The organism is Synechococcus sp. A15-127, assembly GCF_014280215.1.
Classification (GTDB): domain Bacteria; phylum Cyanobacteriota; class Cyanobacteriia; order PCC-6307; family Cyanobiaceae; genus Parasynechococcus.
On sequence record NZ_CP047948.1, the window covers coordinates 220,661 to 275,521 of the forward strand.

At 62.0% G+C, this 54,861-nt stretch carries 57 protein-coding genes and 2 tRNA genes (2 of these 59 only partly in view); 29 read left to right on the forward strand and 30 right to left on the reverse strand.

The window, feature by feature from the left end; genetic code table 11:
- A protein-coding gene (locus SynA15127_RS01100) for an NAD(P)H-quinone oxidoreductase subunit J (RefSeq protein WP_186484678.1) crosses the window boundary here: on the forward strand, window positions 1-333 show its 3' portion. Its footprint begins 228 nt before the window's first position; 333 of the gene's 561 nt are visible here — the last part of the coding sequence; its start codon lies off the left edge, out of view; it ends in the stop codon at window positions 331-333.
- Here the strand turns inward: SynA15127_RS01100 and yvcK are convergent.
- Window positions 327-1,727, reverse strand: coding sequence for a gluconeogenesis factor YvcK family protein (gene yvcK / locus SynA15127_RS01105; RefSeq protein ID WP_186484679.1), 1,401 nt, complete (start codon window positions 1,725-1,727; stop codon window positions 327-329). The two genes, SynA15127_RS01100 and yvcK, sit on opposite strands and share 7 nt — an antisense overlap.
- A gap of 119 nt (window positions 1,728-1,846) precedes the next feature.
- Between yvcK and SynA15127_RS01110 the strand changes: the two genes are divergently transcribed.
- A complete protein-coding gene (locus SynA15127_RS01110) occupies window positions 1,847-2,605 on the forward strand; it encodes an ABC transporter ATP-binding protein (RefSeq protein ID WP_255475531.1) in 759 nt (252 codons plus the stop codon).
- Window positions 2,606-2,610: 5 nt separating this feature from the next.
- Entirely contained in the window at window positions 2,611-3,534 is a 924-nt protein-coding gene (locus tag SynA15127_RS01115) for an MlaD family protein (protein ID WP_186484680.1), read from the forward strand.
- A gap of 1 nt (window position 3,535) precedes the next feature.
- Here SynA15127_RS01115 and bchD read toward each other — a convergent pair whose 3' ends face one another.
- Window positions 3,536-5,620, reverse strand: a complete 2,085-nt coding sequence (bchD, locus tag SynA15127_RS01120) for a magnesium chelatase ATPase subunit D (protein ID WP_186484681.1) — start codon at window positions 5,618-5,620, stop codon at window positions 3,536-3,538.
- 38 nt (window positions 5,621-5,658) lie between these two features.
- Here bchD and folK point away from each other — a divergent pair, with 38 nt between their 5' ends.
- From folK to SynA15127_RS01135, 3 genes are read left to right on the forward strand one after another with little or no spacing between them, the layout of a single operon-like run.
- Window positions 5,659-6,147: a 2-amino-4-hydroxy-6-hydroxymethyldihydropteridine diphosphokinase gene (folK, locus tag SynA15127_RS01125; RefSeq protein ID WP_186484682.1), complete on the forward strand. Its 489-nt coding sequence runs from the start codon at window positions 5,659-5,661 to the stop codon at window positions 6,145-6,147.
- Window positions 6,148-6,165: 18 nt separating this feature from the next.
- Window positions 6,166-6,729 (forward strand): NUDIX hydrolase, encoded by a 564-nt coding sequence (locus SynA15127_RS01130; protein ID WP_186484683.1) that lies wholly within the window; start codon window positions 6,166-6,168, stop codon window positions 6,727-6,729.
- A complete protein-coding gene (locus SynA15127_RS01135; RefSeq protein WP_186484684.1) occupies window positions 6,726-8,159 on the forward strand; it encodes an FAD-binding domain-containing protein in 1,434 nt (477 codons plus the stop codon). The genes SynA15127_RS01130 and SynA15127_RS01135 overlap by 4 nt, the downstream gene beginning before the upstream one ends.
- Here the strand turns inward: SynA15127_RS01135 and SynA15127_RS01140 are convergent.
- Window positions 8,138-9,355: a DegT/DnrJ/EryC1/StrS aminotransferase family protein gene (locus SynA15127_RS01140; RefSeq protein WP_186485514.1), complete on the reverse strand. Its 1,218-nt coding sequence runs from the start codon at window positions 9,353-9,355 to the stop codon at window positions 8,138-8,140. The genes SynA15127_RS01135 and SynA15127_RS01140 overlap by 22 nt on opposite strands.
- Before the next feature lie 34 nt (window positions 9,356-9,389).
- The gene (locus SynA15127_RS01145; RefSeq protein WP_255475532.1) at window positions 9,390-10,028 is read right to left on the reverse strand and encodes a thioredoxin family protein; all 639 of its coding nucleotides are present in this window, start codon (window positions 10,026-10,028) and stop codon (window positions 9,390-9,392) included.
- Between the two features lie 12 nt (window positions 10,029-10,040).
- On the opposite strand from SynA15127_RS01145, the gene SynA15127_RS01150 reads away from it, so the two are divergent.
- Window positions 10,041-10,568, forward strand: coding sequence for a hypothetical protein (locus SynA15127_RS01150; RefSeq protein ID WP_186484685.1), 528 nt, complete (start codon window positions 10,041-10,043; stop codon window positions 10,566-10,568).
- Between the two features lie 22 nt (window positions 10,569-10,590).
- Here the strand turns inward: SynA15127_RS01150 and SynA15127_RS01155 are convergent, their stop codons facing one another.
- The gene (locus SynA15127_RS01155) at window positions 10,591-11,019 is read right to left on the reverse strand and encodes a hypothetical protein (RefSeq protein ID WP_186484686.1); all 429 of its coding nucleotides are present in this window, start codon (window positions 11,017-11,019) and stop codon (window positions 10,591-10,593) included.
- A 15-nt stretch (window positions 11,020-11,034) separates the two neighbouring features.
- The gene (locus tag SynA15127_RS01160) at window positions 11,035-11,937 is read right to left on the reverse strand and encodes an FAD-binding domain-containing protein (protein ID WP_186484687.1); all 903 of its coding nucleotides are present in this window, start codon (window positions 11,935-11,937) and stop codon (window positions 11,035-11,037) included.
- A gap of 83 nt (window positions 11,938-12,020) precedes the next feature.
- Between SynA15127_RS01160 and fabI the strand changes: the two genes are divergently transcribed.
- From fabI to SynA15127_RS01180, 4 genes are all read left to right on the forward strand, one after another.
- Window positions 12,021-12,803 (forward strand): enoyl-ACP reductase FabI, encoded by a 783-nt coding sequence (fabI, locus tag SynA15127_RS01165; RefSeq protein ID WP_186484688.1) that lies wholly within the window; start codon window positions 12,021-12,023, stop codon window positions 12,801-12,803.
- 29 nt (window positions 12,804-12,832) lie between these two features.
- Entirely contained in the window at window positions 12,833-13,441 is a 609-nt protein-coding gene (gene hisB / locus SynA15127_RS01170; protein ID WP_186484689.1) for an imidazoleglycerol-phosphate dehydratase HisB, read from the forward strand.
- Window positions 13,442-13,502: 61 nt separating this feature from the next.
- Window positions 13,503-14,972, forward strand: a complete 1,470-nt coding sequence (locus SynA15127_RS01175; RefSeq protein ID WP_186484690.1) for a carotenoid oxygenase family protein — start codon at window positions 13,503-13,505, stop codon at window positions 14,970-14,972.
- 162 nt (window positions 14,973-15,134) lie between these two features.
- Window positions 15,135-15,797, forward strand: a complete 663-nt coding sequence (locus SynA15127_RS01180; protein WP_186484691.1) for an SIMPL domain-containing protein — start codon at window positions 15,135-15,137, stop codon at window positions 15,795-15,797.
- Between the two features lie 62 nt (window positions 15,798-15,859).
- Here SynA15127_RS01180 and SynA15127_RS01185 read toward each other — a convergent pair whose 3' ends face one another.
- From SynA15127_RS01185 to SynA15127_RS01210, 6 genes are all read right to left on the reverse strand, one after another.
- Entirely contained in the window at window positions 15,860-17,407 is a 1,548-nt protein-coding gene (locus tag SynA15127_RS01185; RefSeq protein WP_186484692.1) for a BCCT family transporter, read from the reverse strand.
- A gap of 11 nt (window positions 17,408-17,418) precedes the next feature.
- On the reverse strand, window positions 17,419-18,609 hold the full coding sequence (locus tag SynA15127_RS01190) for an FAD-dependent oxidoreductase (RefSeq protein ID WP_186484693.1): 1,191 nt from the start codon (window positions 18,607-18,609) through the stop codon (window positions 17,419-17,421).
- Window positions 18,606-19,658 carry a Glu/Leu/Phe/Val dehydrogenase dimerization domain-containing protein gene (locus SynA15127_RS01195; RefSeq protein WP_186484694.1) on the reverse strand — a complete coding sequence of 351 codons (1,053 nt, stop codon included), beginning with the start codon at window positions 19,656-19,658 and terminating at the stop codon, window positions 18,606-18,608. The genes SynA15127_RS01190 and SynA15127_RS01195 overlap by 4 nt, the downstream gene beginning before the upstream one ends.
- On the reverse strand, window positions 19,658-20,695 hold the full coding sequence (locus tag SynA15127_RS01200; RefSeq protein WP_186484695.1) for an SAM-dependent methyltransferase: 1,038 nt from the start codon (window positions 20,693-20,695) through the stop codon (window positions 19,658-19,660). The genes SynA15127_RS01195 and SynA15127_RS01200 overlap by 1 nt, the downstream gene beginning before the upstream one ends.
- 76 nt (window positions 20,696-20,771) lie before the next feature.
- A complete protein-coding gene (rdgB, locus tag SynA15127_RS01205; RefSeq protein ID WP_186484696.1) occupies window positions 20,772-21,353 on the reverse strand; it encodes an RdgB/HAM1 family non-canonical purine NTP pyrophosphatase in 582 nt (193 codons plus the stop codon).
- Window positions 21,350-22,813, reverse strand: coding sequence for a phosphoglucomutase/phosphomannomutase family protein (locus SynA15127_RS01210; RefSeq protein WP_186484697.1), 1,464 nt, complete (start codon window positions 22,811-22,813; stop codon window positions 21,350-21,352). Before SynA15127_RS01210 ends, rdgB begins: the two co-directional genes overlap by 4 nt.
- A 53-nt stretch (window positions 22,814-22,866) precedes the next feature.
- Here SynA15127_RS01210 and SynA15127_RS01215 point away from each other — a divergent pair, with 53 nt between their 5' ends.
- Entirely contained in the window at window positions 22,867-24,369 is a 1,503-nt protein-coding gene (locus SynA15127_RS01215) for a TM0106 family RecB-like putative nuclease (RefSeq protein WP_186484698.1), read from the forward strand.
- Here SynA15127_RS01215 and SynA15127_RS01220 read toward each other — a convergent pair.
- Together SynA15127_RS01220 and pyrE are read right to left on the reverse strand one after the other, a co-directional pair.
- Window positions 24,336-25,151: a folate-binding protein YgfZ gene (locus SynA15127_RS01220; RefSeq protein WP_186484699.1), complete on the reverse strand. Its 816-nt coding sequence runs from the start codon at window positions 25,149-25,151 to the stop codon at window positions 24,336-24,338. The two genes, SynA15127_RS01215 and SynA15127_RS01220, sit on opposite strands and share 34 nt — an antisense overlap.
- Window positions 25,148-25,732, reverse strand: a complete 585-nt coding sequence (pyrE, locus tag SynA15127_RS01225) for an orotate phosphoribosyltransferase (protein WP_186484700.1) — start codon at window positions 25,730-25,732, stop codon at window positions 25,148-25,150. Before pyrE ends, SynA15127_RS01220 begins: the two co-directional genes overlap by 4 nt.
- 60 nt (window positions 25,733-25,792) lie before the next feature.
- Between pyrE and SynA15127_RS01230 the strand changes: the two genes are divergently transcribed.
- From SynA15127_RS01230 to SynA15127_RS01245, 4 genes are all read left to right on the forward strand, one after another.
- Window positions 25,793-26,251: an occludin/ELL family protein gene (locus SynA15127_RS01230; RefSeq protein ID WP_186484701.1), complete on the forward strand. Its 459-nt coding sequence runs from the start codon at window positions 25,793-25,795 to the stop codon at window positions 26,249-26,251.
- A 17-nt stretch (window positions 26,252-26,268) separates the two neighbouring features.
- Window positions 26,269-26,341, forward strand: a tRNA-Ile gene (locus SynA15127_RS01235).
- Window positions 26,342-26,354: 13 nt separating this feature from the next.
- Entirely contained in the window at window positions 26,355-27,638 is a 1,284-nt protein-coding gene (locus SynA15127_RS01240) for a hemolysin family protein (RefSeq protein ID WP_186484702.1), read from the forward strand.
- 37 nt (window positions 27,639-27,675) lie between these two features.
- A complete protein-coding gene (locus SynA15127_RS01245; protein WP_186484703.1) occupies window positions 27,676-28,683 on the forward strand; it encodes a Gfo/Idh/MocA family protein in 1,008 nt (335 codons plus the stop codon).
- Window positions 28,684-28,690: 7 nt separating this feature from the next.
- Here SynA15127_RS01245 and SynA15127_RS01250 read toward each other — a convergent pair whose 3' ends face one another.
- Window positions 28,691-31,882 (reverse strand): glycoside hydrolase family 15 protein, encoded by a 3,192-nt coding sequence (locus SynA15127_RS01250; RefSeq protein WP_186485517.1) that lies wholly within the window; start codon window positions 31,880-31,882, stop codon window positions 28,691-28,693.
- A gap of 48 nt (window positions 31,883-31,930) precedes the next feature.
- Here SynA15127_RS01250 and SynA15127_RS01255 point away from each other — a divergent pair, with 48 nt between their 5' ends.
- Window positions 31,931-32,671: a WecB/TagA/CpsF family glycosyltransferase gene (locus SynA15127_RS01255; protein ID WP_186485516.1), complete on the forward strand. Its 741-nt coding sequence runs from the start codon at window positions 31,931-31,933 to the stop codon at window positions 32,669-32,671.
- Between the two features lie 9 nt (window positions 32,672-32,680).
- On the opposite strand, the gene SynA15127_RS01260 is transcribed toward SynA15127_RS01255, so the two are convergent.
- Together SynA15127_RS01260 and tgt are read right to left on the reverse strand one after the other, a co-directional pair.
- The gene (locus SynA15127_RS01260; RefSeq protein ID WP_043694518.1) at window positions 32,681-32,824 is read right to left on the reverse strand and encodes a photosystem II reaction center protein K; all 144 of its coding nucleotides are present in this window, start codon (window positions 32,822-32,824) and stop codon (window positions 32,681-32,683) included.
- Between the two features lie 31 nt (window positions 32,825-32,855).
- Window positions 32,856-33,974 (reverse strand): tRNA guanosine(34) transglycosylase Tgt, encoded by a 1,119-nt coding sequence (gene tgt, locus SynA15127_RS01265; RefSeq protein WP_186484704.1) that lies wholly within the window; start codon window positions 33,972-33,974, stop codon window positions 32,856-32,858.
- Between the two features lie 50 nt (window positions 33,975-34,024).
- Between tgt and SynA15127_RS01270 the strand changes: the two genes are divergently transcribed.
- The gene (locus SynA15127_RS01270) at window positions 34,025-34,780 is read left to right on the forward strand and encodes an adenosylcobinamide-GDP ribazoletransferase (RefSeq protein ID WP_186484705.1); all 756 of its coding nucleotides are present in this window, start codon (window positions 34,025-34,027) and stop codon (window positions 34,778-34,780) included.
- Here SynA15127_RS01270 and SynA15127_RS01275 read toward each other — a convergent pair.
- Window positions 34,734-35,873 carry a sensor histidine kinase KdpD gene (locus tag SynA15127_RS01275; RefSeq protein ID WP_186484706.1) on the reverse strand — a complete coding sequence of 380 codons (1,140 nt, stop codon included), beginning with the start codon at window positions 35,871-35,873 and terminating at the stop codon, window positions 34,734-34,736. The two genes, SynA15127_RS01270 and SynA15127_RS01275, sit on opposite strands and share 47 nt — an antisense overlap.
- A 389-nt stretch (window positions 35,874-36,262) precedes the next feature.
- On the opposite strand from SynA15127_RS01275, the gene SynA15127_RS01280 reads away from it, so the two are divergent.
- Window positions 36,263-36,631 carry a DUF3155 domain-containing protein gene (locus SynA15127_RS01280; RefSeq protein ID WP_043694532.1) on the forward strand — a complete coding sequence of 123 codons (369 nt, stop codon included), beginning with the start codon at window positions 36,263-36,265 and terminating at the stop codon, window positions 36,629-36,631.
- 4 nt (window positions 36,632-36,635) lie between these two features.
- On the opposite strand, the gene SynA15127_RS01285 is transcribed toward SynA15127_RS01280, so the two are convergent.
- Complete coding sequence (locus SynA15127_RS01285; RefSeq protein WP_186484707.1) at window positions 36,636-37,196, reverse strand: alpha/beta hydrolase; 561 nt, start codon at window positions 37,194-37,196, stop codon at window positions 36,636-36,638.
- A gap of 56 nt (window positions 37,197-37,252) precedes the next feature.
- Between SynA15127_RS01285 and purH the strand changes: the two genes are divergently transcribed.
- Window positions 37,253-38,815 carry a bifunctional phosphoribosylaminoimidazolecarboxamide formyltransferase/IMP cyclohydrolase gene (purH, locus tag SynA15127_RS01290; RefSeq protein WP_186484708.1) on the forward strand — a complete coding sequence of 521 codons (1,563 nt, stop codon included), beginning with the start codon at window positions 37,253-37,255 and terminating at the stop codon, window positions 38,813-38,815.
- 54 nt (window positions 38,816-38,869) lie between these two features.
- Window positions 38,870-39,328, forward strand: a complete 459-nt coding sequence (locus SynA15127_RS01295) for a DUF4079 domain-containing protein (protein ID WP_186484709.1) — start codon at window positions 38,870-38,872, stop codon at window positions 39,326-39,328.
- A gap of 1,237 nt (window positions 39,329-40,565) precedes the next feature.
- On the opposite strand, the gene fldA is transcribed toward SynA15127_RS01295, so the two are convergent.
- The gene (fldA, locus tag SynA15127_RS01300; RefSeq protein ID WP_186484710.1) at window positions 40,566-41,084 is read right to left on the reverse strand and encodes a flavodoxin FldA; all 519 of its coding nucleotides are present in this window, start codon (window positions 41,082-41,084) and stop codon (window positions 40,566-40,568) included.
- A 243-nt stretch (window positions 41,085-41,327) separates the two neighbouring features.
- Between fldA and SynA15127_RS01305 the strand changes: the two genes are divergently transcribed.
- Window positions 41,328-41,492: a hypothetical protein gene (locus SynA15127_RS01305; RefSeq protein WP_186484711.1), complete on the forward strand. Its 165-nt coding sequence runs from the start codon at window positions 41,328-41,330 to the stop codon at window positions 41,490-41,492.
- A gap of 155 nt (window positions 41,493-41,647) precedes the next feature.
- Here the strand turns inward: SynA15127_RS01305 and SynA15127_RS01310 are convergent, their stop codons facing one another.
- The 3 genes from SynA15127_RS01310 to SynA15127_RS01320 form a co-directional block, all read right to left on the reverse strand.
- Complete coding sequence (locus SynA15127_RS01310) at window positions 41,648-42,049, reverse strand: hypothetical protein (RefSeq protein ID WP_186484712.1); 402 nt, start codon at window positions 42,047-42,049, stop codon at window positions 41,648-41,650.
- A gap of 7 nt (window positions 42,050-42,056) precedes the next feature.
- Window positions 42,057-42,533 (reverse strand): DoxX family protein, encoded by a 477-nt coding sequence (locus SynA15127_RS01315; RefSeq protein WP_186484713.1) that lies wholly within the window; start codon window positions 42,531-42,533, stop codon window positions 42,057-42,059.
- Between the two features lie 106 nt (window positions 42,534-42,639).
- Window positions 42,640-42,963, reverse strand: a complete 324-nt coding sequence (locus tag SynA15127_RS01320; protein ID WP_186484714.1) for a hypothetical protein — start codon at window positions 42,961-42,963, stop codon at window positions 42,640-42,642.
- Between the two features lie 356 nt (window positions 42,964-43,319).
- On the opposite strand from SynA15127_RS01320, the gene SynA15127_RS13655 reads away from it, so the two are divergent.
- Together SynA15127_RS13655 and SynA15127_RS01330 are read left to right on the forward strand one after the other, a co-directional pair.
- Window positions 43,320-43,526 carry a bifunctional hydroxymethylpyrimidine kinase/phosphomethylpyrimidine kinase gene (locus SynA15127_RS13655; protein ID WP_186484715.1) on the forward strand — a complete coding sequence of 69 codons (207 nt, stop codon included), beginning with the start codon at window positions 43,320-43,322 and terminating at the stop codon, window positions 43,524-43,526.
- 10 nt (window positions 43,527-43,536) lie between these two features.
- Complete coding sequence (locus SynA15127_RS01330; RefSeq protein ID WP_186484716.1) at window positions 43,537-43,959, forward strand: PfkB family carbohydrate kinase; 423 nt, start codon at window positions 43,537-43,539, stop codon at window positions 43,957-43,959.
- A gap of 56 nt (window positions 43,960-44,015) precedes the next feature.
- Here SynA15127_RS01330 and SynA15127_RS01335 read toward each other — a convergent pair whose 3' ends face one another.
- The 4 genes from SynA15127_RS01335 to sfsA form a co-directional block, all read right to left on the reverse strand.
- Window positions 44,016-44,648: a DUF1997 domain-containing protein gene (locus tag SynA15127_RS01335; protein ID WP_186484717.1), complete on the reverse strand. Its 633-nt coding sequence runs from the start codon at window positions 44,646-44,648 to the stop codon at window positions 44,016-44,018.
- 61 nt (window positions 44,649-44,709) lie between these two features.
- Complete coding sequence (locus SynA15127_RS01340; protein ID WP_186484718.1) at window positions 44,710-45,909, reverse strand: 4-hydroxy-3-methylbut-2-enyl diphosphate reductase; 1,200 nt, start codon at window positions 45,907-45,909, stop codon at window positions 44,710-44,712.
- 101 nt (window positions 45,910-46,010) lie between these two features.
- Window positions 46,011-47,483, reverse strand: a complete 1,473-nt coding sequence (locus SynA15127_RS01345) for an ammonium transporter (protein WP_186484719.1) — start codon at window positions 47,481-47,483, stop codon at window positions 46,011-46,013.
- A 105-nt stretch (window positions 47,484-47,588) separates the two neighbouring features.
- Window positions 47,589-48,353, reverse strand: a complete 765-nt coding sequence (gene sfsA, locus SynA15127_RS01350) for a DNA/RNA nuclease SfsA (protein WP_186484720.1) — start codon at window positions 48,351-48,353, stop codon at window positions 47,589-47,591.
- A 68-nt stretch (window positions 48,354-48,421) separates the two neighbouring features.
- Between sfsA and murJ the strand changes: the two genes are divergently transcribed.
- Window positions 48,422-50,029, forward strand: a complete 1,608-nt coding sequence (gene murJ, locus SynA15127_RS01355) for a murein biosynthesis integral membrane protein MurJ (protein ID WP_186484721.1) — start codon at window positions 48,422-48,424, stop codon at window positions 50,027-50,029.
- On the opposite strand, the gene SynA15127_RS01360 is transcribed toward murJ, so the two are convergent.
- Genes SynA15127_RS01360 through SynA15127_RS01370 form a run of 3 tightly spaced genes read right to left on the reverse strand, consistent with a single transcriptional unit; the run spans window position 50,016 to window position 50,884 of the window.
- Window positions 50,016-50,279, reverse strand: coding sequence for a hypothetical protein (locus tag SynA15127_RS01360; protein ID WP_043694561.1), 264 nt, complete (start codon window positions 50,277-50,279; stop codon window positions 50,016-50,018). The two genes, murJ and SynA15127_RS01360, sit on opposite strands and share 14 nt — an antisense overlap.
- A 27-nt stretch (window positions 50,280-50,306) precedes the next feature.
- The gene (locus SynA15127_RS01365) at window positions 50,307-50,597 is read right to left on the reverse strand and encodes a DUF3181 family protein (RefSeq protein ID WP_186484722.1); all 291 of its coding nucleotides are present in this window, start codon (window positions 50,595-50,597) and stop codon (window positions 50,307-50,309) included.
- 32 nt (window positions 50,598-50,629) lie between these two features.
- On the reverse strand, window positions 50,630-50,884 hold the full coding sequence (locus tag SynA15127_RS01370) for a hypothetical protein (RefSeq protein ID WP_186484723.1): 255 nt from the start codon (window positions 50,882-50,884) through the stop codon (window positions 50,630-50,632).
- Between the two features lie 92 nt (window positions 50,885-50,976).
- Between SynA15127_RS01370 and SynA15127_RS01375 the strand changes: the two genes are divergently transcribed.
- From SynA15127_RS01375 to SynA15127_RS01390, 4 genes are all read left to right on the forward strand, one after another.
- Window positions 50,977-51,050, forward strand: a tRNA-Arg gene (locus tag SynA15127_RS01375).
- Between the two features lie 97 nt (window positions 51,051-51,147).
- Window positions 51,148-52,437 carry a serine hydroxymethyltransferase gene (glyA, locus tag SynA15127_RS01380; protein WP_255475534.1) on the forward strand — a complete coding sequence of 430 codons (1,290 nt, stop codon included), beginning with the start codon at window positions 51,148-51,150 and terminating at the stop codon, window positions 52,435-52,437.
- Between the two features lie 93 nt (window positions 52,438-52,530).
- Window positions 52,531-53,679, forward strand: a complete 1,149-nt coding sequence (locus SynA15127_RS01385) for a glycosyltransferase family 4 protein (RefSeq protein WP_186484724.1) — start codon at window positions 52,531-52,533, stop codon at window positions 53,677-53,679.
- Window positions 53,672-54,861: the 5' portion of a competence/damage-inducible protein A gene (locus tag SynA15127_RS01390; protein ID WP_186484725.1), read on the forward strand. Its footprint extends 70 nt past the window's final position; 1,190 of the gene's 1,260 nt are visible here — the first part of the coding sequence; its start codon is at window positions 53,672-53,674; its stop codon lies beyond the right edge, outside the window. Before SynA15127_RS01385 ends, SynA15127_RS01390 begins: the two co-directional genes overlap by 8 nt.

Genomic DNA, 54,861 nt, shown 5'->3' on the forward strand with positions numbered 1-54,861 from the left:
GACGAAGGTCCTGGACAACACCTTGTCTGCTTCTATCACCTGCTGGCCATGCGGGAACAGGTGCAGGCCATGGCCGCCGGAGAGGAATCCAAGCTTCGGGAAGTGCGCCTGAAAGTGTTCCTCACGCGTGAAGGAACCCCGACTCTGCCGTCGATCTATGGGCTCTTCCGAGGAGCTGATTGGCAGGAACGGGAAACCTTCGACATGTTCGGCATTCAGTTCGAAGGGCATCCGCATCCCAAACGTTTGCTGATGCCTGAGGACTGGAAAGGCTGGCCGCTGCGCAAGGACTACATCCAGCCTGATTTCTACGAGATGCAGGACGCCTACTGATCACGCTCCCGTGGGGTCTGATCCTTGCGGTGGCTGCGGTAAAAACGCATCACGGCGAGCGCGAGATTGCGGGGGTCGTGCCTGAGTGTTGCAGTCGGTCGTGACCCCTGGAGGGGAGCCAGGGTGACGTCATAGCCCTCCGTCCGCAGTCGCTCCGCATCGCAACGGACCGGTTCCGCACCGCGGGCTCGGTAACGCTCGACCAGTGGCGAGGATTCCACGTTGTCTTGAGCCAACACAGCCGTGAACAGTCGGTCGTCGATGCCGAGGCTTGCCAGCTGGGCTTCGATCGCCCGGAGATGACCACCCACATCCAGACCGTCGGTCTCTCCGGGCTGGGTCATCAGATTGCAGATGTAGAGCCTTGGCGAGCGGGATGACTGGATGGCCGACATCAGCTCCGGAACCAGCAGATTGGGAAGCAGCGAGGTGTAGAGGCTGCCGGGGCCCAGCAGGATCAGATCGGCGTTGGCGATCGCTTCGAGAGCGCGGGGAAGAGCTGGCGGGCGTTCCGGCAGACAACCGAGCCGAACGATCGGGCTTGGTGCCTTGCCGATGTTGCTTTCTCCCTCAATCCGCTCTCCGTTCTCCAACTCCGCCCAGAGCCTCACATCGGCGCTGGTGGCTGGCACAACCTGGCCCTGAACAGCCAGTACGCGACTGGAGGCCGTGATGGCCGTCTCCAGGTTGCCGGTGATGGCGGTGAGAGCCGAGAGGAACAGGTTGCCGAAGCTGTGGCCCTCGAGGCCGCTTCCAGCTGCGAAGCGGTATTGGAACAGTCTTGTCAGCAGTGGCTCCTCGGTGGAGAGTGCTGCCAGACAGTTGCGGATGTCTCCGGGGGGCAGCACCCCGAGTTCCCGACGGAGCACGCCGCTGCTGCCGCCGTCATCAGCAACGGTGACGATGGCGGTGATGTGACTGCTGTACCGCTTCAGGCCGCTCAGCAGGGTGGAGAGACCGGTGCCCCCGCCGATGGCGACGATGTTCGGGCCGCGGTTCAGCCGGCTCTTGGCTCGCAGGGCATCCACCAGCACCGTGTCTTTGTCAGGCGCCAGGGCCTGCTGGATGGAGCCGAAGCTGCGGCTCTGGCCCCACAGCACCAACCCGATCCCGACGATCAGCACCAGCGGGCCCGTGATCTCCCGCGGAAGCACCGTGGTGATAGTGCTCAACATCCAGCTCAGGGTCTCAACGATCCAGTAGATCGGCTTGAGATCAGCCCAGACAGCTGCTCCGAGCAGAGCCATCATCAGGCCGAGTCCGGAGGTGAGCAGCCAACGCTTCACCACCAGTCCCGGCTGGAGCCAGCGGACCGCCCGCTGCGATCGGGTCACCAGATCCTTGCGTCGCTGGGCCCGTATCGCCCTGGCCCGTCGTTTGCTGTGCGTAGTCACTTGCGCTTAGGGGCGATCGAGCACGGCAGTCCCTGAACTGTACGGAGACTCGGCGGTCGGGCAAAGATGGCAGCACATGTGCGTTCATGCTTGTGGTCGGGGTCCAACCCGTCGTTGAGATGCGCGACCTCACCATGCAGTGGGGGCAGCGGCCAGTGCTGGATCGGGTGAATCTGCAGATGCAGCCCGGAGAGCGCCTGGCGGTGGTGGGTCCTTCCGGCGCCGGTAAGTCGACCGTGCTGCGCCTGTTAGCCGGTCTTCAGCTGCCCACGCAGGGTGAACTGTGTCTCTTCGGGAAGCAGCAGACCTATCTGCGGCTGGATCAGACCCGACCTCCGGATGTGCGTCTGGTGTTTCAGAACCCTGCCCTGCTGGCCTCCCTCACCGTGGAGCAGAACGTCGGTTTTCTGTTGCGGGAGCGGGGACGCATGACTGCCAGTGAGATCCGCCAGCGGGTGGAATCCTGCCTCGAGGCGGTGGGGCTCTACGACGTGGCCCATCTCTACCCATCCGAGCTGAGCGGTGGAATGCAGAAGCGGGTGAGTTTCGCGCGGGCTCTCGTCGATGATCCGGAACGCGGGGATCAGGCCATGCCGTTGCTGCTCTATGACGAGCCCACCGCTGGACTGGATCCTGTGGCTTGCACCCGCATCGAGGATCTGATCGTGAAGACCACAACGGTGGCCAGAGGCTGTTCGGTGGTGGTCAGCCACGTGCGCAGCACGATCGAGCGATCGGCGGAACGGGTTGTGATGTTGTACGGCGGCAGTTTTCGCTGGCAGGGCTCCGTGGAGGAGTTCCGCAGCACCGACAACCCCTACGTGGAGCAGTTCAGGACAGGTAGTCTTCGCGGACCCATGCAGCCCATGGAGTCCTGACCGCCATGCGACGCAGCATCCGCGATGCCATCGTCGGCTTCACCGTGCTTGGGGGCATCGTCGGTTTCGGCGCGACAGCTCTGTGGATGAGGGGGGTACGGCTCGGGGCCAGCACCTGGATGGTGACAGCGCGTTTCGCTGATGCGGGCGGACTGGCGGAGCGTTCACCAGTCACCTACCGGGGCATTCTGGTGGGTTCCGTGAAGAGGATCCGTGTGACTCCAGAAGCGGTCGTTGCGGATCTGGAGATCAACCAAGGGGATCTGAAACTGGCTCAGCCGGTCACCGCCACGGTCGCTTCCGGCTCTCTGCTGGGGGGAGATGCTCTCATTGCCCTGGTCAGCAAGGGCAAGCCACTGCCGGAGGAGGCACCGCTGGCGAGTGCGGCTGACTGTGCCGGCAGCAGGCAGCTCTGCAATGGAGCGACGATTCAGGGGCAGGAAGCACCCAGCCTCAGCACCGTGACCGAGACCATTCAGGCTCTGCTGTCTGAGGCCCAGAAAGCCAATCTCATCCCTGCTCTGGCGCAGTCCACCCAGCAGTTTGAAACCACGTCGAAGGATGCCTCACTGTTCCTGAATAACGCCGATCAGGCTGTTGCGGAGATCGAGCTGCTGGTGAAGCAGCTGCGGGCCGAGGCCGCCAAGGTCGAGCCGATGATCGAGAACCTGAATGCGGCCACCGGCAATGCCGTCAAGGCTTCGGCTCACGTGAACAACATCGTGGCTGCTCTGGACAATCCCAAGACCCTGAACGAGTTGCGGCAGACGGCGGCCAATGCCGCTGACCTCACTGCCAAGATCGATTCCGTCGGAGGGGATGTGGAGAAACTCACCTCAGATGAGGAGTTCATGAAAGGCCTGCGCAGCGTGACCATCGGACTCGGTGAGCTGTTTGCTGAGCTTTATCCGGCGGAGACCTCCAGGTAGCTCAGATCCCATTGATCGCATCCAGTGCCACGGCAGCGATCGCCTGATCACTGGCTTTGGGAAGCTGCACGTATCGCCCCCCGGCGGCTTCGGCCAGGTCCTTGCCCATGCCGCTGCCGATGAACTTGCGCTCGGTGTCGATCACCAGCAGCTTGATGCCGAGCATCCGGTAACGGCTCGCCACGTCCAGCACCTCCTGCTTGAGGTCAGGTTTCTCGTCACCGTCCAGAACGGGCTGTCCGAGAGAGGTGCTCAGGGGTACGTTGCCGCGACCATCGGTGATGGCGACCACCACCACCTGGCCGAGATCACCCGTTGCCAGGGCATTGGCGCCCACACGGGCGGCCTGGGTGAGGCCATGGGCCAGGGGTGAACCGCCGCCGCAGGGCATGGATTCCAGCCGGCGGCGGGCGGCGGTGATCGACCGTGTGGGGGGCAGCAGCACCTCAGCCTGGTCACCACGGAAGGGAATCAGGGCCACCTCGTCGCGGTTCTCATAGGCCTCGGTGAGTAGGCGGATCACGGCGCCCTTGGCGCTCTGCATCCGGTTCAGGGCCATCGAGCCGCTGGCATCCACCAGGAACACCACCAGGGCACCGGCCTTGCGCTGCAGCAACTTGGCACGCAGATCGCCCTCTTCCACGATCACGGTGCGGCCGGGTTCCCGTTCCCGCCGAATTTTCTGATAAGGCGCGGCAGCTCGCAGCGTTGCGTCCACGGCGATCCGGCGCACGGGACCGCGGGGCAGCATCGGTTTCACGTACCGGCCGCGGCTGTCGCTGAGCACCACCGAACGGCTGCCGCTGTTGCCGCTCTTGGCCTTGGCGGCATTGAACAGCAGCAGGTCAGGGTCCACGTCGATCGCTTCGGGATCAAGCATGAACTCTTCGGGTACGGCCGGCGGGGTCTGATCCTCCTCGCCGTCCCCCTCGTCGTCGTTGGTGTTGTCGTCCTCGCTGGTGTCCTCCGGCGGATCGTTCTCTTCGTTGTCTGATCCCTCCGGTGACGGCGGTGGGTTGTCCTGTTCGTTCTGCTGGTCGCCCTGAGGCGGAGGTGGGGGCTCCATCTGCTGATCTGGGGGTGGCATCTGGGAGGCCCGCGGTGCAATCACCAGGGCCACGGCCACCTGCAGATCGTCGGCCTCCACCCTGTCCCGGCCGGAGAGTGCGGCGTGGGCCCTCGCCACCCGCACGGCATAGAGCTCGGAGCGATGACCTTCCACGCCGCCGCGGATCGCTTCGGTGACCAGGTACTCGATCTGCTCGCGGTTGATCTGCACATCCGGCAGCCACTGGCGGGCCAGCAGCAACTGCGTGGCCAGGGCGTCGGTCTCCTCACGCCAGGTCTCTGCGAATGAGCGGCTGCACTGGCCATGGCTGATCACCGCATTGGTGATCTCCACCCGCTGTTCGGTGCTCACCAGCTGGTTGGCGGAGAGGGCAATGGCGAAGCGATCCAGCAGGTGATCGCGGACGTTGCCCTCTTCCGGGTTGTAGGTGGCGATCAGCAGGGGCCGGCAAGGGTGGCTGAGGCTCAGACCTTCCCGTTCCACCCGGTTCTCGCCGCTGCCCACAGCCGCCAGCATCAGGTTGACGATGCCGTCGTCGAGCAGATTCAGTTCATCGACGTAGAGCACGCCGCGGTGGGCCTCCGCCAGCAGGCCCGGCTGGAACACGGCGCTGCCGCTGGCCAGTGATGCAGTCACATCCACCGCTCCCAACAGCCGGTCCTCGGTGATGCCGAGGGGGATCTGCACGAAGGGTGCCGGGATCACCCGAGAGGGCGCGTCTCCGCTGATCGTCTCGCGGGTGGCCGCATCCCATTCCTCCGGATTGAGGGGATCCAGGTTCCGGCCGACGCCGCTGTCGACGTCGAGGATGTCGATCGGGGGCAGCAGGGCGTGGAGGCCTCTGGCGAGCACGGATTTGCCGGTGCCGCGCCCACCGGCGATCACCACGCCGCCCAGGCCTGGATCAACGGCCGCCAACAGCAGGGCGAGCTTGAGGGTGCCGTGGCCAGTGATCGCAGCCAGGGGAAAGGCTCGGGTCGCCCGGTCGTCGGTCACCGCAACACCACTTGCCACCATGGATGCGTTCAGCCCGCATGTGCGCGCCAGTCTCGCTGATGCCCTCAACGGACGATGCCACGCTGGCCGTGGCCCTGGGGGCCAACCGGCCGAGTGCGGTCGGTTGGCCTCGCGACACCCTCAGGGCTGTGCGGCCTCTGCTTGAGGCAGAACTGACGGCCTGGACCGAGCAGCCCGCGCGCTGCCGCTGGTCGGAGTTGCTGGAGACCGCCCCGGTGGGGCCGGTGGAGCAGCCGCACTATCTCAATGCGGTGGTGCTGGTGGACGGCATGGCGATTGAGCCGACCGAAACGGCAGCTCTGCAGCTGCTGGATCGCCTGCACCAGATGGAGCGGCAGTTCGGCCGCGATCGTGGCCAGGAGCAGCGCTGGGGCCCCCGCACCCTGGATCTGGATCTGCTGTTCTGGGGGGAACTGCGCCTGGAGCATCCTCGGTTGGTGCTGCCCCATCCGCGGCTGCATCTGCGGGCCTTTGTGATGGAGCCGCTGCTGCAGGCGATGCATGCCGCTCACCCGCCATGCTGGTGAGCCAATCGGCCTGATCCCATGGCGCCGCTGCCGGCCCCGGAGCCCTTCGAGCTGCTGGACACCGTTGAAGCGGTGGATGCCTGCAAGATCCGCTTCGAGCGCAACCGGATCAGATTGCCGATGGGGGTGGAAGCCACCTTCGGGATGATCCGCCACCCGGGCGCGTCTCTGGCGGTGCCGATCACGCCGGATGGGCACGTGGTGCTGCTGCGTCAGTACCGCTTCGCTGTGCAGGCGCGCTTGCTGGAATTCCCTGCGGGAACTCTGGAAGAAGGGGAGGATCCGCTGGAATCGATGCAGCGGGAACTGGGGGAGGAGGCGGGCTACAGCGCTGCCCGCTGGGATGCCCTGGGTCCGATGCTGCCCTGCCCCGGTTACTCCGACGAGGTGATCCACTGCTTCCTTGCCCGGGAACTCACTCCTCTGGAGAATCCCCCAGCCGGTGATGACGATGAAGATCTGGAGGTGGTGCTGATGACGCCGATGGATCTGGATGCCCGGCTGGGATCCGGCGATGAATGGCTGGATGGCAAGAGCGTCACCGCTTGGTACAGGGCCAAACAATTGCTGGGCCTGGGATGACAACGCCTCGCGTTCTGTTCTGGCACCGCCGCGATCTGAGGCTGGCGGACAACCTCGGTCTTGTGGCGGCGGTGGGGATCAGCCCAGCCGTCACCGGTGTGTATGTGCTCGATCCGAAGGTGATCGATCCGCCTGAGCAACTGCCGCCGATGGCTCCGGCTCGGCTGTGGTTCCTGATCGAGAGCCTGATCGAACTGCAGCAGCGCTGGCGGGAGGCCGGCAGCCGGTTGCTGATCCTCGAAGGGGATCCGGTGGCGGTGTTGCCGCAGTTGGCGGAACAGATCGGGGCGGAGTCGGTGGTGTGGAACCGCGATGTGGAGCCCTATGCCCGGGAACGGGACCGGCAGGTGGCCAAGCGCTTGCAGGCGGATGGCCGCACGGTGGTGGTGGATTGGGATCAGCTGCTGATCGCTCCCGAGCTGCTGAAGACCGGAGCAGGTGATCCCTATCGGGTCTATGGCCCGTTCCTGCGCAACTGGCGCGGCCAGGTGCAGGCCAAGCCGCCCATCTGTGTTGAAGCTCCCTCTGATCTTCTCGATCTGGAGGAGGGGGTGGTGCCTGATACCGCCCCCTTGGATGCTCTGTTGGGCAGCCACGGGTTTCATGGCAGTGAGATCTGCCCCTGCCGCCCCGGCGAATCAGCGGCTCTGCTGCAGCTCAGTTCGTTCTGTGATGGTGCTCTGTTCGGCTACGAGCCCGATCGCAACTTCCCTGGTGTTGTGGGCACGTCGTATCTGAGTGCGGCGTTGAGTGTGGGCACCCTCAGCCCGCGCCAGGCCTGGTGTGCCGCCCTGGAGGCCCGCGAGCAGGCCCGCAGCGATGAACAGCGGCATGCCATTGGGGTGTGGGAGCAGGAGCTGGGGTGGCGCGAGTTCTATCAGCAGGCGCTGTTCCATTTCCCCGAGCTGGCGGATGGTCCCTACCGCGAGCAGTGGCGGCGCTTTCCGTGGGAGAACAACGCCGATTGGTTTGAGCGCTGGAAGGAGGGTCAAACCGGGATGCCGATCATTGACGCGGCGATGCGCCAGCTCAACCAGAGCGGCTGGATGCACAACCGTTGCCGCATGATCGTGGCGTCATTCCTGGTGAAGGATCTGATCTGCGACTGGCGCTGGGGCGAACGCGCCTTCATGGAGCTGGAGGTGGACGGCGATCTGGCTGCCAACAACGGTGGCTGGCAATGGAGCGCCAGCAGTGGCATGGATCCCAAACCGCTGCGCATCTTCAATCCGGCCACTCAGGCCAGCAAGTTCGATGCCGATGGCGAATACATCCGTCGTTGGTTGCCGGAGCTGCGTCACGTCAGCAGCAGGGATTTGATCAGCGGCGAGATCGGCGCACTGGAACGGCGCGGTTATCCGGAGCCGCTTGTTGAGCACAAGCGTCAACAGGCGCAATTCAAGGCGCTTTACGCCACCATCCGCGGCTGATTCACGTCGCAGGTGGGGTTGATCAGTTGCTCCAGAACAGACACAACCTGCTGCTGCTCCAGTTCATTGAGTTCCGGGAAGATCGGCAGGCTGAGCACCTGGGAGCAGGTTCTCTCGGTTGCGGGCATCGATCCGGCCTCGAGATCCAGATGGCTGTAGGCGGGCTGGCGGTGAATCGGGATGGGGTAGTACACGATTGTGTTGATGCCTTCGTCCTGCAGCCGCTCCTTCAGCCAGTCACGGCAGCAGCTCTCCGGCAGTCCGTGACTGCTGCTGATCGCTGAGGGGCTGCACTGGGCCTGGCAGGTCGGCTGACCGGTGGGGCAACTGCTGACACGCACAACGAACTGGTTCCAGCTGTGGCCCTCTTCGTCTGTCGGAAGCGTGATACCGGGCAGTTCAGACAGCAGCTCCCGGTAGCGCGCGGCAATCTCCCGACGGCGGTCGATCCACTCGCTGAGCTTGGGCAGCTTGACGTTGAGCACGGCAGCCTGGATGGCGTCCAGCCGGCTGTTGTATCCCAGGGCCGTATGCAGGTAGCGGCGTGGCATCCCATGCACGGCCAGTTCCCGCATGGTCTGGGCGAGGGTGTCGTCATCGGTGGTGACGGCGCCTCCATCGCCTGCTCCGCCGAGATTCTTGGTGGGGAAGAAGCTGAAGCAGCCCACATCGCCGAAGCTGCCCACCGCCTGGTCCTGCCAGGTCGCTCCGGTGGCCTGGGCGCAATCTTCGATCACCCGCAGGCCATGGCGGGAAGCGATGTCCATCAAACGGGTCATGTCCACCGGCCGACCGAACAGATGCACCGGCATCAGCGCGCGTGTTGATCCGGTGATGGCGGCCTCGATCTGATTCAGATCGATCAGGAAGGTCTCCGGATCCACATCCACGAAGACCGGTGTCGCTCCGACCGCACTGATCGCCTCGGCCGTGGCGAAGAAGCTGAAGGCGCAGGTGATCACCTCGTCGCCAGGACCGATCCCGATGGCCCGCAAGGCAAGGATCAAAGCATCGGTTCCGCTGTTGCAGCCGATGGCGTGGCGCGTGCCGACGTTGTCGGCAAAAGCATGCTCGAACGTGCTGACCTGTGGCCCGCCGATGTACTGACCGCTGCGCAGCACACCGAGAACAGCTTTCTCGAGGTCCGTGCCGAGATCGGTGATCTGCTGGCTGAGGCTGAAGGGAGGCACGTGCATGGCGCTCACCTTAGGCCGCGCCTCAGGCCCTAGATCAGCCGAACCAGTCCGGTTCCAGGCCGGGATGCCATTTCACATTGCAGCCTACCGATGGAATTTGATCGGGGTTCACCGGTTCGCCGGCGAGCACTGCGTTGAGAGCAGTCCGCAGGTCGCTTCCATCGAGAGGCTGGTCGTTGCCGGGACGGCTTCCATCGAGCTGGCCTCTGTACTGCAGCGTCTGGCGGCTGCTCTCATGGCTGCCAGCGAACAGATAGAACTCCGGTGTGCAGGCGGCTCGCAGGGAGCGGGCCAGAGTCTGGTCCTGATCTATCAGGTAAGGAAAGCTCCAGCCGTGACGTTCCGCCTGCTTCATGAGCTGGTCGGCTCCGTCCTGCGGATGCGTGATCAAGCTGTTGCTGCTCACAGCCAGAAGCTGGATCCGATCCCGGTAATCCCGGTCCAGCCGGGTCAACTCCGGTTCGATGTGCTTGACGAAGGGGCAGTGGGCACAGATCACCATCATCAGGACCGGCTTCTGATCCAGGGCTGAACGAGTGAGGGACGCCCCGCTGGTCGTGGGCAGCTGGAAGTCCGGCAGATCTGTGCCCAGGGGCAGCATCGTCGAGGGGGTCAGGGCCATGTCTCCACTGCAGGAACAGGTGCTCTCCATCAGGATGGCGACCACTGGCATTCAGGTGGGGTCATGCCGGGACGAAGCTGGTGTCAGACGGCATGGAGCTTGGGACTGTGCCTGTCTCTGCTGGCCTGCGGATCCAAGGATCAGCAGGAGGGGTGGACCATCTATCCGCTGCAGCGCAATGAGCCTCACGACGGTCTGGCTGTCGTGAATCAGCCGGATGGTTTCGGCCTGCACATCTTTCTGGAGACCGACACCCGGGATCCCTCCATCTGCAGGCCCAGATGGCTTCCGGATCCGGCCCGGCTGTTCAATGGTCGTGGCTCAGCAGCCTTCAGCTCCGGTTTGGCGACGCGCCAGGAATTCTTCGAGGCCATGACGCGGGATGCCGTCGTTTCATCCCTGCAGCAGGAGCTGGAAGCCCTCTGCAAGCAGCGCGCTCCCGATGCCCGTTGGCAGTGGGTGGATCCCCCACGCTCTGAGGTGGAAGTGACCCCGGTGCAGTTGCCGGCACTGGAGGAGGAGGATCTGCTCACCGACCCCTACGAGGAGCTTCAGAGACAGAAGGCATTGCTGGGGGATGACCCCAATTGAAACGGCGGGACACCCGTGGGCTTCAGTACGCCGCCCAGACGACGGGTTCTGCTTCGCGCCAGTAGCGGCTGAAGCGTCCGAGTCGTGGTGGCCGGGGCAGCTCCACAAAGGGATCGGGAGCCAGTTCCGAGATGGGGAGCTCGGCTTCAATCGCCTGGAGGATCTGCTGCAACCGTGGATCCACGGCGGAGCTGGTCACCACACCGTCCGCTTCGTGTCGCCTTGCGAAGGCCAGCACCTCAGAGGCCACATCGCCCTTGCGGAGGCTGACGGTTAGCTCCAGGGCCGCCTCGTAGAGAAAGCCCAGTCGCTTGCGGCTGATCCGATTGGCTTCGATCCAATGGGTGTCGAAGACGAACAGAGCCGGTGCGTCCGGCCAGGCCCGCAGGGCGGGATTGGCCGGTCCCAGGGCCTCCTCGTGAATCCAGAGCATCGGTCGTTGCATCGTCATGACGTTGTTCGGGGCCTAGCGCTTGGGGCGGGCCAGGGCGGCACTGGCACCGCTGCGACCCCGACCATCACGCCGGGTGGTGCCATTGCCGCCGTCCCGAATGGCTGGCATCGGGGCAAAAAGCTGGCTCTCCAGCTGGTCGTAACTGCCCTCGAATGGGCAGTTGTCGGCGCTGGGGCATCCATCGCAGTAGCGGCCAATGCTGTAGCGCTCGAGGTTGCCGCGGTTGAAGAAGTAGGGCTTGTGGCTGAAGCTGCTGGCGACCCATTGCCAACTGAGGTGGTTGCTGGCGGGATCGCCATCCAACAGGTGCTCGAGGAACCAGTCGGCACCGGCCTTCCAATGCACCCGACGCCAGTGCACCAGCCAGGCGGCCATCCACATCCGGGCGTGGTTGTGCAGCCATCCGGTGGTCACGAGCTCCTCGCGGAAGCCATCCATGCAGGCCAGTCCGGTGCGGCCTTCGCGGACGTCTTCGGGAAGCTCCCGGGAATAGCTGGCGGCGTCATGACCTGTCTTGAACGCCTCCAGGTCGTCGTGGATGCCGTCGCCTAGATCGAGCCACATCCGCTGCCAGAAGTCGCGCCAGCCCAGCTCGTTGATCAGCTTGCCGCCGTCGTCCCGTTTCCGGATGCGCTGGAAGACCGCCTGCTTCACCTCCGTCAGCGTCAGCACGCCATGGCGGATGTACGGGGACAGGCCGGTGACGGCGCCGTTCAGATGGTTGCGGCTTTTGGCGTAGCGGGACGGCTGCACCCGCGCCAATCTGGCTTCTGCGGCCTGACGGCCACCAAGGATCGGGCTGAGCGGTCCCTCAGCGCTGGGGAATTCCTTGATCAGCAGCGCCTCGAGCGCGTCTCGTGAGGCGAACTGACGGGGCAGATCGCCTGGGCTGGGAGGTGACGGGGTGCTGGGCACCGGTCTTCTGAAGCGAGCGAGTCGAGATCCTGGCGGGGGATGGGGGAGAATCGCGCGATCTGAACCCGTTCCGGTCCGTCCCGATGCTGCTTGATCTCACCGGCAAGAAGATCCTCGTCACCGGCATCGCCAACAACCGGTCCATCGCCTGGGGCATCGCTCAGCAACTCAAGGCTGCGGGCGCTGAGCTGGGCATCACCTACCTGCCTGATGAGAAGGGTCGCTTTGAAGCCAAGGTGCGGGAGCTCACAGCGCCGCTGGAGCCCAGCCTGTTTCTGCCACTCAATGTTCAGGACGCCGAGCAGATGGCCGATGTCTTCGCGGAGATCAAGGACAAATGGGGCGTGCTGGATGGTCTGGTGCACTGTCTCGCCTTCGCTGGCAAGGAGGAACTGATCGGCGATTACAGCGCCACCACCGCCGAAGGCTTTGCCCGCTCGCTCGATATCAGTGCCTACTCTCTGGCGCCACTCTGTGCCCATGCCAAGCCGCTGTTCAGCGAGAAAGCCGGGGTGATCACGCTTTCCTACCTGGGGGCTGAGCGCGCCATCCCCAACTACAACGTGATGGGTGTGGCGAAGGCTGCCCTCGAGGCATCAGTGCGATACCTGGCAGCGGAGCTGGGTCCGGAGAAGCAGGTGCGCGTGAACGCCATCAGTGCCGGCCCGATCCGCACTCTGGCCAGCTCCGCCATCGGCGGCATCCTCGAGATGATTCACAACGTGGAGGAGAAGGCGCCCCTGCGCCGCACGGTCACCCAGATGGAGGTGGGCGGCACCGCTGCTTTCCTGCTCAGTGATCTGGCCAGTGGCATCTCGGGTCAGACCATCTACGTCGATGCGGGCTATTGCGTCACCGGTATGTGAGGCAGCATGAGGGCAGCTGAGCAGCGGAGATGGCACGGCAGGGAGAGATCCATCGGGTCACCGGCGAGACCGATGTGAAGGTGCGGCTGGATCTGGATGGCACCGGTCAGTGCCAGGCCAGAACCGGAGTTCCTTTTCTCGACCACATGCTCCATCAGATCAGCAGCCACGGACTGATCAATCTGGAGATCAAGGCGGTGGGGGACACCCACATCGATGATCACCACACCAATGAGGATGTGGGCATCGCTGTAGGCCAGGCCCTGGCTCAGGCCCTGGGTGACCGTCGCGGCATTCACCGCTTCGGTCACTTCGTGGCGCCCTTGGATGAAGCCCTGGTGCAGGTGGTTCTCGACTGCTCAGGCCGCCCTCACCTGAGCTACAGCCTCAGTATCCCCACCCAGAAAATCGGCACGTATGACACCGAGCTGGTGAAGGAATTCTTCGGCGCCGTGGTGAACAACAGTGGCCTCACCCTGCACATCCGCCAGTTGGACGGCGTGAATTCCCACCACATCGTGGAAGCCTGTTTCAAGGCCTTCGCACGGGCGTTGCGCATGGCCACGGAAATCGACCCACGTCGGGCCGGTGCCATTCCCAGCAGCAAGGGTGTGCTGGAGCAGGCGGGAGCCAACTGATCACCGAAGCCGCGCTTCATAGTCCGTTACGAGAGGATGGGGTGATATCGATCGCCTGCCCGTGACCGTCGCTCCTGCCCGCCCCTACAACCGCAGCGACTGGGCCAGTGCCTTCGTCAATGTGGAACAGGAGCTCACCGACGTGGCGCTGTCGCCTGTTCGTGGAACGGTGCCGGTCGAACTCCGCGGTACGTTTTACCGCAACGGTCCCGGTCGCCTCGAGCGTGACGGACATCGAGTTCATCACCCCTTCGATGGCGACGGCATGATCGCCGCTATGCGTTTCGACAACGGACGCGTGCAGCTGACCAATCGCTTCGTGCGTACGGAGGGCTGGCTGGCGGAAGAGAAGGCGGACAAGGTGCTGTATCGCGGTGTGTTCGGCAGCCAGAAGCCCGGCGGGCGGCTGGCCAACGCCTTCGACCTGCGGTTGAAGAACATCGCCAACACCAATGTGGTGCGCCTGGGTGATCAGCTGCTGGCTCTCTGGGAGGCCGCTGAACCCCATGCCCTTGATCCTGAGAGCCTGGAGACCCGCGGACTCTCGCGTCTGGATGGTGTGCTCAAGAAGGGTGAAGCCTTCAGTGCCCATCCTCGGTTTGATCCAGGTCACCACGGCCGCCCCTGCATGGTCACCTTCGGAGTCAAAACTGGGCCCCGCAGCACCATCCGGCTGATGGAGTTCGCCACCGAAGGTCCGGAAGCCGGTGCCCTGCTTCACGATCGCTCCGACAGCTTTCCAGGCTTCGCTTTTCTGCATGATTTCGCCATCACCGCCAACTGGGCGGTGTTCCTGCAGAACGCCATCGCTTTCAACCCCATGCCCTTCGTCACCGGTGAGAAGGGAGCAGCCCAGTGTTTGCAGTCCAAGCCGGGCGGCAAGGGGCGCTTCTGGCTGATCCCGCGGGATTCCGGTCGTTTCGCCGGCCAGAAGCCCCGCATCCTCGAGGCCCCCGATGGATTTGTCTTCCACCACCTCAACGCCTTCGAGGACGGCGATCACGTGGTCGTGGAGAGCATCGTGTACGACGACTTCCCCACGATCGGTCCTGATGAGGATTTCGCTGAGGTGGATTTCGACACGGTGCCGGAAGGGATCCTGCACCGCTGCCGCCTTGATTTGAGCCGTGAAACCCTGAAGACTGAGCGGATCTCAGAGCGCACCTGCGAGTTCGCCATGGTGAATCCAGACCGGCAGGGGCTGAGTGCCCAATACGCCTGGATGGCGGTGGCGGAGCGGGAAACCGGCAACGATCCGCTTCAGGCGATTCAGAAACTTGATCTGAAGTCCGGCACCACCCACACGTGGAGTGCTGCACCCCGCGGATTTGTGAGTGAGCCGCTGATGGTGCGCCGCCCTGATGCTGGGTCGGAAGATGACGGCTGGGTGCTGGACCTGGTCTGGAACGGAGCCCGCCAGGCATCGGATCTGGTGATCCTTGATGCGCGCGATCTGTCTGAGGTGGCGTTGCTGGAGCTGCCCCTGCCCGTCCCCCACGGTCTGCACGGCAGCTGGGCTCCCACCCACTGACAGTTCAGTCGGATCTGCACATAACCAGGCCCCTTCTGTACATCCACTGGACACATTCAGGGTGTGCAGAGGATCTATATCGAAGCAAGCAGCAGCTGGATCAAGTTGCGCAGTTCAGTCCGTCGAACGATCAATCTCATGCTTGCTGCACTGGGTACAGCCATGGCAGCAACAGCTGTTGTCTCCAGAACAGCTGCCGTGCAGGCTCAGGAGCCTCCTTGCGCCGGCACGGTGCTGCAGCTGTCGATCAACGAGACCGGCACACTCTCCATCGATCGTTTCCGTTTCCATCTGCTGCTCAATGGTGAGGGAGATCGCGAGGAGGCGGCCATGGATCAGCTCAATCAGAGACTCTCAACGCTGCGCTTGCAGCTCAATCCTCTGGTGTCAGGGACTCTCACGGTTCCTTCGCCCACCACATCCCGTCAGAGCAGCCGTGGTGATGACAAGGGGCGCTTTGTCAGCATTGTGCGCATGTCCGGTGAGATGAAAAAGTGGAACTACAACACACTGATTCAGTCGGTAGGACGGTTGCCCGGAGTTCGCCTTGTGGGGATGCAGTCGATCCCTGATCAGGACGATTCGGAAACGTTGAAGCAGAGCTTGATGCAGGCTGGTCTGCGGCGTGGCAAGCAGGAAGCTGAGAGAACGGCCAAATCCATCGGTGCAGCCAGGGTGAAGCTGATCCGCATCAATAGAAACAGCATCGGCGGCATTCCGCGGCCGATGCTGAAATCAGTTTCAGAAGACGCGCCATTCAGGCCGGATGAAGCTCCGGATCCAGAGATCGCGGTGCGCATGCAGCTGGATTACTGCCTGTTTTGATCCCTGAAACAGACGTCAAAAATATATTCCTGACGCAGTGACTGTTGGTTGGCAAACAACAGTCACTGAGACTGGGTGTTGATTCTCGACAGCTCCTTCCAGGCCAGGCGGGGGGCGCTCCACAGGGTTGCGAGCACGAGCGGTGTGACCGGGACGGCAGCAATCACGATGAATGCCTGGAGGGCATCGATGGAATCGGCACCCGATCCGATCCGCAGCAGCACAAGCGTCAGGCTGCCAATGATCAGAGCCCAGAACAGTCGCAGTGCGGCTGGGGGCTCCTGGCGACCGCTCACCACCATCGCGGCGGCGTAGCTCATCGAATCAGCACTGGTGCACATGAACAGCACCACCAGCACCAGGCCCACCAGGATGAACACTCCCGAGATGGGAAGTTGCTGGAGGATCGCCAGCAGCGCTCCTGCGTGTCCCTCAGCGGCGAGGGGACCGCTGATGGCCCCCGCCGTATCCAGCTCGAGGGCCATGCCGGTGCCTCCGAGAAGTGTGAACCAGATGTTGGTCACCAACGGACAGAGGATCGCCACGGCCAGAACCAGCTCCCGGATGGTGCGTCCGCGGCTGACTCCTGCAGTGAACAGGCCCATCAGGGGTGCATATCCAAGAAACCAGCCCCAATAGAAAACGGTCCAGCCATTGACCCAGCCCTCGTTGGCGGAGGTCCGGTTCAGAGCCATCTGGGGAAGATGCGTCAGGTAGGTGGCAAATCCGCTCACGAAGTGCTGGATCAGAAACAAGCCAGGGCCGAGCAGCAGCAGTCCGCTCGCCATGGCCAGCGTCAGCCATACGTTCAGTTCAGAGAGCCACTTGATGCCCTTCTGGATGCCACTCACCGTTGAAGTGGCGAACACCGCCGTCAGCAGCAAAACAACCAGGGATTGCATGCCGGCCGTGTCACTGAGCCACGGCAGTTTTCCCGCCGCATTGCTGAGCTGAAGCGACAGGAACCCCAGCGGTCCGACGGTACCTGCGATGGCAGCAACCACGGAAAGTCCGTCGGCAAGTGCGCCGATCGGCCCCTCCACCATGGCTTTGGGAAGCAACGGCACCAGCAGGGTTCGCGGCCGGAGCGGCTCACCACGTCGCTCCAGGATCGAGAAGGTGATCGTCACGGTGGTGGCGACAAGAGCCCAGGCCAGAAAACCCCAGTGGAGAAAGCTGACCGCAAGAGCCGGATCCACCGCAGCCGCACTGCTGCCTTCGATGCCTTGGAAATGGGGCGCCGGGGACTGGAAATGGGTGAGCGGTTCGGCAGCGGACCAGAACACTCCTCCCCCTGCCAGCAGGGTGCAGATCAGCACCGCACACCAGTCAAAAAATTTCAGGCTGGGCTTTGCCTCGGGCCCTCCGAGCCTGAGGCTGCCGAGGGGGCTGATGGCCATGCCCATGGCGATCAGGAACAGAACCACAACCATCCAGAGCCAGACACCTCCCAGCAGGGAACTCACGAAGGCTTTGCCTTCGCTGGTGAAGGTTTCAGCCAGGGTGAGATCGACAGCAGCCACCAGCAGAAAGATCAGCAGCGGTCCGGCGCCGACCCAGAGAGGGCTTTCCCGGATCCAGTGGCGTGGGGTCTTGGCGGAATCAGACATGGAAAACGGGCTCAGAGACGGACAGCTGTGCGCTGGTGGCTCCAGCAGGACAGATCAACGGCGGGTTGGTTCCCACTGGCCAGTCGTGCCAGGGAGTCCCCGATCAACGGGGCGAACTTGAAGGCCTGACCGGAGCCTCCCGTGAACAGGCTGAGGTTCGGGCTGAGCCGATCCAGCACGAAATTCACATCACTGGTCATGGAGTACGGGCTCATCACCGTTTCCACGCGCTCCTGTACGCCTTCAACGTTTTTGAACAGAAAGGTGTCAAGCAGTTCCACAAGCCTTGGCGGCGGCTCCGTGGCCATGGCATTGGGCTCGGCCACGCGGAGCTCCTGGGGAGCCCAGTCGATCCCGGCTTTGATCCGCGGGCGGCCATCAGCCGTGTGGCTGAGAACGGGGAAGCCGTAATAGAGACCGCCGTCGTCCCCGCGTTCCTGCTGGAAGCAGAACCACTGGGGATAGCGATCGGCCAGGGCCGGATCGACGGTGTAATGGGCCCAGAGCATCGGCCAGACCTCGAGTTTCGGAGCCAGCCCCAGCGGAGCCAGAAGCAGCTGACTCCAGATGCCGCTGGTCACCACCACCTGGCCTGCGCTGATGTGATGGCCGTTCTCGAGGGTGACGCCCGCGCCATCGGGATCGATGCCGGCCACGGGGGTGTGTTCGATCAGCTTCTGACCTGCGTTGCGGGCGGTGCGGGTCCAGTGGGCGATCACCTTGTCACTGCGCACCGCGCCGGCGGTGGGCTCGAACAGTCCGGTGAAGTCCGGTTTCGGGTTCAGCGGAAACCGTGCCTTGATCTCTTCAGCACGGAGGGCTTCATAGGGAATGCCCTGGTCGTCCATCACGCGGCGGGCGCCGGGAATCGATCCCTCAATCGTTTCCTCATCCCAGCTTTCGCCGTAGAAGAGCAGTCCGTGCGTTTCGCGCAGTTGCTCTCCGGCATGGGTTTCCTCCTCCCTCCAGAGGCGATTGGCCTCCTGAGCAAGCCTGCAGAGCACCGGATCGGAGTACATCTCGCGGAACATCCGGGTTTCTCCGAAGCTGCTCGCCCTGGCATGGGCCAGGGTCCTGGCCTCTAGCAGCACCACATCGCCGATGCCGTGACGGGCCAGGGAGGCGGCGCAGCTGAGCCCGGCCATTCCGCCGCCGATGATGACGACAGCGGCCTGGGACGGCAGAGAGGAGGGTTGGGTCATGCGGCATCTCCGAAGCTGAGTCCGATGGGGTCGCTGCTGGATTCAGCCACGTCCACCAGAGCAGCCCCAACCGAGAGCCCCTGATCGCGCCGACTCAGGTAGTTGGCGGCTCGCTGCCGGACCTCGCAGCGAACGAAGGAATACACGTCCTCCGCACCGGCGTTGTTCCAGGCCTCGGGGGAGAACCGCTCGATGGAATCGGCAATCACGGCACCGGCATTCACCAGGGGATCCGGCAGCACACGGATGCCACGGCGGCGCAGCTCATCGGCCAGTTGCGGGTTCTGGAAGGGGGCGTTGGCAGCCGGGACCACGGCTTCGGTGCGCAGGGCATCTGCCATGTCTGCATCGATCAGGCCGGAGATGGAGCAGGGCAGCAGCAGGTCCAGTTTCAGCTCCCACCAGGAGCATCCCTGCGGCAGCGGTGTCGCGCCGGGTATCGAAGCCCGTTCACGACTGAGATCCACGGTGAAGACCGTCCAGCCGTGGTCCACCAGGGCGCGGGCGACGGTGCCTCCCACCGCGCCGCATCCGTGCACCAGGGCGCGACCGGGCTTGGCAGTTTTCAGGTCCGTCTCCAGCACGGCTTCGACGGCGCCCAGGGTGCCGTGAGCCGTGGCAGCACTGGCATCCACCGGACTGCCGACCGCAGCCAGCACGTGCGGTGTGAGCTCGGTCAGCCGCTCCATGTCCTCAAGGCTGGTGTTGAGGTCACAGCCGGTGATCATGGCTCCGTCGAGCGACTGCAGCAGCTCGGCGGTGATGTTGATCAGTTCATCCTTGACCGCTGCAGGCTCCGAGGCCCGGGCCACGATCTTGCCGCCGGCGAAACCGGTGCCGTAGAGATCGTGCTTGTGGGTCATCAACCCCGCAAGACGTTCGCCATCAGCGATGCAGGCTTCATCACTGGGGTAATTGAGAAGACGAAGGCCACCGTTGGCAGGTCGCTTGGCGTCGGTGTCCTCCGCCACCACGAACACCGAGAGGTGATCCGAGACGTGCTCGGCAAGCACCGAGACACTCGGTGTGGGTCTTGTTTGGGTTGTCATCAGGCGACCTTCTCCATGATCTGGTGGTGCTCGACGTAATCCAGGCTCCACTCACTCGGAGCTTCAGCGATCCGTTGCTCCAGCTGTTTGTAAACCTGATCAGCGATGCTGTCCCCTGCCACGCTGGCGAAGCTGTGTCGGCTCCAGCTGCGGATGGTGGCCATCAGCCCTGCTGCAAAAGCAGCGGTGTCTCCGTTCTCGTTCCAGCGGCGGCGGTACGGGCATTTCACATACACCGTGCGTTCGTTCACCAGCCGCAGGCCGTTGCGATAAGGCGCTGAGGTGGTGTCCTTCAGCGGAGCCATGAACTCCTCTGGAGACTTGTAGAAATTCAGAACCGTTCCACTGCGGTATTGCTCCTCGGAGATCACGCCTGCATCAGCCAGGCCACGCCAGATCTGATGCAGCTGGTCATGCACGTTGCGGGTTTCGCCACCGTTGTGACCCAGATAGCGGCCTTCCTCATCGCGGGAGAGGTTCACGGTCAGCAGGCGCCCGCCGACCTTCAGTTCGCGGCTGCGCAGTTCGAGGATGAACGTCCAGTCCTTCATCGCCTGGGTTGTGAAGCGCTCCAGTGCTTCCGCATCCCCTGAGGCCAGCACATGGGTATGCGTCTCCAGTTGGCCAGGTGATGCACTCAGCCAGTGCATCGCGGTGGCGGAGAAGCCGAAGCTCACCGTGTTCGGCCCCACGGAGGGTTCGTAGAAGCTGCGGGCACTCACCAGCACCGTCGGTTTCGGAGGGCGCGGGAGCTGCAGGGCCAGGTTCTCGGCCAGAGCGACGTTGTCATTGCTCGGCAGATCGTTGCCGATCAGGGTCAGGTGGGCCTCGGGCTGGTTGCCATGCAGGTGATCCAGCACTTGATTCCAGAGACCGACGGCAGTACCGCCGTCGGCGGCCCCGTAATCGATCAGCACGTGACTGTCAGAGACAGCCAGTTGGTCAACACAAGTCAAGGCCCAGTCCGAGGCGGCTTCGATGCAGAGGAGTGCGCCTTCGGTCTGCGCGCTGTAACCCGTGGTCATGGCGATGGCCATGAACCTCGTCAGCGGCAGAGGTCACCGTACAGGACTCATTTTTCAGCACCCCGTGACTCAGAGCACCTGGGTGTGTTCAGGCGGCCTGAAGCAGCTTCCTGAGGCCTGGTTCCAGCTGGGCGAAAGCCCGCCCCCGGTGCCCGTGATGCTTCTTTTCGCTGAGCGGCATCTCGGCGAAGGTGAGGCCGGTGCCCGACACCTCGAAGACGGGGTCGTAGCCGAAGCCTCCGTCACCGCGGGGCTCTGTGGTGATCGAGCCCTCGCAGCGACCCTCCACCTCCAGCAGCAGCGTCCCGTCGGGTGCGGCCAGGCAAAGGGCAGCGATGAAGCAGGCAGAGCGGTCCTCAACCTCACCCAGAGCATCCAGCAGTTTTGCGATCCGCTCCGGATCCGTGTGTGCATAGCGCGCCGAATGCACACCGGGGGCTCCGTCCAGGGCCATGACACTCAGGCCCGAGTCATCGGCCAGAGACCATTCGCCACAGGCGGCCGCCACGGCCCGAGCCTTGATGCGGGCATTGGCCGCGAAACTGGCGCCGGTCTCTTCGATCTCCAGACCGGTGGGCTGGGGTTGCACGTCCAGAGGAAGTGCGCCGAGCAGACCCTGGAACTCGCGGATCTTGCCCTGGTTTCCACTGGCGATAATCAGACGTTTCATGCGGCTTCGGCGAAGCGTCGGGCCCAGCTCAGCACGGCGTTGACCCGTTCGGCATCGGGGGCTTCGCAGTAAAGACGCAGCAACGGCTCGGTGCCCGAGAAGCGCAGCATCAGCCAGTGGCTCGGACCCATTCGGAGTTTGATGCCGTCCGTGCTGATCACGCTCTGCACGGCGGTGCCGGCGACCTCCTCCGGTGGTGCATCCGCCAGCAGGGTCTCCAGACGCCGGCGGGCTTCCATATCGGCCAGCCGCAGGTCGAGCCGGTCGTAATGGCTGGCTCCGCCATGGCGCTGCTGCAGGTCATTCAGACGTGCCCCCAGAGGTTGCCCGCTCTGCACCAGGGCTTCTAGCACCAGCATCGCCGCGAACAGGGCGTCTCGCTCGGGAAGGTGCATCCCGAATCCGACGCCGCCTGATTCCTCTCCGCCGATGAGGACCTCGCCGGCCAGCATTTCCGCAGCGATGTATTTGAAACCCACGGGCAGCTCCTGAACCTCGCGCCCGAGCCCCTCGGCCACCAGGCGCATCAGGTCCGAGCCACTCACGGTCTTCACCACGGTTCCAGGCAGTTGCCTTGCCCGAGCCAGATGATCGATCAGGAGCGGCATCAGCAGCTGGGTGCTGCAGAACCGGCCCGTTTCATCCACAGCGGCGATCCGATCTCCGTCTCCGTCGAACACCAGTCCGACCGCCGGCGTCCCCGCTGCCGTTGAAGCCTGCACCGCAGTGATCAGCTGGCTCAGGTAATGAGCCAGCGGTTCCGGCGGATGACCGCCGAACAGTGGGTCGCGCTCACTGCGGATCTCCTCCACCAGACCATCGCCGGAGCAGTCCAGAAGCTCGGAGACACATCCCGCTGCCGAGCCATGCATCGGGTCGACGAACACCTTCAGGTTCATGGACCTGAGTCCCGCTCTCAGGGCCGTCAGATCGAGTTTGCGGCGCAGACCCTCCAGATGCTCCTGCCTTCCGTCGAAGCGGTGGATCGTTCCCTGAATCGGAGCTGTGATCCCAGCGGCAGCCAGTCGTCTCTCCACAGCGGCGGTGAAGTCGCCCTCCACCGAACCACCGAAGGGCCCCTTGATCTTGAGCCCCAGCCATTCGGAGGGATTGTGACTGGCGGTGATCACAAGAGCGCCCAGGGCACGACGCTCAACGACCGCCCAGCTGCAGGCGGGTGTGGGCACAGCTGTCTCGGTGAGCAGTGGTTCCAGCTCGCTGCCGCGGACGGCGGCTGTGATCGCCTCGGCCAGTTCAGGTGCCAGAAAGCGCCGGTCATAGCCGATCACGACGGTGCGACTGTCAAGACCTGCCGGGGCGCGATGGGCGAGTTCCTGAGCCGCTGCCGCCGCCACACGCAGCAGGCGTTCCACCGTGATGTCCACCCCGAGAACGCCACGCCAGCCATCGGTGCCGAATCGGATCGGCGCAGGGTGCAGAGGCAGGGGAGCTGAGGACATGGAACACCTGGCAGCGAACAGGATCTAGCAGTTGCGCGCCGTAGGGTCGCTTCATGGGTGACACCCCGCCTGCCGACAACGCTCTCACTGATCGTTTGCTGCGCAGCTGGCTGCGCTGTCGGCGCAAGGCGTGGCTGGATCGTCATGGTGATGCGGCTGATCGGTTTTGGACCGCGCATCGCAATCTTCAGCTCGATGATCAGCAGCGGTGTTTCGCGGCGCTTCTACGGCAGCCTCCCGGACGGGGAGAGGCGTCCTGTCGCAATGGTGCCGAGTCGGTTGTCGGTCTGCGCTTGAAGGGCACCGGTCCCTCCGGGGAGCCGCTCGAGGCCCATCCACCGCTGCTTCGACGGGTGAAGGGACAGAGCCGCTGGGGGGCTTTCGCCTACCAGCCGGTCATCGCCCGTCAGGGTCGTCGTCTCACCAGGGAACATCAGCTGCCCCTGGCCCTGATGGGCCATCTTCTGGAGCAGGTTCAGGACAGTCCTGTCCAGGACCTGCTGGTGCTGGGGGGATCCGGTCGGCGGCTGGAGCGGGACCGGGTCGGATTGTCCTCAGGTCTCCGTCGCCAGCTCAGCGAGGCTCTGCGAAAGCTGGGCCAGGATCTGCAGCGTTCCCAACCTCCGGCGCTGGCGGCGGATCGTCGCAAGTGTTCTCTCTGCAGCTGGCGCGTCAGTTGCAACGCCGTTGCCGCCTCCGAGGGGCATCTCAGTGAGGTGAGCGGCATCGGCGCCCGCCGGCGCGAAATGCTGATGGAGATCGGCATCCGCGGCCTTGAGGATCTGGCGGCGGCTGAACCCGATCGGCTGGCGGCGCAGATGGAACGCTTCGGCGATCAGCACGGCGTGGTGGCGCGCACATTGGTGGCCCAGGCACGGGTTCAGCGGGACGGCCGGGTGGAACGTCTGCTGAGGTCACCGGCTGTGCCGGAGCTTGAGACAGCGCCCGGAGTTCTGCTGTACGACATCGAGTCGGATCCCGACGCCCGTCACGATTTTCTGCATGGTTTCGTTTGCCTGCCCAGGGATTCCAGCGGGGCCTGGCTGCCACATGCCGCTAAATATCACCCTGTCCTGATGCTTCAGGATCATCCGGAGGAACGCAGCTGGAGACGGTTGACGTGCCTGCTGGATCGATTCGCCTCCTGGCCCGTGCTGCATTACGGAGAAACGGAGTCCCTGGCCCTGCGACGCATGGCCCAGCGCCAGGGAGTTTCGGATGCTGATCTCACCGACCTGCGGCAGCGGCTCGTGGATGTGCATGCCAGGGTGCGCAGCCACTGGCGCTTGCCGCTGAACAGTTACGGACTCAAATCCGTTGCGGCCTGGCGTGGATTCCGCTGGGGTCAGGCCGGCGCCGATGGAGCCCGTGCGCTGCTCTGGTGGCGTCAGTGGCAGGGGGAAGGTGAGCGACGCCGGGGAAATTCCCATGCCCTGGATCGGATCTTCCTCTACAACCGCGATGACTGTCTGGCGACCTGGGCTGTCGCTGAATGGTTGCTGAAGCGGGATGGTGCTCCTGATCAGGAGGAACCGGCAGAAACCGGCGGGTCCTGAAATCCTCCAGGCCGCTGAAGCATCAGACATTGACCTTCCGGTCCCTCAAGCTCCGCTTCCTGCAGCCATTGCCGGCGCACCAGCGCAAGACCGATCCAGCGTTGACCTGGTGTCACCTCCAGGCTGGAGGTGACGACACCAGCACGGTTACCGTTGCATCCGAGTTTTGCTTCGGCACTGATCGCAGCTGTGCTGCTCCAGCAGCGCAGCTGCTGCTTCACCCCACCGCTCGACGCCAGCTTGGCCATGGTTTCCTGGCCGAGGTAGCAACCTTTTGACAGGCTGATCCGCCTTGCCAGGCCAAGTTCAAAGGGATTGGTGTCGCCTGTCAGCTCTTGGCTCGACGGCCAACCCTGAAGGAGTCGCCACTGTTCGAGGGCATCAGCATCCGCCAGTGGCAGGTCCGAGCAGTCCTTCGCAAGCCCCTGTCCCGGGACCAGCCAGGCCACGGTGTCAGCGTCGGGAAGGGTCTGAAGACGCTGTTGGCGTCTGCCAGCGCTGACGCGGACGCGATCAGCCGGAAAGATCACCTGATCGAAGCCATTGCTGATGGCGCCGGCATCTCCAGCCAGCACCAGAACATCCGCGCCCGTCGGATCCATCCGGATCTCCAGCAGCCCCCTCAGCCGTCCTGTCGCGCTCAGCCAGCAGCTTTGGACCAGAACACCTTCTGGAATCTCCCTGAGGTCGGCACTGGTCTGACCCTGGAGAAAGTCACGGGCTCCAGGCCCCTCCAGCCGCAGCAGCGGAAAGTCGTCCAGCCAGAGCAACGTTGCGGTCATGCCGCCAGCTCCAGGGCGCATCCGGCCACCTCTGAAAGTCGATAGAGGCTGATCAGTTCCAGCCCGGCCGATTCCATTGCGGCTGCACCTCCCTCCTCCCGATCCACGATGGTGATGACCCGCTGCACGCGGAAGCCGGCGTCCTGCAGCTGCTGCACGGCTTTGAGGGCTGAACCTCCTGTGGTCACAACGTCTTCGAGAACGGTCACGATCGATCCTGGAGCCGGCAGAGGACCCTCAAGCCAGGCGGCAGTTCCATGGCCCTTCGCCTGTTTGCGCACGATCAGAGCATCGAGAGGCCTGCCGGACAGGGCAGCCGCCATCGCCACACCGCTCACGAGCGGGTCAGCTCCAAGGGTGAGACCGGCGACGGCGGCGGCGTCCTCCTCCACATGAGCCAGCATGGCTGTGCTGATCAGAGCCAGGCCCCGACCGCTGAGACTCACCGGCTTGCAGTTGACGTAATGCTCGCTCTGGCGGCCTGAAGCCAGCTTGAACGTCCCCCGTCGGTAAGCCTCCATGGCAAGGCGCTTCAGCAGGAGCCTGGTCGGGTCTTCCGCGGGGGCCGGAGGACTGGGCATGGGACTGGCCGCACGCAACAACGTTCCTTAGTTTGCGCTCATCAGGCATGACGTCCCGCGATGCAGCGGCTGCTCTCGGTTCCGTTTCTGCTGATCCTGATTCAGGTGGCTGCTCTTCCAGTCCAGGCAGGTCCCGTCCTCTGCAGCAGCTCCCTGGAGGTCGGAGAGCCAGGAACGGCCCCGGTGGAGGTCACGGTCTGCGAGCCGGTTCAGTCCACCTCAGAGCTGGTCACTCAACGCTTCTTCACCTGGACAGCTCCCTATGCCAGGGGGATCGATCTGATGCATCAGATCACTGACCTGTTCGGTTTCGCTCTTGGTGGAACGGATGGCAACCGATGGATGGGCCTGGGATTCCCAGATCAGACGATCATCTGGGACAGCAGTGCGATTCACAACACCACGGCTGCTCTGCTGGAGCAGCAGAGTCCTGCGATTCCCTGGAGGACCATGGATCTGCCGAATGGATTCCATGCTGGTCTATCCGGGAGCGTCCCAGGGACAGCTCCATTGTGGTAACACTCAGGCAGGACCCCGGGGGTCTAGCAATCTGGTGAATGCAGCGAACTCATAATTCGCCTAAGGCGAGTTCGATCCTCGCGACCCCCATCCACTTCTTCTGATGCGGCTGTTCCTGCTGGTCCTGCTCATGGTCCTGCCGGCTTTCTTTGCCGCTGCCGAAATCGCACTGCTGCGGTTGCGACCCAGCCGTGTTGAGGTGCTGGTGGAGGAAGGGCTGCGCGGCGCGTCCGCTGTTCAGCGCCTGCAGCGTCACCTCAAACGGGCTCTGATGGTGTCCCAGCTGGGAGCAACTCTCGCCATCGTCGCGCTCGGCTGGGCTGGTCGTGGACTCGGCATGCGGCTCTGGCCGGACGGAACTGCCGGCGCTGTCTGGCTGGATACGGGGCTGTTTCTGACAATCGTTCTGAGCGCAACGCTCGTTGCCGGTCTCTTGCCGAAGGCCTGGGTGCTCAATCGTCCCGAGTCGGCGGCACTGCGGCTGGCTCCTGTCCTGGAGACGGTGATGCGCTGTCTGTCCCCGCTGATCAATGTCCTGGAATCGCTGTCGGCACTTCTGCTGCGGTTGGCAGGACTGGCGCCCCAGTGGGATGCGCTGGTGCCGGTGCTCTCGGCCGGGGAGCTGGAAACACTGATCGAATCCGGCCGGGTCACGGGTCTCTTCCCGGACGAGCGCAACATCCTCGAGGGGGTCTTCGCGCTGCGCGATACCCAGGTCCGTGAGGTCATGGTTCCGCGGTCGGGGATGGTGACCCTGCCGGTGGATGTGCGGTTCGCTCAGATGATGGAAGCCGTCCACCACACGCGCCATGCCCGTTTCCCGGTGATCGGGCAGTCGCTGGATGACGTCAGGGGGATTCTCGATCTACGTCAGATGGCGGCACCGATCTCCCGGGGTGAACTGGTTGCCGAGTCTCCCCTGGAGCCCTATCTGCAGCCAGCCGTGCGCGTGCCGGAGACCAGCACCCTCGCTGAACTGCTGCCGATGATCCGCAGCGGGCAGCCTCTGATTCTTGTGGTGGATGAACACGGTGGTACCGAGGGTCTGGTCACCGCCGCGGATCTCACCGGTGAGATCGTGGGGGACGAGCTGCAGCACGACCCCCATGAGCCCGAGTTGCATCCGGTTGAGGATCAACCGGGGATCTGGCTGGTGGCGGGTGATCTTGAGATTTTCGAGCTGAACCGCCAGCTGAACCTCGAGCTGCCAGAGGCAGACGACCATCACACGCTGGCGGGGTTCCTGCTGGAGCGGCTGCAGCACATCCCGTCCCCCGGAGAAGCACTGCGCTTCAACGGTCTTCAGTTCGAAATCACAGCCATGGCCGGGCCGCGGATCGAGCGGGTCCGTCTGGTCCTGCCGGATCAGACTCAGGATGACAAGTGAATCCCCGATAATCTCCCCCTGCGTCCAGGGCTCGCTGATGTCTCCCGACCCCATGGTTCCGGTGAAGGTCGGGGTGATAGGTATTGGCAACATGGGTTGGCACCATGCCCGGGTGCTGAGCCTGCTCAAGGATGCGGATCTGGTGGGTGTGGCCGATCCGGATGCGGCGCGGGGACAGCTGGCAACCGAGCAGTTCGGTTGTCGTTGGTTCGCGGATTACCGGACCATGCTTTCGGAGGTGGAGGCTGTCTGTATCGCGGTTCCGACCCTTCTGCATCATTCCGTCGGCATGGCCTGCCTTGATGCCGGCCTTCACGCTCTCATCGAGAAGCCGATCGCGGCCAGCCAGGATGAAGCTTCAGCTCTGATCGAGGCGGCCACGCGTGCCGGCCGGTTGCTCCAGGTTGGCCATATCGAGCGGTTCAACCCCGCGTTCCGGGAACTCACGAAGGTGGTGGCGAATGAGGAGGTGGTGGTCCTGGAAGGGCGCCGCCACAGTCCTCATGCCGATCGAGCCAATGACGTCTCGGTCGTTCTGGACCTGATGATTCACGACATCGATCTCGTGCTGGAGCTGGCCCAGGCTCCGGTGGTGCGTCTCGCTGCGGCCGGAGGTCGCAGTTCCGAAGGCCCGATCGATTACGTCAACGCCACCCTCGGTTTCGACAACGGCGTCGTGGCCAGTCTCACCGCCAGCAAGATGAGTCACCGCAAGATCCGCAGCCTCAGTGCGCATTGCCGCTCGAGCCTCGTGGAGACGGATTTTCTCAACCACACCCTTCACATCCATCGCCGCGCCCATGAGTGGTATTCCGCGGACCATGGCGAGCTCCTGTACCGAAATGACGGCTTCATCGAGGAGGTGAGCACCACGTCGATCGAGCCGCTCTACGCCGAACTGGAACACTTCCTGCAGTGCGTCCGGGGCAGGGAGACCCCGGCCGTGGATGGTCAGCAGGCGTCCAGGGCACTGCGACTGGCGGACCTGATCGAGCAGGCGGTCGAGCATCCCGATATGGGCGTGCCGCTGACTGATCCGATCTGATCTCCGATCACACCAGCCCTTCCTGTTCCGCCAGTTCCCGCAGGGCTGCGATCTGCCAGCGGCGACACACATCCGGGGAGGAGCCGTAGAACTGACCCCAGGCCATGGCTTTGTGCTGTGCGTAGGAGCTGGGGTCCTGCTCAGGGTGGCCTTGCTGCCAACCCACACGCACGGCATGGCCGATCACCACATCCAGGGCGAGATCGTCTTCGAATCGCACCTCCGGGTTGGCCTCCACGAAGGCCATCAGGGAGAGCAGGCATTCGGTGCAGAGCTGCCGGTACTCCGGAGCCGTGATCCGGCTCAGCAGGTGCTCGACCTGGGTGGCGAAGTTGCGTTCCCCAGCTGTCTTTTCCAGGATCAGACGGCTGTTGAGTCTGTTGCGGCGTTCCAGCTTGTCCCCGATCACGAGGCCGCGGCAGTGCTGCAGCAGGGACCAGATGCCGGCGTAGAAATCGCGGGGAACCCTTTGCAGCGTCCCGAGTCGGATGCGGTGCTGCAACCAGTCCCCACTGCTGGGAGGCTCCGCCAGCGGATCAGGCACCTTCCACTGCACGCGGCCGCTCACATGCAGCTGTTCGCCCCGCTTCAGTGCCGCGCGGGCGTGATCCACGTCCGTCAACACGGCACGCAGACGACAGCGGACCGCGTGCGGTGCCTCGTTGCAGAGTGTTTCGAAGGCTTCGTCTTGACTGAGCTGCTGCTCGGCGGCCAGTTCCGAGGTGAGCAGCAGCAGCAGTTGTCCGAGCTGGAGCGTCAGGCTGCCCTTGAGAAGATCGGGCTCGCGTCGGGCCACGCTGTCGAGGGCGAGCAGCAGTTCCTGTTCCAGCATCCGTTCGCGACCGTCGCGGCCGCTGGTGCGATCGATCAGAGCCGCGATCGCACTGCTGTCCTGCGGTGCGCTCAATCGGGAGTCGGCGGTGTAGTTGCGACCGACGACCACCTGCTTCTGACGGACCAGCAGATCGGTGAGGGCATCCTCCAGCTGGGGATGCACCATTCCCATGGCGCCGGCGCAGCGACGCACGACACTCCAGTCTCCGCAATGAAGCCCCCGGTGATAGACCTCGTCCAACAGCGCATTGATATCCACGGGCACCCCCTGCTTGGTCCCCTGGATCCCACCGCCGCCCTGTCGCTGCTGCAGCAGTTCGAGCACTTCGGCCTGCTCGTGCAGAGAAGCGCTGTTCCAGAGCCGAATCTGCAGTTCTTCGATCGAGGTCTCATCCAGTTCCTGCTCCTCGGCGGCCGTCAGGTCCCTGAGATCGGTGGCGTCGCGCAGCAGCGGTGGTGACTGGTCGCGGACGCGCCGCTGCCTGGTCGGTGCATCTGAGGGTTCTGGAAGCGCTTGCCACTGTCCGTGAGGCGCCAGCTCGCTCAGCCGGTCGAACCGGACCGGGATTCCGGCGATCTCACCCGACTGCAGGGTATGACCGAGTTTCAGGAAGGCCTCCGGGTGGCGTTGCAGCGCTTCCGCTCCGACCGGGATCAGAAGCAGCGGCAGACCCTCCCCACGCCAGTGGCGCTGGAGCAGATGCAGTTCATCCACAACGGTGTCCGCCAGTTGCAACGGGTCATCGGCCAGATAGCTGTTGCTGTCCTCCAGCACCGCAGCCGTATGGGCCATGGCGATGCCCCGCCGGCGGTAAAACCGGGCGGTTTCCTCGGTTTCAATGCGCTGTCCCGGCTGACCACTGAGCCCGAGCTTGGCGTTGCTTCCCAGCACACAGAGATCGTCACTGAGCTCGGCGGAGGCCCGCACCGTCACGTCGCCGCCGCCGTCCACCGACAGACCTGCTGCCATCAGCGCCTCCAGCACAGATGGTGTCTCGGCAGCCATGGCGACCAGCACCGCTTCGGCTCCAAGGGTGGTGGGTGAACGCCGTTCGCAGGGGTCCAGTTCCTCCGGCGTGATCAGTCGTGCGAGCAGCATGTCTCCCACCCAGACCAGGCTCTGGGTCCAGATCAGCGGCAGGTTGGCGTTCGCCTGGCGGGGCTGACTGCCGGGGACCTGTCGTTCCTGGTCCACCTTGTCGTCGGGTACCCGGTACAACTCCGGGAACAGCTGCTCCCCGTCCTGCTCCACCGCCAAGGGGGTGAGTCGGGCTCGCCAGCGGCGGGCGTCGTCCCACCGTTCTTCACAGCAGGCCGTCACCAGTTCGAAGGCCAGGAACAGCGGCCATTCCGATTCGATCCCCTCGAAGGCCGACAACTCCTCCGGCTCGTAATGCAGTCGTGAAACGTCCTCCACCGGTGTCTGGTGACCGTCGCGAAGGAACCGCTTGTAGCCGTAAGCACCGCCGAGTTCCCGTCGGATCCGTCGCACCGTTCGCTCGATCAGAGAGCGGTCTTCCACCGCCCATGCGGGGTAGCCCACCACTGAGAGGCAGGCACTGTCGGCTTCCTTGCTGGCCGATTCCCGGGGGAGAAGGCTCTCAAGCGCCCGTCTCAGCCGCACGATGGCTCCCTGAGGAATCAGCAGTTGACGGCTGCCGTCACCGTGGTGGCCGAAGAGGTCCAACCCCTCGAGCCCCTCCAGGGCGGCTTTCGCCATTCCGATGGAACTGGCGTTGCGTTCCGGCAGACCATGGTTTCCCTTGTCACCCCGTTCCCAGATGCCGTAGTCGCGGGTCCTGTAGGCCCTCGCCACGTAATAGATCAGGTTCTGAATGAAGTCCGCTTCATCCATGCTCTGGATGACGGGGAGACCGCCGCGGGTGAGCTGGGCCAGCTGCAGCAGATAGAGCGAGGTGGCATCCAGTTGCAGATGACCCCAGGCGTGATCGGCCACCACGGGCTCACCGCTGCGGCTGTCGTATTTGGCATGGAGGGCGTCGCCGGGGTCGAGGCTGCTCTTGAACCGCTCCACTTTTCCGGCCTGCCGCATCATCGATCGCAGCAGACCCCGCATCAGGGCCAGCACCCGCTGTTCCAGCTCCCAGGCCCGACTGCAGCGCGCGCCATGACGTCGTCGGTGGGCGAGGGCAAGTCCCCACACGCACTGGATGGAATAGACGCAGTCCCGCACCCAGGCATCGCCGTAATCGCCGTGGACGGTGTGGGCGGTGCTGGCAGGCAGTAGTCCGCTGATCGGATCCTGTCGCTGCAGCACCACCCTTTCGATCGATCGATCCAGTTGCTCCAGGATCCGGTCGCTCTGGCTTGGGTCGCTGATGGTCTCCGTTGCCGACACAACCATGAGCCGCTCCACCACCATCCTTAAATTCTCCAACGCCGCCCTTCGGTGATCGATCCCGTGAGCACCAACCCCGACGACCGTCGCCGCTGCAGCGTTCTCGGAGTTCCCGTCGATGCCTGTCGCGATGTGCGTGCGGCTGCGGTCGGACTTCATGCCGCCGGTGGCGGCCGCATTGTGACGCTCAATGCCGAGATGACCATGGCGGCCCGTGCCAACCCGGAGCTTGGCCAGGCCATCGCCACGGCGAATCTTGTGATTCCGGACGGTGCCGGAGTGGTCTGGGCCCTGTCGCTGCAGGGGGTGAACGTGGTGAAGAGCGCCGGGATCGAGCTGTCCTGGAGCTTGCTTCGCTATGCAGCGGCTCATCAATGGCGGGTGGCCCTTGTGGGATCAGCGCCTGCTGTGATGGATGTCCTGCGGCGGGACCTGCCGCAGCGCCTTCCTGGCCTGAATCTGGCCTTGGCGGTGGACGGCTACCAGCCTGCCGAGGCCTGGCCGGGTCTTGAGGCTGAACTGCGGGACCTGAAGCCGGATCTTGTGCTGATCGCCCTTGGCGTGCCTCGCCAGGAAACCTGGTCCCAGCGGGTCTGCCAGGGCGCTAGTGGTGTCTGGATGGGTGTTGGGGGAAGCTTTGACGTCTGGGCAGGCGTCAAACGTCGTGCTCCCGCCTGGATGTGCAGATGGCAGATCGAGTGGCTCTACCGGCTGCTTCAGGAACCGAGCCGCTGGCGTCGCATGCTTTCACTGCCGGCCTTCGTCTGGGATGTGCTGCGGAAGGGTCGGGCCTGAACCGGGTGTTCAGCGGAAGCCGACGGAGGCTTGCCAGACGAAGGCAAGCAGCAGGAAGAAGACCGGAATCAGAGGCAGGATGTCGATCAGTGGAGAGAAGGCCTGGTAGGCCTCGGGCAGCTGTGCCAGCAGGTCGAGGGTGTAAGCGGCCATCCCTGGTGTCGATTCGGGCGAGGGCTGGACGCTACCACGTGTGGTGAGCTGGGGAGTCCGGCTCCCAGGGAGCGAAATCCTCTGAAAAACATTCGTCCTGAATGGCTGTCGCCATGGCGTTGGTGAAGCGGATCAGCTGGGTGATGTTGTGGATGCTTAACAGGGTCAGACCGAGCAATTCGTCACTGCGGATCAGATGGTGCAGGTAGGCCCGCGTGTGGCCTGTGCAGGCGATGCAGCGGCAGCTTGGATCGAGGGGAGTGTGGTCATGGCGGAAGCGCGCGTTGCGAAGATTCCAGCGTTCGCCTCCCACCAGGGCCGTGCCATGACGGCCCAGCCGGGTGGGCAGCACGCAGTCGAACAGGTCGATGCCGTGCGCCACAGCCAAGGCCATCTCGCGCAGGGTTCCGATTCCCATCAGGTAGCGCGGGCGGTCCACGGGGAGTAGAGGGGTGACATCCCTCACAATCCGGTGCATCTCCTCCACCGGTTCTCCGACACTCACCCCACCGACAGCGATGCCCGGCAGTTCGAAGGCCGAGACCGCGCGGGCGCTCTCCCGTCGCAGATGGGGGAAACAACCGCCCTGGACGATGCCGAAGAGGGCCTGATCCTCACGGGTGTGGGCATTGACGCAGCGTTCCAGCCAGCTGTGGGTGCGCCGGCAGGCATCCACCACATCATTTTCTGTGGCCGGATAAGGAGGGCACTGATCGAAGGCCATGGCCACATCGGCACCGAGCGCCATCTGGATCGATGTGGCGCGTTCGGGTGTCATGTCGATGATCCGTCCATCGCGCGGGTTCCGGAACACCACTCCACGGTCATCGATGCGGTTCAGATCGCCGAGACTGAAGACCTGGAAGCCGCCTGAATCGGTCAGCATCGGACCGCTCCAGCCCATGAAGCGGTGGAGACCACCCGCCTCGGCAATGATGTCCTCCCCCGGCTGGAGATGCAGGTGGTACGTGTTGGAGAGAACCATCTGGGCGCCGGTCTCCTGCAGCTGCCCGGTGCTGACGCCCTTCACCGTCGCCAGGGTCCCCACCGGCATGAACCGAGGGGTCTGAACCACCCCGTGAGGCGTTGTGAAGCGGCCGCAGCGGGCAGCTGTCCGCGGGCAATGCGCTGTGATCTGGAAGCCGAACAAGTCCGTGGCACCCCTGCGCTGAACCTACGGTGAGAGCTGACCCACCCGGCATGGCCATCGCGCGGACCCCGCCCTGTTGGCTTGCGGATCTCTCCGGAGCCTGGATTTTCTACACCGTGCTGCCGGCCTGGCCATGGCCGCCGCCACGGTTCAGACGCATCGCTCGCTTCGCTCCCTGGATCGGCCTTCTGCTCGGCAGCTTGCAGGCAGCTCTTTGGTGGGTGCTGACAGAGCTGGGCTGGTCGCCGATCGCGCTGGCTCCGCTGGTGCTTGCCGTTGGGATCTGGCTCAGCGGGGGGCTGCATCACGATGGGTTGATGGACACCGCCGATGGTCTGGCCGCAGGGGCGGAGCGTCGTCTGATCGCGATGGAGGACAGTCGTGTCGGTGCCAGCGGTGTTCTGGCGCTGGTGATGCTGCTCTTCCTTGAGGTGGCTGCGCTGATCCAATTGGGAGCCTCTGCTCCCATCGCGCTGCTGTTGACGGGGTTCTGGGCGCGGGTGGCGCCGCTCTGGGCGATGGCGCGGTTCGACTATCTGCGGTCGGAGGGTTCCGCTGCCTTCCATCGGCAGCATGGCCGCCCGTGGCTGGATGCGGTCCCGGCACTGCTGGCGCTGCCCCTTCTGGCATGGCTCTCAGATCCTGTTTCGGCCCTGGTGGGTCTGCCTGTCGCCGTCCTCTGTGCTGATCGACTCGGACGACGGCTCGGCGGTCACACGGGTGACTCTTACGGGGCCTCGCTGGTGCTGACCGAGGGCTTCACGCTTTTGGTTCTCTCACTGATACCGGCGGCAACGTCAGCCTGAACAGGTTGCCAAGCGCCGGTAGATCAGAACTTGGAGAGACCACAGGCTGGTCGCCGGGCCTCACGCACAGCTGCAGGCTTCCGCCGTTCCGCTCTGCCAGATGCCGGGCCAGGGACAGGCCCAGACCTGTTCCTGGCCGTTCCTGTCCGGCCTCTCCGCGCACGCCCCGCTCGAAGATTCGGCTGCGCTCATGTTCCGCGATGGGTGGTCCGGCATCCCACACCGCGAGACCGTCCTCCATCAGGGCCAGACCGATGGCACAGCCCGGGGGGCTGTAGCGGAATCCGTTCTCCAGCAGGTTGGCAACGATCTCACTCACCGCAGCCCCGCCCGTGGTCTGTTCGGACCACGCGGGCCATTGCTCAGGCCCAGACCAGGGCCGTCCCTGAAGATTGGCCATGGCTTTCGCCCGTTCGATCAGCGGAATTAGCCGTTCCTTGAGGGTGATGTCGGATTCGGCTGGGCCGGGCGGCAGCAGGAGTGGCGCGGAAGGATCACCGTTGGCAGGAAGTGTCGGTCCTCCCAGACCGGCAAGGGCATCGATGTAACGACCGAGTTGGTTCTGTTCCGTCAACACCCCCTCCACAAGGGAACGGTGCTGACTGTCCGCTTCAAGCCTGCGGAGCAGCAGCTGGGCATAGGTGCGCAGCGCCGCCAGGGGATTCCGCAGCTGATGGATCAGTGTGCGGAGCTGATCCTTCTGCTGCGTCAGCTGGTCACGCAGCTGAAGACATTCCAGTTCTCTGGAGAGGCCGTGGCTGATCGCTCCGGCACAGAGGCGAAGCCGGGCATCCAGATCCGCGGTCCAATCCTCTCTGGGATCCAGATCAGCCCGCAGTGCTCCGAGGATCAGATCGCCGTCCTGTAGGGGGTACCAGCGACGCCCGCGGGCAGGCAGGCGCAGTTCAGGATCGTTGTCGGCGGGCGGCAGCTGCCGGTCATCGATGGACCACTGGCGGATCAGGACGAGGGAGGGGCTTTGATCCGCCGCGGGCTGACTCAGATACAGCCCGAGACGGCGCAGCCCCGAACCACCTGAGACCCCCTCAAGCTGCTGATCGGCAAAACCAAAAAAGCGATCCGTCAGCTGCATGGGTACAGATGGGCGGATGACGACAGAACCGCAGGCGGTTGGCTAAGGGGACTTGAAAAATCTGGGAAAAGTCTTAAGATACTTATATTGGCCGAGACACCGCTCAGCATGAGCGTGTGTCCATCAACACTCGCAAGGGTTGCTTTTCTACCGCAACCAAAGCTACAGCAGAGACTGAAGCGTTCTTTGCTGGGTGCCGGCTCCGGCATTGCTGGAGTGTTGGTGTTCTTCCGATGGTGACGGCAAGTCCTTCACCGTTGCATGACGCGGCTCATGACGTTCCTGCGTCGAGATCCATCACGCGCAGTGCCCGGACAGGCTCAGGCGTCTCCGGTTCATAACCGTCTTGTCCACACATTCCCCAGTAACCCTCACCCCGGATCCCGTTCATGTCCAAGAAGCGCAAGCGCATCAGTCGTCGTCGTCTCGCCGGACAGCGGGTTTTGGCGCATGTGGCCACCCATCACCTGGAAACCGGTGAGTACAAGCCTGTGACCGCGGCACGCCGCTACATCGCCGAGGCCGGTCTTGTTCCACCCGCACTCTTGAATGTGCGCCGGAACGAGCACACCACCGACCGTTTCTTCTGGGGCGAAAAGGGCCTGTTCAGCGCCCAGTACGCCGAAGAGAACCACTTCCTGTTTCCTTCGTTGCGCTCCATCGTTGATTCCGTCGGCGAAGACACCCTGTTTGAAGGTCTCGATATGGCAGCGGACGACTGGGAGGAGATGGAGGAATACGAGTACGCCTTCGTCTGAGTTCTCAGAGCACGCTGCCGAGAAAGTTCTGCATCGGCAGCAGCGCGGCATGGGGAATCGTGTGACCGTCCTGGAACGTGACTCGCTGACGTCGATCCCCCTGCAGCCGCTCCCAGATCGACTCCATGGCTGTCACGGGAACCACCGGATCCCCTGACCCGTGGAGCAGGAGAACGGGAGGGTGGTTTTGAGGTGGTTGCCAATCGGGATGAGGGTAGCCACTGCATGAGATCACCCCTGCCAACGGCAGAGAGCAGCCGCTGTCCAGGCTCATGGCACCACCCTGGGAAAATCCCATCAGGACGGTCTTGTCCAGGGGATGATCGCTGTCGGCGAGATCGAGGAGACGCCGGCGGAGGAGATCCACCGCCTCAGGCACGCTGTCCCACCGCGGGGGGAAGAGGTCGTACCACTGACGACCTGATGCTTCGGGACGGGCTTCCGGTGCCGAGAGGCAGATCACATCCAACAGCGATGGATGTTCGTCTGCGAGAGCCTCACCAATCGGACGCAGATCATCGGCATCGGCTCCCCAGCCATGCAGCAGCACGATGCGGTGATGCATGGAGACGCCGGATCACTGCTGCGTAGGTTGGCTCATGACTGCGCAGCCTGGCCCTGATGGCTCCTTTCGCTCTGCTGAGTGTCTCCGACAAGACCGGTCTGGTGCCTCTTGCTGAAGCTCTGCACCGCCGGCATGGCTACGAGCTGCTGTCCAGCGGTGGAACGGCCAAGGTGATTGAGCAGGCAGGACTGCCTGTTACGCGGGTTTCCGAGCACACCGGAGCACCAGAGATTCTCGGTGGGAGGGTGAAGACCCTGCATCCGCGTGTTCACGGAGGCATCCTGGCCAGGCGGGATGATCCCGCCCATCAGGCCGATCTCCAGCAGCAGAACATTCCTGCCATTGATCTGGTGGTGGTGAATCTCTATCCCTTCCGGGAAACGATCGCCAAGCCGGACGTCACCTGGGCGATGGCGATCGAGAACATCGACATCGGCGGTCCGGCCATGGTTCGTGCTGCTGCCAAGAATCATGCCGATGTGGCGGTTCTCACCAGCCCTGATCAGTACGACCGGGTGCTGGCTGCCATGGATGAAAGCCGACACGGTGTGCCGCAGGACCTGCGCCGACAGCTGGCCTTAGAGGCCTTTCAGCACACAGCCGCCTACGACACCGCCATCAGCCGCTGGATGTCAGGGCAGGTGTCCCTTGAAGAGAGCCCCTGGCTCGAGGCTGTTCCTTTGAGGCAGACCCTTCGTTACGGCGAAAATCCGCATCAGATGGCTTGCTGGTACAGCCATGCGAAGCAGGGCTGGGGTGGTGCCATCCAGTTGCAGGGCAAGGAACTGAGCACCAACAACCTTCTGGACCTGGAGGCGGCCCTGGCCACGGTTCGAGAGTTCGGTTACGGCTCTGATGGCAAGCATCCGGCCCAGCAGCCCGCTGCCGTGGTGGTGAAGCACACCAATCCCTGTGGGGTGGGGGTGGCCGCCGCGGTGCCGCTGGCACTCACAAGGGCCCTCGATGGTGATCGCATCAGCGCGTTCGGGGGGATCGTCGCGATCAACGGGTTGGTGGAGGCTGCGGCAGCGCGCGAGCTCACCAGCCTGTTTCTGGAATGTGTCGTGGCCCCTGGCTTCAGTCCTGACGCACGGGAAATCCTGGCGTCGAAACCGAATCTTCGATTGCTGGAGCTGTCTGCCGCGGCCGTGGATGCTGCTGGCCCTGATCATGTCCGCAGCATTCTCGGCGGTCTGCTGGTTCAGGATCTGGACGATCGTCCCTGTGAGCCGGACACCTGGACCGTGGCCACGCAGCGACCGCCCTCCAACCAGGAGAAACGGGATCTGGAGTTCGCATGGCGCCTCGTGCGCCATGTGCGCTCCAATGCCATCGTCGTGGCCAGGGACGGCCAGAGCCTTGGGATCGGAGCCGGTCAGATGAACCGGGTGGGTTCCGCCCGACTCGCGCTGGAGGCCGCGGGGGACAAGGCCGCCGGCTCAGTACTGGCCAGCGATGGATTCTTCCCGTTTGACGACACCGTCCGTCTTGCTGCGGAGCATGGCATCGCGGCCGTGATTCATCCCGGCGGCAGTCTCAGGGATGCGGAGTCCATTCAGGCTTGTGATGAGCTCGGGATGACGATGCTGCTAACAGGACGCCGCCATTTTCTGCACTGACACAGGTCAGGGACCGTCGACCCCTAGCCTCGGACGGTCGCTCCAAAACGCTCGATGCTGGCCACGCTTCCCTTCAGCCTGAACTTTGTGCATCCGCTCATGGAATGGTCCCTGCTTGCAGCAGGCGGCTGGGCTTTGTACTTGGGGATCAAGGCCAAAAAGACGCGCACTGGTTCGCCAGAGCAGCGTAAAAATCTCGTGCCGAAAAAGTTTGCCCAGCGCCATTACCTTTGGGGCAGCATCCTGCTGGCCGTGATGACTCTCGGCACCCTGGGTGGTATAGCCGTGACGTATCTGAATAACGGCAAGTTGTTTGTCGGGCCGCATTTGCTGGTTGGTCTGGCCATGACCGGAATGATTGCTGTTGCTGCGTCTCTTTCACCGTTGATGCAACGTGGCAATTTGATCGCCCGCAAGGCCCATGTGGGTTTGAACATGGGCATGATGACGCTGTTTCTCTGGCAAGCCGTCAGCGGCATGGAGATCGTTAACAAGATCTGGACCAACCGCTGAAGCCCATTTAGAAGGCTGCCCGCTGACGTGGTGGGCAGCTCACTCATGGGGGGCATTCAAATCCTCTTGTTGGAATGAGGATGGATCTCACTCGATGCACCGGATTTGAATTGAGGATCAAGGCCAAGAAAACGCGCACCTGTAGTCCAGGACAACGCAAAGATCTTTTGCCGAACAAGTTTCCCCATCCTGACAGCTTCTGGGGCTGAATTCTTCCTGACGTGACGCCCCTCGGAACGCTGGGTGGTATGGCTGTGATGGGTCTGAAGAATCGAATGTTGTTCATTGGTCTGAACCTTCTGCTTCGCTTCGCCCCACATGCCACCCGATAAGTTGTAAGTGAGAATTAGCTTGCATTAAAAAATGTTTGCTTTGTTTGCGGTTGATTGGAGGTTTACTTGCTTTGGCATTTGGGTCTGAATCCGTCTTGAAAAGCTTTTAAATTATTTAGCGCTTTCTTTCAGTCAAATTGTAAGGCGCGATTCGCTTTGATATTGTATCTAACTGGCTTCCTTGACAACAGCTTTTGGGTGAAGAGAGCGTTCAGTTTTAGGTCAATCTGGATGATGCCTTGATCTAGATAAGCATGGATCAAACAATGCGGATTTGGCGCGGCCATTAGCAATGATGTGATGATATGGATTGAATTTTTTCCTAGCCAAGTTCGTTCTTGGTTAACAATGTAATGCAAGCTAGATTATAATTTATTTGAATATAATCACTAAGCAATGGGCCCCTTGGTTGAAGCCAGTCGTTTGCCATATACATGCCTTTCATGCATTTTAATCATACTGATCTCTTGGCCTTGAAATTAATAATCCACCCTGCTTGAGCCTTGAGCTAAAATTGAATTCGTTTTGTATAGTAAATTTTAATCTTATAGTCTGGAAAATAGTTTGAGGATATATTCTGGCCCAGCTAACATGCTCACTCTTGTATGCAAACATCTTGGATCCATGAGAATGCCGTTAAGAATTTTATATTTCTAGATATTTTAAAACAACGTACTTTTTATCTCTTCTTTTAGCTGCTCAAGAGATAAAAGCTTGACCGATTGAATTGCTGGCTATTATTGTGGTGAAGGCCCCAGCTGTTACTCAGTTGGCGACAGAGTGACAGTTGATTTTATCTAACAAAAAACAAGAGAAAGTGCAATTAATGTGGTTTTCACATAGCAGAATTGGAATGTAATTTGCTTGGGCTGAATGTGTGAAATTGCTCAAAGTTTTTGTCCAAGTTATGTTGAGCTTGCCTCTTCAAGGATGATTCTTGCCCAGGCTTGCAGGCGATCATCAGTTTTTTCTGATTCGTTATCTTCGTCGATGGGAAGTCCGCAGAACATTTCGCCGATCACACTTTTAGATTTGTCAAAAATATATTGTTCAATAGATACATGGCCAATCATTCGACCTCCTGCAGATTCGAATGATCTGTACAGCTCTTCCATCGCATCACAGAAATATTTACTGAAAGCAGCTGAATCACCCAATCCCACAATAGCAATGGGTTTATCTTTAAGTTCTAGGTGAGGGATATTGTCTATATGATCATCCCATGTGGTGCCAGATCTTTTAACGTCAGAGGCAGTATTCCAGGTTGGAGTGCAACAAATTAATGCCTCTGCCTTTTCTATTTCTTTCGTGAAATCAATTCTATCAAGATTTTTCAATTCCGAACCTGGTAGCAGTCTGTTTAGCCTTTCCGCTATATCTTCTGTATGGCCAGTTGCTGATGCGTAAATGATTGTGAAACGCATGAAAAATGCTCAATATACGTGATTATGAATGATTTCGGTCCGAGGCAAGGTGTTTATTTGACTCGGTTATGTTATGCAATCTACGAATGAATCTGCTTTTTGGTCGACGTTTTGTTGATGAACCCCATGGGCCTTCAATGGTATGAGATTATTAAATTAGATGTCTATTTGTGGAAGATAATGCATTTTGTTCTTTGCGCGCTTGCTATGAATTTATTGGCTTCGTGCTTTTGAATTTGAGTGATGATTGCTGAAGTCTTCGCTTCTGTGGCGGCGCTTCTTTTGACGGGCACTTTTATTCCTAAGGTCTTGAAAATATGGAAAACCAGAATGCTTAAGATGGATACTTTGTTCTTTTGGTTGCCTTTTGCAGCGGATGTTTCTGGTGGGTTGTCTATGGATATTTGATCCACGCTTACGGGGTGCTCATCGCCACTCTGATTACACTGTCGCTGAATCTTGCGATTCTTGAACTCAAGCTTCCTTTTGAGACTTCAGAATCTTCCCAAGAAGCCGTTAAGTGGTCATGACTTGGCTGTCAGTGATCTGTTCAAAACGACTGGTCAGTCGTCACCAAGTCCATTGAACAGTTCTTTATGAATAACAAACGTGTGATAAAGAACTGTACCCGATTCTGGTTCGAGTCTTTCTCCGTCGGCGTTGAACCCGATGCTGCAAACCAGATTGCCTGTCCAGCTGATCTGATCCGGACTCTGTCCAGCAGACCATTCCATTAGTAGCTGTGCCTGTTGCGGTAGCTGTGCAGCAATTTTTTGACAGGCTTTGTTGAGCCGATAAAGGGCCGGTGGCTTGGCAGGAAGTGCAAGCGATTTCCTCAATGAAAGCTCGTCGAAGATTCCGATGTAGCGGATGTGTTCGATAATCTCCAGCTCGTACGGATCCAGACCAGCATTGTTGAGTGCAAGTTCAAAGGTCTTAATATCCAGGCGGGGACGTTTGATCATTCAGGTTTCATACCCAAGGTTGGAGACGCGTCGGAACTGACGATTTCAACACAGTGGAAACGCTAAAGATGCCTCCGCCGAGTAAAGCTAGGACCGAGAAAATTGCGAAGTAAAGGGCCGATGTTTCGTATTCATAATTGTGGGCTTCGACAATGCCAAAGGGAGCGCCCTGCAGACCTGTGTCCATGCTGTGAAACAGCAGAGCAAACACCATGGTGGATGCCAGGCTGATCGCGGATACTCGCGTGGCTAAGCCGATCAGTAGTAATGCTGATCCGAACATCTGGGTGTATGCAGCGGCAATCGTCCACAGGCTGTGATCAAAAGGAAGATATGGAAAGTATTCATCAACAACAAACGTGGTGAAACCTTCAACATCAGATAGCTTTTCAAGTCCGTGGTGAACCATCAGTATCGATGCGAACAAACGCAAGGCGAGCAAACTGATGTTGATCAATTTGGAATTGATGGTCTTGGAGGGCATACTCTATAAAATTTCCTGCATTATGGCGCTCTTGCAGCCATGTTGTGTGTAATTTCTTTCGGAATACATCTTTGCGTCAGTCTCTTTGATGGAGGAGCCCGCTATATCAGTTGCTGATTTTAAGTAAAAAGTTTGGTTTGCATTGCATGTTTGCTTTGATTTCGTCGAGCATTGAGCTGGAATTTGCGTACACAATAACCTTGATATTGCTGACTGCGTTGTGGATTTTCCAGATGCCGATGTGTATCTCAGAGCGTGCATAGGTCACCTGCCATGAGCTTGGATTGGGCCGATCAACTTGCTTCACCGTAATTTGGGTCCAGAAGGAGCTCCGTCGATGGGCGGCTTTGTAGCAGTAACTCACGGTACCATCGGCCTTCTTCGTCTTCTCGAAGCCGATGTCTTGCAGTTGCTCGCTCCAGTTGGACATTTTCGATGTGATGAATTGACGACTGTAAAAGGATGCGCGTTGTTAGTTGATAGTCTAGTTAATCCTATAGGATGGATCCTAACTCCCCACATGCTCATATCGAATTTTTATCACCATGATTGGTGATAATTTGTTCTTCACGACCGTTCAAATTGTATTGAACACTGTGAAGAGGATGGGTTTTGATGGTGGTGTCGAAAACTGCTCGTGCAGGCTGTAGAGCTCGAAGCGTTTATGGTGAATTTCATGTCTGATGTGCACAATGTGAATCAGTAAATACCCGATTTGTGGCATGCCGATCAGTGGTGGACTGAAATAAGCGTTGCTTATCAGCTCTGGCTATTGGAGGAAACTATTTGTCTGGTGGTTCTGGTATCCAGACGGATCTCAAAGCCTTTCAGGGCTTCAATGTCCATGGCGTTCCAGTGATTATTTGCGTTACGGCCCAAAACAGTCTTGGTGTCACGCATGTTGAGCACCTCAGTTGTGATTCGGTCGGCCAGCAGGCTGTGGCTGTCCTTTCGGATCCTGTCATCCCTGCCTTAGAGACGAGGATGTTGTAGTTCTCAGATCTTGTGGAGTCTGTTTTGTACGGATGCAGTCGCGAAGTGTCAGCAACTCCTGTTTCCGTTAGCCATATTAATGACACCCAATCTTCATGAGGCGGCTCTTCTTGCGGAACGCGAGATCACTAGCCAGGTCGATGTGGAGTGCGCGGCTCAGTCCCTCTTGGACCGTGGAACCAACGCACTGCTCATCACAGGTGGTGGCGTGGCTGGTCTGGTGGGCAAGGATTTTTTTGCTGCTTGCGATGGAGCTGGCATCTGGCAATCGCAACCTGCGATTGCCGCACCGCACACCTATGGAACGGGATGCACTCTCAGTGCTGCGATCACGGCGGCATTGGTCCATGGAGTTCCCCTTGCTGATGTCGTGATTCAGGCCAGGGTTTATATCAATCAAGCACTGCGTCCAAGCGGTTGCCTTTGGATATGAGCCTCGTGTGTGGATACAAGCTCAAGCCTGTGACTTAGGCCCCATTGACTGCTGTTTTAGAAGGCTGCCCGCCGTCTTGGCGGGCATTTCAGGCTGTACTGGGCGTGAAAGTCTTCCTGAACTTTCCAGGTCAGACGACGGGAGACCTGTCGCACGATCTGACGCAGCAGATGATCGCCACTCGATTGCACCAGTCCTTCGGGAAGCACGGTGATGACCTTCGGAAGCCGGATCCAGACGGACAGATCGAGATCCCAGCTCACGGCGGTGGCAAGACCGGGATCCATGCCCTCAGCCTCCGCCCAGGGTTTCAGCTCCATGCGGGCCTGGAAGTCGACTTCGTAATGGTTTCTGAGCGTCGGATCCCCCCACGCCAGGTGAGTGGTCTCGATCCTGTAGATCAGCTGATCCTGGGGCAGCAGCCGGAGGCTGATGGTGGGCTCGATCTCGAAGCCGAAATTGCCGAAGCGTCCCAGGGTCAGTCCGTAGGACTGCTGGTCGAGGCATTTCACCTGGATCGGTGCGGCGCAGCGCTCGAACCAGACCTCATGCCGGTCCAGGTAGTCCGCCACGACGGCGGTCGGAGCGAGCATCTCCATCCTGTCGGAGAAGCTGCTGGTGTAGCAACGGACCTGGGGGTCGGCCGACTGACGCAGATTGTCTGTGTCGGAGTGCGACAAGAGCACCACTGAGAACGAAATGCCGGTGTCGGCACATGAATCGACGCCAAATGTAAAGGGTTTATGAAGCTCAGGCCTCGCTGAGCTTCATCAGTTTCTCGATCACCTCTTCCACGGCTCGATCGGGTGTCGACGCTCCTGAGGTGATCCCGACGGTGACAGGGCCTGCCGGCAGGAAATCACCGTTCAGGCACAGATCCATCGACAGGGGTTTGTGTTCGATTGAGTTGGTCTCGGCGTCGAGGCGATCGGGTGTGTCGATGTGGAACGAGCGGATACCCCTGCTGACAGCGATTTCCTGCAGGTGGGTGGTGTTGGACGAGTTGAAGCCACCGATCACCACCATCAGATCCAGGGGTTCGTCCACCAGGGAGAACATGGCGTCCTGACGCTCCTGTGTGGCGTCACAGATGGTGTTAAAAGCCAGGAAGTGGTCGTTCAGGTGGGTCGGACCGTATTTGCTGAGCATCGTCCGCTCGAACAGTCGTCCGATCTCTTCGGTTTCGCTCTTCAGCATCGTGGTCTGGTTGGCGACGCCGAGTCGGTCGAGATCCTGGTCCGGATCAAAACCGGGTGAGCAGGCCTTGGCGAAGCGCTCCATGAAGTCGTTCCGATTGCCGTTACCGAGGATGTAGTCAGACACAATCTGCGCTTCCTCCAGATCCAGCACCACGAGGTAGGTGCCGGCAAAAGAGCTCGTGGCCAGGGTTTCCTCGTGCTTCACCTTGCCGTGAATGATCGAGGTGAAGGTGTGCTTCTTGTGCTTTTCCACCGTGTTCCAGACCTTGGAGACCCAGGGGCACGTGGTGTCGACGATGTGGCAGCCCCGCTCGTTAAGCAGCTGCATCTCCTGAACCGTTGCTCCGAAGGCCGGCAGGATCACCACGTCACCGGAGGTCACCCCGGAGAAATCCTTCACTCCCTGCTCGACAGGGATGAACTGCACATCCATCTCACGCAGATGATCATTCACGGAGGGGTTGTGGATGATCTCGTTGGTGATCCACAAGCGTTCCTTCGGGTAGTGACGCCGCGTCTCATAAGCCATGGCGACGGCTCTCTCCACGCCCCAGCAGAAACCGAAGGCTTCGGCCAGACGCACGGTGAGCCGCCCGTGGGTCAGGCGGTAGCCGTTATCCCGGATCGTTCCGATCAGGCCGCTCTGATAGGCCTGTTCCAGACTCTCGGCGACCTCTTCGGCTCGACCGAAGCCACGCCGGTTGTAGCGCTCGGAGTGGTGAAGTGAGCGCTTGAAGGCGTGGGTGTCCATGGCGGGCGCTGGTGTGAAACGACTCTATGGGGCCTGCTGCGTCTGGAACACAAAAAAAGCCCGGCTGAAGGCCGGGCTTGGAGTGAATCCCGAAGGGAAAATCAGTTGTTGATGGTGGAGAAGCCTGCGTAGGCCTCCATGCCATGTTCGCCGATGTCCAGGCCCTCGGTTTCTTCCTGTTCGGTGACGCGGATGCCGCCGAACAGTCCGCCGATGACTTTCCAGGCGATGAAGCAGGTCACCAGAGTCCAGATGGCGTAGGCAGCGGTGCCTAGAGCCTGGATGCCGAGTTGCTCAATGCCACCACCAACAAGCAGTCCGAGAGGTGAGCCGTCGCCCTGGATGTCGTAGCCCCAGAGGCCGATCACCAGGGTGCCCCAGACGCCGCAGACGCCGTGGACGGAGAACGCTCCCACCGGGTCATCGATGCCCGCTGAGTCGAGGGCGGCAACCGAGAAGACCACGATGATGCCGCCAACGGCACCGGCAACCCAGGAACCCATCAGGGTGAGATTGCCGCAACCGGCCGTCACACTCACCAAGCCAGCCAGGATGCCGTTGATGATCATGGTGAGATCAGGCTTCTTGGAGGTGATCGTGGAAATCACCGTGGCACCGATCGCACCGCCGGCAGCGCCGAGGGTGGTGGTCACAGCCACGTAGGGAACCCACTGGTCCATGGCGAGCTGGGAACCGGGGTTGAAGCCGTACCAGCCGATCCAGAGAATCAGGGCGCCGAGGGTGGCGATGGACATGTTGTGGCCGGGAATGGCCTGCACCTTTCCGCCGACATACTTGCCGATCCGGGGTCCGAGCAGCATGGCGCCGACGAGGCCTGCCCAGGCTCCGACGGAGTGCACGATTGAGGAACCAGCAAAGTCGATGAATTCGACGCTGCCCACACTGTTCAGCCAGCCACCGTTCCATTCCCAGCTGCCGGCAACTGGATAGATGAAGGCGGTGAGGACCAGGGCGAAAATCACGAATTCGCCGAACTTGATCCGCTCGGCCACAAGACCGGAAACGATCGTGGCGGCAGTGCCGGCGAAGGCCGACTGGAACAGGAAATCAACGGTCGGAACCAGTCCGGCATCGGTGATCGTTTCGGCTGAAACGGTGGGGTCGAAGAACAGTTGATTGAAAAACAACCAGCCAGGAATGATCGCGTCGCCGTACATCAGTGCGTAACCGCAGAACCAGTAAGCAGTCACCGCGAGGGCGAACACGAACAGATTCTTGGACAGGATATTGACGGCGTTCTTTTGGCGGCACATGCCGGCTTCCACCATGGCGAAGCCGGCATTCATGAAGATCACCAGAATCGTGGCGACCAGAAGCCAGAGGTTGTTGGCCAGAAAGGCTGCGTTGAGTTCGGGCAGTTCTTCTGCTTTGGCGGCGAAGGTGAAGATGCCGAGGCCCATCAGGGCCATTGGCGCACAGGCCAACCAAACCAGTGAACGGTTGGAGCTGAAACCTCGGATGCTGCGAAGGAGGAGCATCGGGCCCTCAAGAAGGCTGGCCTCCTGAAGCGTCTTGATGCGCCGCTTTGGCGGCGCCTGGAAGGCAGTTGTCATGAACGAAAGTGCAGAGCTGCTGAACGCGCCTGGAGTTGTATTCAGGCGAACATGGTCACGCTGCCCGCGGGACGGGCCCCTAAATGTTTGTGTTGATACCAAATTTCAAACTGGCTTGAGATGCCGCAGGCCTTCCCATCGAATCTGGTTCGATTCGAAACGAAAACAGCAGGGGAGGACGTCAACCCCGCGGTCAAGGGCCTGACGGAACAAGTCGCCGTAGCGAGGATCAGCCGCGTCTCCCGGGGCGAACGATGTCACATCGGCTCGACTGAGACAGGGCACCAGCACCGCACGGGCTTCAGGCAGCAGGTCCATCAGCTCCACTAGGTGTTTCTGCCCCCGTTCGGTCACCGTGTCCGGAAACAGAGCCAGGGTGCCATCGGTCCAGGTGGTGTTCTTCACTTCGACGTAGATCGGCCGCTGATCCGGATTGTCGGCCGCAGGTGTGAGCAGCAGGTCGATGCGACTGCGACGATTTTTTCCATAGGCGACTTCGGCTCGGATGCTCTCGATCGTCCCGAGCTCTTCGGCAAGGCAACCTGCATCGATCGTGGCTCGAATGAGTCGGTTGGGAAGGGCGGTGTTGATGCCGACCCAGCAGGGTGATCCATCGGCGCCGGTCACTTCCGCCTGTTCCCATGTCCAGGCCAGTTTCCGTTTCGGGGAGGGAGCATGCCGCACCCGCACCCGTTGGCCTGGGATCAGCACGCCGGTCATCGGGCCGGTGTTGGCGCAGTGGGCGGTGATCACCTGCCCGTCGCTGAGTTCCACATCGGCCAGAAAGCGTTTGTAACGCCTGATCAGCTGGCCCTCTGCGAGGGCTTCAAAAGTGAGCAGGGCATCCCCGCGGGATGGAAGGCCGGTCATGGCGCTAGCCGAGTGATGCCCATGGTCTCCTGCAGGCCCAGCACAATGCAGCCATCGCTGGGGCCTGGATGGCGCGCTCACTAAAGGGGATCGCACTGGTCGTCACCTTCGGTACGCTGCTCAGCAAGGTTGGCGGTCTGGTTCGACAGCTTGTGATCGCCGCTGCCTTCGGGGTTGGAGCGGCTTACGACGCCTACAACTACGCCTATGTGCTGCCGGGGTTCCTGCTGATTCTGCTGGGGGGAATCAACGGACCGTTTCACAGCGCCATGGTCAGTGTTCTCAGTCGCCGCCCCCGCAACGAAAGCGCCCACATCCTTGCGGCCCTGAACACCAGCGTCAGTGCGCTGCTGCTGCTGGTCACCGTTCTGCTGGTGCTGGCGGCGGATCCGCTGATCACCCTGGTTGGGCCTGGGTTGAGCCCGGAGCTGCATGCCATCGCGACGGTGCAGCTGCAGGTGATGGCGCCGATGGCGTTGCTGGCCGGCCTGATCGGTCTGGGTTTCGGGTCGCTCAATGCAGCGGATGAGTTCTGGATCCCGGCGATCTCGCCCCTGATGTCGAGTGCGGCGCTGATTCTGGGTGTCGGTCTGCTTTGGTGGCAGCTGGGCAGTGCCATCGCGCTGCCGGCCGCAGCCATGACCGGGGGTGTGGTGCTGGCTGCCTCAACCCTGGTCGGGGCGCTGCTGCAGTGGCTGATCCAGCTGCCGGCTCTGATCCGTCAGGGACTCGCCCGCTTCCAGCTTGTCTGGGACTGGCGCCATCCCGGCGTGCGCGAAGTGTGGAGGGTGATGGGGCCGGCGACCCTCTCATCGGGCATGTTGCAGATCAATGTGTTCACCGATCTGTTCTTCGCCTCCGGGATCGCAGGTGCGGCCGCGGGTCTCGGTTACGCGAATCTTCTTGTGCAGACGCCGCTGGGCCTGATCTCAAACGCCCTGCTGGTGCCGCTGTTGCCGACCTTCGCGCGTCTCACCGCCCCTGAAGATCGCCCTCAGTTAATCGAGCGGATCCGCCAGGGGCTGATGCTGTCCACCGCTTCGATGATTCCTCTGGGTGGTCTGTTCATCGCCCTGGGTGCCCCCATTGTCGCGCTCGTCTATGAGCGCGGAGCCTTCGATGCTTCCGCGGCTCAGCTGGTTACGGGGCTGTTGATGGCCTATGGCCTGGGAATGCCGGCCTATCTCGGCCGGGATGTTCTGGTGCGGGTGTTCTATGCCCTTGGCGACGGCACCACGCCGTTCCGTTTTTCGCTGGCGGGCATCGGTCTCAACGTGATCTTCGACTGGCTGCTCGTCGGGGGGCCGACCCCGTGGGGCGACCAGTCCCCCGTGAATTTCGGGGCACCGGGCCTGGTGCTGGCGACGGTCGCCATCAACGGAATCACCTGTTTGGCTCTGCTGCTTGTGTTGCAACGGCGTCTCCAGGGGTTGCCACTGCAAAGCTGGGGGCTGGACGCACTGAAGCTGTCGATGGCCGGCTTGGCGGCGGCACTTCCGGCCTGGGGTCTCTCCGTCGCTCTGAGCTGGCCGGTGGGGATGTCGGGCCTGCTTCTGCAGGTGATGGTTCCAGGCCTGCTGGGACTTGGACTGTTCGCGCTGGTGGGAACGACTCTCGGTGTGCGGGAGGTGCGTGAACTGGTTCGGAGCCTGATCCGCCGGTTCAGGGCTCGCTGAGTCGGATCTCCCGATCTTCGCGGACCTGAATCGGCAGCTCCAGCTGCTGACGCCCCACCAGCTGCGGACCCTGGACCGAGACAATCCTGGCTTCGATGCCGTAATCCCTGAAGGCGGTTTCCAGCTCCTGGATTAAAGCTTTCTCCACCTGGGCTTCTGCGTCAACAACGGTTCCGATCAGGCGTTCCCCGAGGGGCCCGATCCGCTGGCGCACCACCTCGCGCGGATTGGTCACCTCAATGATCAGCACGCCGTGGACGCTCCAAGGTCTGCAACTTTATCGGCAGTAGGGCTCCAGAATTTCCTCAAGTTCACGAAGTTGTGCCGGAGGGAGCAACCGGGCGAGCGGAAGCTGGCTGGCTCCACCGGCGATCTGCACTTTCACGGCTTCCACGGCTCGACGAGCCGCCACAGCTGCTCCCTGGTCCACCAGAGCGCTGCATTCGATCGCCAGTGGCCCGGCCAGCTCGGCGTCCCCCAGGTGGAGATGCCATCCACTGATTTGGACGTACAGACGATCAGCAAGTGCGGCCTGCAGATCTTGCAGATCGGCGGCTGAGAGCGACATCGGATCTCGAACGATCTGAGGTCATGGTGCCCTCATGCGTCCGGATCGGCAGTGGATGGATCTGGCCGCAGCCTGGCAACGATCAGCAGATGGGCGATCAGAACCGTCAGCCAGAGGCCGCTGAACAGCGGCAGCCAGTTCCATGGATGGCGCATCTCCTGAACGAACCAGAGACCGCTGTTCAGAGCGGCGAAGAGGCCGGCATGCAGGCAGAGGTTCACCACCCGCTCGAAATGGCGGTAGGTGGGATTGTCAGGGTCGGCGGGGCCGTACCAGCGGATCGGCATCGCGGCGGTGTCGGAGTTCAGAGGCGATCCTGGCCCCGACTGTGCTCCAGTTGACGGAGGCCCCCTCGATGGGCTCTCATGGATTCACGCCAGCGCTTGTAGCTCAGCGGATTAGAGCATCTGACTACGGATCAGAGGGTCGGGAGTTCGAATCTCTCCAGGCGCGCTGTTGAACTGCCTTCCGGGGCAGTTTTTTTTTGGTCGAACACAGTTCCCTGGACTCAGAGTCCTTCCTTACGATCAGTTCACGACAACCCAGCTCCATGAGTCAGCAATCCGAGCGTTCGATCAACAGGGATCTGGCCCAGGCCGATCCGGCGATCGCCGGACTGATCGACCGGGAACAGAATCGACAGGAAACCCACCTCGAGCTGATCGCCAGCGAGAACTTCGCCTCCCGTGCCGTGATGGAGGCCCAGGGCTCGGTGCTCACCAACAAGTACGCCGAGGGCCTGCCGAACAAGCGTTACTACGGGGGGTGTGAACACGTCGATGCCATCGAGGAGCTGGCCATTGAGCGGGCCAAGCAGCTGTTCGGGGCGGCCTGGGCGAATGTCCAGCCCCACAGCGGAGCCCAGGCCAATTTCGCCGTTTTCCTGGCTCTTCTCCAGCCCGGCGAAACGATCATGGGCCTGGATCTCTCCCACGGCGGTCACCTCACCCACGGGTCTCCGGTCAACGTCAGCGGCAAGTGGTTCAAGGTCATTCAGTACGGCGTCGATCGAGAGACTCAGCGTCTGGACATGGACGCGATCCGTGCACTGGCCAGGGAGCACAAGCCGAAGCTGATCGTCTGCGGTTACTCCGCCTATCCGCGCACGATCGACTTCGCCGCGTTCCGTTCGATCGCTGATGAGGTAGGGGCCTATCTGCTGGCGGACATGGCTCACATCGCCGGTCTCGTGGCTGCCGGAGTGCATCCAAGCCCTGTGCCTCATTGCGATGTGGTCACAACCACCACGCACAAGACCCTGCGGGGACCCCGCGGTGGACTGATCCTCTGTCGCGATGCTGAATTCGCCAAGAAGTTCGACAAGGCGGTCTTCCCCGGCAGCCAGGGTGGGCCCCTGGAACACGTGATCGCCGCCAAGGCAGTCGCTTTCGGAGAGGCGTTGCAGCCGGCCTTCAGGTCCTACAGCCAGCAGGTGGTGGCCAATGCAGCTGCCCTGGCGGCACGGTTGATCGAGCGCGGCATCGATGTGGTGAGCGGCGGCACGGACAACCATGTGGTCCTGCTCGACCTTCGCTGCATCGGCATGACCGGCAAGGTGGCCGATCTGCTGGTGAGTGATGTGCACATCACCGCCAACAAGAACACGGTTCCGTTCGACCCGGAATCCCCCTTCGTCACCAGCGGTCTGCGTCTGGGTACAGCGGCTCTCACCACCAGAGGTTTCGATGCGGAGGCCTTCCGTGAAGTGGCTGATGTGATCGCTGATCGATTGCTCAATCCTGAAGACGACGCCATTCAGCAGCGCTGTCTCAGCCGTGTGGAGGTGCTCTGCAGCCGGTTCCCTCTCTATGTGGAGCAAAGAGAGCCGGCGATTGCTTGACTGGTCCAGGGTTCCCTGGATCCGTGGGAAGAGCCTCCTTAGGATCGGAAGGTCAATAACCACTCTCAGGGCAGCACCCTTCCAGGAGTTTCCGTGAACCTCGCAGCGAGCCCGATTGCGGTTGCACTGATGAGCTTCGGGCTGGCAGCTGCCATCACCAGCGTGCTGGTTCCCCTGGTGCGCGCTCTGGGTCTCCACTTCGGGTTCACGGACAAACCCGACCCGCGCAAGCAGCACAGCACGCCGATGGTGAGGCTGGGCGGGATCGCCATGGTGTTCGGCTTCGGACTCGCTCTGGCCGCGGTCTGGTTGTTCGGCGGTTTCGGTCTCCTGGCTCCAGCCCGCGATCAACTGATCTGGAGCACTCTGGCCGGGTCGGTCTGTTTCTTCCTGATCGGGCTGGCAGATGATCTGTTCGCCCTGTCTCCATGGCCGCGGCTGGCCGGACAGGTAGCTGTCTCCTGCGTCATCTGGTCGGAGGGTGTCCGGATCGGAGCCATCGACCTTCCCTGGTTCAGTTCCACCGGCTCAGCGATCGTGCTCTCCGATGGCCTCAGCCTTCTGGCGACGGTGGTCTGGCTGGTGGGAATCACCAATGCGATCAACTGGCTGGATGGACTCGACGGCCTTGCGGCGGGAGTCGCCGGGATTGCAGCCGTCGGTCTGGTCTCGGTGAGTTTCTCCCTGCATCAGGTGGCAGCAGGGTTTCTCGCTGCGGCTCTCGCGGGATGCTGTCTCGGATTTCTGCGCCATAACTTCAACCCCGCCCGCATCTTCATGGGCGATGGGGGCTCCTATTTCCTGGGATTCACACTGGCGGCGGTCAGCATCGTCGGTCCGGCCAAGGGACTCACCACCGTGAGTCTGTTGCTGCCATTGCTGATCCTTTCCCTGCCTCTGGCGGACATGTCCGCCGTGATCATGGGTCGGCTGCGGGAAGGCCGATCCCCCTTCCACCCCGATCGGCGGCATCTGCATCACCGCCTGCTGCGTGCCGGCTTCAGCCATCGACGCACCGTTCTGCTGATCTACGTGTTTACCCAGTGGTTGGCGGCGCTCGCTCTCGTGGTGGCCAATGCGGAGATGCGTTTTCTCTGGCTGGCGATCGCTTCGGCCCTGCTGGTGGGAACGGTGGTGATCAGTCGCCGCCAGCTCCAGACGGAGCTGGCCCTGCGTGATGTTGTTCCCTCCGCACCTCCGGAGATGTCCGACATCGCCCGTTGCGGCGATCGTCATGGCTGAGCGCGGCGTCGAGATTCTGTGTGTCGGCACCGAGCTGTTGCTGGGAAGCATCCTCAACGGCAATGCACGCTGGATCGCCGAGCGGTTGGCCGGCCTCGGCTTGCCTCACTACCGCCAGACCGTTGTCGGGGACAACGTGGAGCGCCTCACCGCTGCTGCAAAGGAGGCGGCTGAGCGCAGCAGTGTTCTGATCACCACCGGGGGTCTCGGTCCCACACCGGATGACCTCACCACCGCCACCCTGGCGTCCGCCTTCGGCGCGGCCCTTGAGGAGCGGCCCGAACTCTGGCGGGAGATCCAGGAAAAACTCTCCACCGGTGGACGGCCAGTAGCGGCCAGCAACCGCTCCCAGGCCTGCCTGCCTCGGGGGGCCGAGGTCCTGCCCAATCCGCTCGGTTCGGCACCTGGAATGATCTGGTCCCCAAGGCCTGGCTTCACAGTGCTCACGTTTCCGGGTGTGCCATCGGAGATGCGGGCGATGTGGAGTGCCACGGCTGAGCCTTGGTTGCGACGTCACGGTGGCGCTGAAGGTGTGTTCGTCAGCCGGCAGCTCCGCTTCTCCGGCATCGGCGAATCGAATCTTGCGGAGCAGGTGGCCGACCTGCTGAACGGCAGCAATCCGACGGTGGCTCCTTACGCCTCGCTTGGAGATGTGAAACTTCGCCTCACGGCCTGTGGCTCTGATCATGCAGAGGCCGAGGCTCTGCTCGAACCGGTGGAGCGGGAGCTTCTGCTTCGCTGCGGTCAGCACTGTTACGGCCGTGACGAGGAGAGTCTCGCTTCCGTGCTGCTCAGACAGCTGCGGGAGCGCGGGGAGACGCTCGCGGTTGCAGAGTCCTGCACAGGCGGTGGCGTCGGAGCGGCGATCACGGCGGTACCCGGATGTTCCGATGTGTTCCTCGGGGGCGTCATCGCCTACAGCAACGCGATGAAACAGCTGTTGCTCGGTGTGTCTCCGGATCTGATCCAGAGCCATGGCGCTGTCTCCGATCCAGTGGTGACGGCCATGGCGGAAGGGGCTCGGGACCGCCTCGGCAGTGACTGGGCCCTGGCGATCAGCGGGATCGCCGGGCCGGACGGTGGAGGGCCGGACAAGCCTGTGGGACTGGTGCATCTGGCTGTGGCCGGCCCTGATGGCTGTCAGGCCTGGGCTGAGCGGTTCGGAGATCGGCGCGGTCGTCT

Coding starts and splice junctions, on each gene's coding strand:
- SynA15127_RS01110 (WP_255475531.1), top strand. CDS start 1,847: ATGCGCGACCTCACCATGCAGTGGGGGCAGCGGCCAGTGCTGGATCGG.
- SynA15127_RS01115 (WP_186484680.1), top strand. CDS start 2,611: ATGCGACGCAGCATCCGCGATGCCATCGTCGGCTTCACCGTGCTTGGG.
- bchD (WP_186484681.1), bottom strand. CDS start 5,620: ATGGTGGCAAGTGGTGTTGCGGTGACCGACGACCGGGCGACCCGAGCC.
- folK (WP_186484682.1), top strand. CDS start 5,659: ATGCCCTCAACGGACGATGCCACGCTGGCCGTGGCCCTGGGGGCCAAC.
- SynA15127_RS01130 (WP_186484683.1), top strand. CDS start 6,166: ATGGCGCCGCTGCCGGCCCCGGAGCCCTTCGAGCTGCTGGACACCGTT.
- SynA15127_RS01135 (WP_186484684.1), top strand. CDS start 6,726: ATGACAACGCCTCGCGTTCTGTTCTGGCACCGCCGCGATCTGAGGCTG.
- SynA15127_RS01140 (WP_186485514.1), bottom strand. CDS start 9,355: ATGCACGTGCCTCCCTTCAGCCTCAGCCAGCAGATCACCGATCTCGGC.
- SynA15127_RS01145 (WP_255475532.1), bottom strand. CDS start 10,028: ATGCCAGTGGTCGCCATCCTGATGGAGAGCACCTGTTCCTGCAGTGGA.
- SynA15127_RS01150 (WP_186484685.1), top strand. CDS start 10,041: ATGCCGGGACGAAGCTGGTGTCAGACGGCATGGAGCTTGGGACTGTGC.
- SynA15127_RS01155 (WP_186484686.1), bottom strand. CDS start 11,019: ATGACGATGCAACGACCGATGCTCTGGATTCACGAGGAGGCCCTGGGA.
- fabI (WP_186484688.1), top strand. CDS start 12,021: ATGCTGCTTGATCTCACCGGCAAGAAGATCCTCGTCACCGGCATCGCC.
- hisB (WP_186484689.1), top strand. CDS start 12,833: ATGGCACGGCAGGGAGAGATCCATCGGGTCACCGGCGAGACCGATGTG.
- SynA15127_RS01180 (WP_186484691.1), top strand. CDS start 15,135: ATGGCAGCAACAGCTGTTGTCTCCAGAACAGCTGCCGTGCAGGCTCAG.
- SynA15127_RS01185 (WP_186484692.1), bottom strand. CDS start 17,407: ATGTCTGATTCCGCCAAGACCCCACGCCACTGGATCCGGGAAAGCCCT.
- SynA15127_RS01190 (WP_186484693.1), bottom strand. CDS start 18,609: ATGACCCAACCCTCCTCTCTGCCGTCCCAGGCCGCTGTCGTCATCATC.
- SynA15127_RS01195 (WP_186484694.1), bottom strand. CDS start 19,658: ATGACAACCCAAACAAGACCCACACCGAGTGTCTCGGTGCTTGCCGAG.
- SynA15127_RS01200 (WP_186484695.1), bottom strand. CDS start 20,695: ATGGCCATCGCCATGACCACGGGTTACAGCGCGCAGACCGAAGGCGCA.
- rdgB (WP_186484696.1), bottom strand. CDS start 21,353: ATGAAACGTCTGATTATCGCCAGTGGAAACCAGGGCAAGATCCGCGAG.
- SynA15127_RS01210 (WP_186484697.1), bottom strand. CDS start 22,813: ATGTCCTCAGCTCCCCTGCCTCTGCACCCTGCGCCGATCCGATTCGGC.
- SynA15127_RS01215 (WP_186484698.1), top strand. CDS start 22,867: ATGGGTGACACCCCGCCTGCCGACAACGCTCTCACTGATCGTTTGCTG.
- SynA15127_RS01220 (WP_186484699.1), bottom strand. CDS start 25,151: ATGACCGCAACGTTGCTCTGGCTGGACGACTTTCCGCTGCTGCGGCTG.
- pyrE (WP_186484700.1), bottom strand. CDS start 25,732: ATGCCCAGTCCTCCGGCCCCCGCGGAAGACCCGACCAGGCTCCTGCTG.
- SynA15127_RS01230 (WP_186484701.1), top strand. CDS start 25,793: ATGCAGCGGCTGCTCTCGGTTCCGTTTCTGCTGATCCTGATTCAGGTG.
- SynA15127_RS01240 (WP_186484702.1), top strand. CDS start 26,355: ATGCGGCTGTTCCTGCTGGTCCTGCTCATGGTCCTGCCGGCTTTCTTT.
- SynA15127_RS01245 (WP_186484703.1), top strand. CDS start 27,676: ATGTCTCCCGACCCCATGGTTCCGGTGAAGGTCGGGGTGATAGGTATT.
- SynA15127_RS01250 (WP_186485517.1), bottom strand. CDS start 31,882: ATGGTTGTGTCGGCAACGGAGACCATCAGCGACCCAAGCCAGAGCGAC.
- SynA15127_RS01260 (WP_043694518.1), bottom strand. CDS start 32,824: ATGGCCGCTTACACCCTCGACCTGCTGGCACAGCTGCCCGAGGCCTAC.
- SynA15127_RS01270 (WP_186484705.1), top strand. CDS start 34,025: ATGGCCATCGCGCGGACCCCGCCCTGTTGGCTTGCGGATCTCTCCGGA.
- SynA15127_RS01275 (WP_186484706.1), bottom strand. CDS start 35,873: ATGCAGCTGACGGATCGCTTTTTTGGTTTTGCCGATCAGCAGCTTGAG.
- SynA15127_RS01280 (WP_043694532.1), top strand. CDS start 36,263: ATGTCCAAGAAGCGCAAGCGCATCAGTCGTCGTCGTCTCGCCGGACAG.
- SynA15127_RS01285 (WP_186484707.1), bottom strand. CDS start 37,196: ATGCATCACCGCATCGTGCTGCTGCATGGCTGGGGAGCCGATGCCGAT.
- purH (WP_186484708.1), top strand. CDS start 37,253: ATGGCTCCTTTCGCTCTGCTGAGTGTCTCCGACAAGACCGGTCTGGTG.
- SynA15127_RS01295 (WP_186484709.1), top strand. CDS start 38,870: ATGCTGGCCACGCTTCCCTTCAGCCTGAACTTTGTGCATCCGCTCATG.
- fldA (WP_186484710.1), bottom strand. CDS start 41,084: ATGCGTTTCACAATCATTTACGCATCAGCAACTGGCCATACAGAAGAT.
- SynA15127_RS01305 (WP_186484711.1), top strand. CDS start 41,328: ATGATTGCTGAAGTCTTCGCTTCTGTGGCGGCGCTTCTTTTGACGGGC.
- SynA15127_RS01310 (WP_186484712.1), bottom strand. CDS start 42,049: ATGATCAAACGTCCCCGCCTGGATATTAAGACCTTTGAACTTGCACTC.
- SynA15127_RS01315 (WP_186484713.1), bottom strand. CDS start 42,533: ATGCCCTCCAAGACCATCAATTCCAAATTGATCAACATCAGTTTGCTC.
- SynA15127_RS01320 (WP_186484714.1), bottom strand. CDS start 42,963: ATGTCCAACTGGAGCGAGCAACTGCAAGACATCGGCTTCGAGAAGACG.
- SynA15127_RS01340 (WP_186484718.1), bottom strand. CDS start 45,909: ATGGACACCCACGCCTTCAAGCGCTCACTTCACCACTCCGAGCGCTAC.
- SynA15127_RS01345 (WP_186484719.1), bottom strand. CDS start 47,483: ATGACAACTGCCTTCCAGGCGCCGCCAAAGCGGCGCATCAAGACGCTT.
- sfsA (WP_186484720.1), bottom strand. CDS start 48,353: ATGACCGGCCTTCCATCCCGCGGGGATGCCCTGCTCACTTTTGAAGCC.
- murJ (WP_186484721.1), top strand. CDS start 48,422: ATGGCGCGCTCACTAAAGGGGATCGCACTGGTCGTCACCTTCGGTACG.
- SynA15127_RS01365 (WP_186484722.1), bottom strand. CDS start 50,597: ATGTCGCTCTCAGCCGCCGATCTGCAAGATCTGCAGGCCGCACTTGCT.
- SynA15127_RS01370 (WP_186484723.1), bottom strand. CDS start 50,884: ATGCCGATCCGCTGGTACGGCCCCGCCGACCCTGACAATCCCACCTAC.
- glyA (WP_255475534.1), top strand. CDS start 51,148: ATGAGTCAGCAATCCGAGCGTTCGATCAACAGGGATCTGGCCCAGGCC.